General features: G+C 48.2%; 56 protein-coding genes and 2 pseudogenes (1 of these 58 cut by a window edge). 26 read left to right on the top strand and 32 right to left on the bottom strand.

All coding sequences use genetic code 11. The annotated features are described in order from the left end of the window. The 6 genes from PP769_RS09950 to PP769_RS09925 all read right to left on the bottom strand — a co-directional run. Positions 1 to 74 carry the 5' end (the start) of a cation-transporting P-type ATPase gene (locus tag PP769_RS09950; protein ID WP_312646990.1) on the bottom strand. 2653 nt of this gene lie to the left of the window's left edge, so only the first 74 of its 2727 coding nucleotides appear in the window; it begins with the start codon at positions 72 to 74; its stop codon lies beyond the left edge, outside the window. A 138-nt stretch (positions 75 to 212) separates the two neighbouring features. Further along, positions 213 to 1157, bottom strand: a complete 945-nt coding sequence (locus PP769_RS09945) for a universal stress protein (RefSeq protein ID WP_312646988.1) — start codon at positions 1155 to 1157, stop codon at positions 213 to 215. Positions 1158 to 1212: 55 nt separating this feature from the next. Further along, positions 1213 to 2760, bottom strand: coding sequence for a 4-alpha-glucanotransferase (gene malQ, locus PP769_RS09940; protein ID WP_312647048.1), 1548 nt, complete (start codon positions 2758 to 2760; stop codon positions 1213 to 1215). Between the two features lie 117 nt (positions 2761 to 2877). Beyond that, the gene (locus PP769_RS09935) at positions 2878 to 3441 is read right to left on the bottom strand and encodes a DUF2934 domain-containing protein (RefSeq protein WP_312646987.1); all 564 of its coding nucleotides are present in this window, start codon (positions 3439 to 3441) and stop codon (positions 2878 to 2880) included. Between the two features lie 389 nt (positions 3442 to 3830). Next, positions 3831 to 4043: a hypothetical protein gene (locus tag PP769_RS09930; protein ID WP_312646986.1), complete on the bottom strand. Its 213-nt coding sequence runs from the start codon at positions 4041 to 4043 to the stop codon at positions 3831 to 3833. 384 nt (positions 4044 to 4427) lie between these two features. Then, complete coding sequence (locus PP769_RS09925) at positions 4428 to 4901, bottom strand: hypothetical protein (RefSeq protein WP_312646985.1); 474 nt, start codon at positions 4899 to 4901, stop codon at positions 4428 to 4430. A 1210-nt stretch (positions 4902 to 6111) separates the two neighbouring features. Between PP769_RS09925 and PP769_RS09920 the strand changes: the two genes are divergently transcribed. The 3 genes from PP769_RS09920 (at position 6112) to PP769_RS09910 (ending at position 8185) form a co-directional block, all read left to right on the top strand. Beyond that, positions 6112 to 6255, top strand: a complete 144-nt coding sequence (locus PP769_RS09920; RefSeq protein ID WP_312646984.1) for a hypothetical protein — start codon at positions 6112 to 6114, stop codon at positions 6253 to 6255. 212 nt (positions 6256 to 6467) lie between these two features. Continuing rightward, a complete protein-coding gene (gene purE / locus PP769_RS09915; RefSeq protein ID WP_312646983.1) occupies positions 6468 to 6968 on the top strand; it encodes a 5-(carboxyamino)imidazole ribonucleotide mutase in 501 nt (166 codons plus the stop codon). Next, positions 6965 to 8185, top strand: coding sequence for a 5-(carboxyamino)imidazole ribonucleotide synthase (locus PP769_RS09910; protein WP_312646981.1), 1221 nt, complete (start codon positions 6965 to 6967; stop codon positions 8183 to 8185). The genes purE and PP769_RS09910 overlap by 4 nt, the downstream gene beginning before the upstream one ends. Before the next feature lie 388 nt (positions 8186 to 8573). On the opposite strand, the gene PP769_RS09905 is transcribed toward PP769_RS09910, so the two are convergent. Next, the gene (locus tag PP769_RS09905; RefSeq protein ID WP_312646980.1) at positions 8574 to 9515 is read right to left on the bottom strand and encodes a universal stress protein; all 942 of its coding nucleotides are present in this window, start codon (positions 9513 to 9515) and stop codon (positions 8574 to 8576) included. A gap of 371 nt (positions 9516 to 9886) precedes the next feature. Between PP769_RS09905 and PP769_RS09900 the strand changes: the two genes are divergently transcribed. Then, entirely contained in the window at positions 9887 to 10522 is a 636-nt protein-coding gene (locus tag PP769_RS09900; RefSeq protein ID WP_312646979.1) for a YchE family NAAT transporter, read from the top strand. A gap of 1489 nt (positions 10523 to 12011) precedes the next feature. Here the strand turns inward: PP769_RS09900 and PP769_RS09895 are convergent. The 11 genes from PP769_RS09895 to PP769_RS09845 all read right to left on the bottom strand — a co-directional run bounded on the left by PP769_RS09895 (position 12012) and on the right by PP769_RS09845 (position 22762). Then, positions 12012 to 12992, bottom strand: a complete 981-nt coding sequence (locus tag PP769_RS09895) for a sugar phosphate nucleotidyltransferase (protein WP_312646978.1) — start codon at positions 12990 to 12992, stop codon at positions 12012 to 12014. Between the two features lie 261 nt (positions 12993 to 13253). Beyond that, a complete protein-coding gene (locus tag PP769_RS09890) occupies positions 13254 to 13610 on the bottom strand; it encodes a SpoIIAA family protein (RefSeq protein ID WP_312646976.1) in 357 nt (118 codons plus the stop codon). Positions 13611 to 14053: 443 nt separating this feature from the next. After that, on the bottom strand, positions 14054 to 14254 hold the full coding sequence (locus tag PP769_RS09885) for a hypothetical protein (protein ID WP_312646975.1): 201 nt from the start codon (positions 14252 to 14254) through the stop codon (positions 14054 to 14056). Next, positions 14251 to 15228, bottom strand: coding sequence for a sugar phosphate nucleotidyltransferase (locus tag PP769_RS09880; RefSeq protein ID WP_312646974.1), 978 nt, complete (start codon positions 15226 to 15228; stop codon positions 14251 to 14253). The genes PP769_RS09885 and PP769_RS09880 overlap by 4 nt, the downstream gene beginning before the upstream one ends. A gap of 296 nt (positions 15229 to 15524) precedes the next feature. Continuing rightward, complete coding sequence (locus tag PP769_RS09875; RefSeq protein WP_312646973.1) at positions 15525 to 15770, bottom strand: hypothetical protein; 246 nt, start codon at positions 15768 to 15770, stop codon at positions 15525 to 15527. Between the two features lie 272 nt (positions 15771 to 16042). Beyond that, positions 16043 to 16213 (bottom strand): hypothetical protein, encoded by a 171-nt coding sequence (locus PP769_RS09870; RefSeq protein WP_312646972.1) that lies wholly within the window; start codon positions 16211 to 16213, stop codon positions 16043 to 16045. A 50-nt stretch (positions 16214 to 16263) separates the two neighbouring features. Further along, complete coding sequence (locus tag PP769_RS09865) at positions 16264 to 17304, bottom strand: response regulator (RefSeq protein WP_312646971.1); 1041 nt, start codon at positions 17302 to 17304, stop codon at positions 16264 to 16266. 177 nt (positions 17305 to 17481) lie between these two features. Then, positions 17482 to 18189: a response regulator gene (locus PP769_RS09860; protein ID WP_312646970.1), complete on the bottom strand. Its 708-nt coding sequence runs from the start codon at positions 18187 to 18189 to the stop codon at positions 17482 to 17484. 116 nt (positions 18190 to 18305) lie between these two features. After that, positions 18306 to 18953 (bottom strand): response regulator, encoded by a 648-nt coding sequence (locus PP769_RS09855; RefSeq protein WP_312646968.1) that lies wholly within the window; start codon positions 18951 to 18953, stop codon positions 18306 to 18308. A gap of 292 nt (positions 18954 to 19245) precedes the next feature. Continuing rightward, positions 19246 to 22044, bottom strand: a complete 2799-nt coding sequence (locus PP769_RS09850; RefSeq protein ID WP_312646967.1) for a sensor histidine kinase — start codon at positions 22042 to 22044, stop codon at positions 19246 to 19248. Positions 22045 to 22573: 529 nt separating this feature from the next. Beyond that, complete coding sequence (locus tag PP769_RS09845; protein WP_312646966.1) at positions 22574 to 22762, bottom strand: hypothetical protein; 189 nt, start codon at positions 22760 to 22762, stop codon at positions 22574 to 22576. A gap of 264 nt (positions 22763 to 23026) precedes the next feature. Between PP769_RS09845 and PP769_RS09840 the strand changes: the two genes are divergently transcribed. From PP769_RS09840 to PP769_RS09800, 9 genes and pseudogenes are all read left to right on the top strand, one after another. Continuing rightward, positions 23027 to 23281, top strand: a complete 255-nt coding sequence (locus PP769_RS09840; protein WP_312646964.1) for a hypothetical protein — start codon at positions 23027 to 23029, stop codon at positions 23279 to 23281. A gap of 614 nt (positions 23282 to 23895) precedes the next feature. Continuing rightward, positions 23896 to 24333 carry a c-type cytochrome gene (locus PP769_RS09835; protein WP_312646962.1) on the top strand — a complete coding sequence of 146 codons (438 nt, stop codon included), beginning with the start codon at positions 23896 to 23898 and terminating at the stop codon, positions 24331 to 24333. Positions 24334 to 24405: 72 nt separating this feature from the next. Next, positions 24406 to 24807: a c-type cytochrome gene (locus tag PP769_RS09830; RefSeq protein ID WP_312646960.1), complete on the top strand. Its 402-nt coding sequence runs from the start codon at positions 24406 to 24408 to the stop codon at positions 24805 to 24807. 64 nt (positions 24808 to 24871) lie between these two features. Continuing rightward, positions 24872 to 25075: a dodecin family protein gene (locus PP769_RS09825; RefSeq protein WP_312646959.1), complete on the top strand. Its 204-nt coding sequence runs from the start codon at positions 24872 to 24874 to the stop codon at positions 25073 to 25075. A gap of 186 nt (positions 25076 to 25261) precedes the next feature. After that, complete coding sequence (locus tag PP769_RS09820) at positions 25262 to 25696, top strand: archease (protein ID WP_312646958.1); 435 nt, start codon at positions 25262 to 25264, stop codon at positions 25694 to 25696. A gap of 85 nt (positions 25697 to 25781) precedes the next feature. Continuing rightward, positions 25782 to 27213 (top strand): annotated as a pseudogene (locus PP769_RS09815) (RtcB family protein). 86 nt (positions 27214 to 27299) lie between these two features. After that, complete coding sequence (locus PP769_RS09810; protein ID WP_312646956.1) at positions 27300 to 27683, top strand: hypothetical protein; 384 nt, start codon at positions 27300 to 27302, stop codon at positions 27681 to 27683. A gap of 52 nt (positions 27684 to 27735) precedes the next feature. Beyond that, positions 27736 to 30171, top strand: coding sequence for a phosphoenolpyruvate synthase (ppsA, locus tag PP769_RS09805; protein WP_312646955.1), 2436 nt, complete (start codon positions 27736 to 27738; stop codon positions 30169 to 30171). A gap of 245 nt (positions 30172 to 30416) precedes the next feature. Next, positions 30417 to 30635: a hypothetical protein gene (locus PP769_RS09800; protein ID WP_312646954.1), complete on the top strand. Its 219-nt coding sequence runs from the start codon at positions 30417 to 30419 to the stop codon at positions 30633 to 30635. A 217-nt stretch (positions 30636 to 30852) separates the two neighbouring features. Here the strand turns inward: PP769_RS09800 and PP769_RS09795 are convergent, their stop codons facing one another. Continuing rightward, on the bottom strand, positions 30853 to 31230 hold the full coding sequence (locus PP769_RS09795) for a c-type cytochrome (protein ID WP_312646953.1): 378 nt from the start codon (positions 31228 to 31230) through the stop codon (positions 30853 to 30855). 307 nt (positions 31231 to 31537) lie between these two features. Between PP769_RS09795 and PP769_RS09790 the strand changes: the two genes are divergently transcribed. Beyond that, a complete protein-coding gene (locus tag PP769_RS09790; protein WP_312646952.1) occupies positions 31538 to 31696 on the top strand; it encodes a hypothetical protein in 159 nt (52 codons plus the stop codon). Positions 31697 to 31986: 290 nt separating this feature from the next. Then, positions 31987 to 32460 (top strand): serine protease family protein, encoded by a 474-nt coding sequence (locus PP769_RS09785; protein ID WP_312646950.1) that lies wholly within the window; start codon positions 31987 to 31989, stop codon positions 32458 to 32460. A 425-nt stretch (positions 32461 to 32885) separates the two neighbouring features. Here the strand turns inward: PP769_RS09785 and PP769_RS09780 are convergent, their stop codons facing one another. After that, positions 32886 to 33329, bottom strand: coding sequence for a winged helix-turn-helix transcriptional regulator (locus PP769_RS09780; protein WP_312646949.1), 444 nt, complete (start codon positions 33327 to 33329; stop codon positions 32886 to 32888). Positions 33330 to 33405: 76 nt separating this feature from the next. On the opposite strand from PP769_RS09780, the gene PP769_RS19755 reads away from it, so the two are divergent. After that, positions 33406 to 33645 carry an LIM domain-containing protein gene (locus tag PP769_RS19755; RefSeq protein WP_376753408.1) on the top strand — a complete coding sequence of 80 codons (240 nt, stop codon included), beginning with the start codon at positions 33406 to 33408 and terminating at the stop codon, positions 33643 to 33645. A gap of 189 nt (positions 33646 to 33834) precedes the next feature. After that, complete coding sequence (locus PP769_RS09775; RefSeq protein WP_312646948.1) at positions 33835 to 35487, top strand: RNA polymerase sigma factor RpoD/SigA; 1653 nt, start codon at positions 33835 to 33837, stop codon at positions 35485 to 35487. Positions 35488 to 35836: 349 nt separating this feature from the next. Here the strand turns inward: PP769_RS09775 and PP769_RS09770 are convergent, their stop codons facing one another. From PP769_RS09770 to PP769_RS09760, 3 genes are all read right to left on the bottom strand, one after another. Beyond that, positions 35837 to 36256 carry a hypothetical protein gene (locus PP769_RS09770; RefSeq protein WP_312646947.1) on the bottom strand — a complete coding sequence of 140 codons (420 nt, stop codon included), beginning with the start codon at positions 36254 to 36256 and terminating at the stop codon, positions 35837 to 35839. A gap of 304 nt (positions 36257 to 36560) precedes the next feature. Next, positions 36561 to 36944, bottom strand: coding sequence for a DUF4168 domain-containing protein (locus tag PP769_RS09765; RefSeq protein ID WP_312646946.1), 384 nt, complete (start codon positions 36942 to 36944; stop codon positions 36561 to 36563). A gap of 119 nt (positions 36945 to 37063) precedes the next feature. Further along, positions 37064 to 37201 carry a hypothetical protein gene (locus tag PP769_RS09760; protein WP_312646945.1) on the bottom strand — a complete coding sequence of 46 codons (138 nt, stop codon included), beginning with the start codon at positions 37199 to 37201 and terminating at the stop codon, positions 37064 to 37066. A gap of 779 nt (positions 37202 to 37980) precedes the next feature. On the opposite strand from PP769_RS09760, the gene PP769_RS09755 reads away from it, so the two are divergent. The 6 genes and pseudogenes from PP769_RS09755 (at position 37981) to PP769_RS09730 (ending at position 42635) form a co-directional block, all read left to right on the top strand. Beyond that, positions 37981 to 39060, top strand: coding sequence for a glycosyltransferase family 4 protein (locus PP769_RS09755; protein WP_312646943.1), 1080 nt, complete (start codon positions 37981 to 37983; stop codon positions 39058 to 39060). A 53-nt stretch (positions 39061 to 39113) separates the two neighbouring features. Then, positions 39114 to 40583, top strand: a complete 1470-nt coding sequence (locus PP769_RS09750) for an MFS transporter (protein ID WP_312646941.1) — start codon at positions 39114 to 39116, stop codon at positions 40581 to 40583. A 49-nt stretch (positions 40584 to 40632) separates the two neighbouring features. Beyond that, positions 40633 to 40920, top strand: a complete 288-nt coding sequence (locus PP769_RS09745; RefSeq protein ID WP_312646940.1) for a hypothetical protein — start codon at positions 40633 to 40635, stop codon at positions 40918 to 40920. Between the two features lie 15 nt (positions 40921 to 40935). Further along, positions 40936 to 41040, top strand: a pseudogene (locus tag PP769_RS09740) (hypothetical protein); the annotation flags it as partial. A 39-nt stretch (positions 41041 to 41079) separates the two neighbouring features. Then, a complete protein-coding gene (locus PP769_RS09735) occupies positions 41080 to 41301 on the top strand; it encodes a BON domain-containing protein (protein WP_312647047.1) in 222 nt (73 codons plus the stop codon). A gap of 20 nt (positions 41302 to 41321) precedes the next feature. After that, on the top strand, positions 41322 to 42635 hold the full coding sequence (locus PP769_RS09730; protein WP_312646939.1) for an MFS transporter: 1314 nt from the start codon (positions 41322 to 41324) through the stop codon (positions 42633 to 42635). A 255-nt stretch (positions 42636 to 42890) separates the two neighbouring features. Here PP769_RS09730 and PP769_RS09725 read toward each other — a convergent pair whose 3' ends face one another. From PP769_RS09725 to PP769_RS09695, 7 genes are all read right to left on the bottom strand, one after another. Next, positions 42891 to 43505, bottom strand: a complete 615-nt coding sequence (locus PP769_RS09725; RefSeq protein WP_312646938.1) for a response regulator — start codon at positions 43503 to 43505, stop codon at positions 42891 to 42893. A gap of 56 nt (positions 43506 to 43561) precedes the next feature. Then, positions 43562 to 44194, bottom strand: coding sequence for a hypothetical protein (locus PP769_RS09720; RefSeq protein ID WP_312646937.1), 633 nt, complete (start codon positions 44192 to 44194; stop codon positions 43562 to 43564). A 103-nt stretch (positions 44195 to 44297) separates the two neighbouring features. Further along, the gene (locus PP769_RS09715) at positions 44298 to 44609 is read right to left on the bottom strand and encodes a hypothetical protein (protein ID WP_312646935.1); all 312 of its coding nucleotides are present in this window, start codon (positions 44607 to 44609) and stop codon (positions 44298 to 44300) included. Positions 44610 to 45005: 396 nt separating this feature from the next. Further along, on the bottom strand, positions 45006 to 45374 hold the full coding sequence (locus PP769_RS09710) for a response regulator (RefSeq protein WP_312646934.1): 369 nt from the start codon (positions 45372 to 45374) through the stop codon (positions 45006 to 45008). Between the two features lie 120 nt (positions 45375 to 45494). After that, entirely contained in the window at positions 45495 to 45863 is a 369-nt protein-coding gene (locus PP769_RS09705) for a hypothetical protein (RefSeq protein WP_312646933.1), read from the bottom strand. Positions 45864 to 46083: 220 nt separating this feature from the next. Then, positions 46084 to 47898, bottom strand: a complete 1815-nt coding sequence (locus tag PP769_RS09700; RefSeq protein ID WP_312646932.1) for an ATP-binding protein — start codon at positions 47896 to 47898, stop codon at positions 46084 to 46086. Then, positions 47882 to 49261, bottom strand: coding sequence for a sigma-54-dependent transcriptional regulator (locus tag PP769_RS09695; RefSeq protein WP_312646930.1), 1380 nt, complete (start codon positions 49259 to 49261; stop codon positions 47882 to 47884). The genes PP769_RS09700 and PP769_RS09695 overlap by 17 nt, the downstream gene beginning before the upstream one ends. A 964-nt stretch (positions 49262 to 50225) precedes the next feature. Between PP769_RS09695 and PP769_RS09690 the strand changes: the two genes are divergently transcribed. Together PP769_RS09690 and PP769_RS09685 are read left to right on the top strand one after the other, a co-directional pair. Continuing rightward, positions 50226 to 51272, top strand: coding sequence for a glycosyltransferase family 4 protein (locus PP769_RS09690; protein ID WP_312646928.1), 1047 nt, complete (start codon positions 50226 to 50228; stop codon positions 51270 to 51272). Positions 51273 to 51683: 411 nt separating this feature from the next. After that, a complete protein-coding gene (locus PP769_RS09685; protein ID WP_312646927.1) occupies positions 51684 to 53852 on the top strand; it encodes an amylo-alpha-1,6-glucosidase in 2169 nt (722 codons plus the stop codon). Positions 53853 to 53981: 129 nt separating this feature from the next. Here the strand turns inward: PP769_RS09685 and PP769_RS09680 are convergent, their stop codons facing one another. Further along, on the bottom strand, positions 53982 to 54392 hold the full coding sequence (locus PP769_RS09680; RefSeq protein ID WP_312646926.1) for a hypothetical protein: 411 nt from the start codon (positions 54390 to 54392) through the stop codon (positions 53982 to 53984). Between the two features lie 224 nt (positions 54393 to 54616). On the opposite strand from PP769_RS09680, the gene PP769_RS09675 reads away from it, so the two are divergent. Further along, positions 54617 to 56005, top strand: coding sequence for an NfeD family protein (locus tag PP769_RS09675; protein ID WP_312646925.1), 1389 nt, complete (start codon positions 54617 to 54619; stop codon positions 56003 to 56005). A gap of 165 nt (positions 56006 to 56170) precedes the next feature. Here PP769_RS09675 and PP769_RS09670 read toward each other — a convergent pair whose 3' ends face one another. After that, complete coding sequence (locus PP769_RS09670; protein ID WP_312646924.1) at positions 56171 to 57607, bottom strand: alginate O-acetyltransferase AlgX-related protein; 1437 nt, start codon at positions 57605 to 57607, stop codon at positions 56171 to 56173. Between the last annotated feature and the right edge of the window lie 64 nt (positions 57608 to 57671).

The raw sequence follows: 57671 nt of genomic DNA, 5'->3' as shown, positions 1-57671 counted from the left end.
ACTGCCTTGAGGACAGATTCACCATCCAAGGCATGCCAGCAGACGTCTGACCTTTTTCGATCGGAAACCGGCATCGTGCTCATTTCAATTGAAGGAAGGACAACACATGAGAAGCGGGTTCAAAATTCCCTGCCTCTCTGTGGGAACACCCTGGTCCTTCCGTCCTTTACAGGTTGATGGTCTTGAATGTTTCTGGAGAAAGAGATCACGCATCAAACCTTTTTCTCGGATCGGTCAGGGCGCGTGAGCAACACAGAACATGGAGCATAGCGAGCAATTTTTCTAACGACCCCTCCCAATGGGACCGGCTTACCCCCTATGAGTCCTTTTGATCCAACCATAATCAATTTTACCTTCGAACGCTCGGCAATTTTGACAATTTCTTCAGCAGGATCTCCTTTGGTCAACACGGTATCGACTTCCATACCGAGCCCTTTGACTCTTTGGCTCATTTCGTCCAGATGGCTGGCACCTTCTTTTTGGGCGTTCTCCAATACTTTTTTGGCTAATTGTTTAAATGCCGCTTTTCCTTTTCCCCAATACCAACCCTCCAGGTAAGCCGGTCTTCCCACCACATGCGTCACCATCACCTTTGGAGGGGTCTTACAGGTCAACAAGCCGAGCATATCCACAGTACTCAAAGCCACCGCTGAACCATCGGTGGCTAAAAGAATTTTGGCGGCGGATTTTCCCATCGTCACCTTACTGAGTTTTTCACGAACCAATAACACTGAACATGGGGCTTCCCTCATCACCCAATCACTGGTACTCCCAAGAAGAAACCGTTTGACATTGGAAAGGCCACGTGTCCCTAAAATGACCAGGTCAATTTGATAGTCCTCCACCACCTGTAAAATTTCCGCACCCGGTAGCCCTTCCATCACCAATGACTTAATGTTCACAGCCCGTTCTTCAAGAATCTCCTTCTTCATGTGCTCAAGAAGACCCTTCGCTTCGGTGAATAGTTTCCCCCTTGCTTCGGAAATGACCCGATCCCAACTGGAAGGTCCACCCGACGGTATCAGAGGAGACGCATGTTTCATCTCGATCACATGGATTAAATAGATTTCTGATGCCTTTGGCCAATCCACCGATTTCACAAATCGAATGGCCTCCTCTGCATGTTCGGAAGGATCAACCGCCACTAAAATTTTCATCGTCATCTCCCTTTCTCACAAAAGCTTTAATTTTTTTTGATTCCTAAGGCGTGGGTCATGGCAATCGATCAAATAAACCTGTCAAGTCACGGAGTCGGCTCCCAACCTTCTCCGTCAATTGCCCAGGATGAGTCCGCCACTCCCAGTTCCCCTTGAGCGTGCCGGGTCGATTCATCCGGCATTCACTCCCCAATCCCAAGACGTCCTGAAGGGGAATCATGGCGAGTTGGGCAACAGAGCTCATGGCCAGTCGAATCACATCCCAATGAATGTCCCGCCCGTCGGTCCCCAGATAGCGCAATACACTCACGCGCTCCTCCTTGATCTCTTCTTTGGATTGGGTGGTTTCCTTCCCCGGTTCAGCGGTAAACCACCCGACCGTCGTATTATGGTCATGCGTGGCCGTATAAACGATGGAATTCCAGGTATAGTGATGGGGTCGATAATGATGGGCCTTGGGATCGTTGCCAAAGGCCATTTGTAAAATTCGCATACCGGGAAAACCACACGTATCCCGTAACGCCTCCACCTCGGGAGTGATCACCCCAAGGTCCTCGGCGATTACCGGCACATCACCCAGTGCGGCTTTCACGGCTGCAAACAATTCGCCTCCTGGACCTTTCACCCATCGACCATGGATGGCATGAGGTTCAGAAGCCGGGATTTCCCAATAGGCCTCAAACCCCCGGAAATGATCCAATCGAATCATATCGACAAGAGCAAGATTGGCACGAAATCGATCGATCCACCATTGGTAACCGGACCCGGCTCTCACGTCCCACCGGTAAATCGGATTTCCCCACCGTTGTCCTGTTGCACTGAAATAGTCCGGCGGCACCCCGGCCACCACAGATGGTTGATATTGATCATCTAAATAGAATGAATCAGGATGCGCCCAGACGTCTGAACTATCATGCGCGATATAGATCGGGAGGTCCCCGATAATTCTGACCCCCCTGGCATGAGCATACTGTCTCAGGTCGGACCATTGGTGAAAAAACAGATACTGAAGAAACTGATGATAATCAATCTTCTCCCTGAGGCGACGACAGCAGTCCTGCAGGGCTTGAGGATCTCGTACGATCAATGGCTTATCCCATCGAGTCCATGCTTGCCCCGCATAACTTTCTTTCAAAGACATAAAGAGGGAGAAGTCTTCTAACCAGGAAGCATGTTTCTCACGAAACAACAAAAAGGCTTGGCGATGTTCGGCTGGAGGATTGGCCTTAAACTGCTCAAAAGACTTTTCGAAGATTAGTTGCTTATGCACAATGACCAGAGGGTAATCCACATGGTCGGGTGGAGAAGACGGAGGCCGACCCGCATCGGATGCCGATACAAATCCATCCTCCACAAGTTTTTCCGGGCTAATGAGTAAGGGGTTTCCTGCAAAGGCGGAAAAGCACATGTAGGGGGAATTGCCATACCCGGTCTGCCCCAGTGGCAACATCTGCCACCAACTCTGACCGGCGACCTTTAAAAAATCGACAAATTGATAGGCCGTGGGTCCTAAATCTCCAATACCCCATCCCTCCGGGAGGGACGTCGGATGCAATAAGATTCCACTTCCTCTAGCCAGATTCACCATGATTACCGGCTGAATGCACCGAAAAACTATTCAGTTGACGGGTTAAACCCAAATGATGTTCCTGATTCTTGGTGACACCAGCCAAATATTCTTGGACGTTTGTGCATTCACCTTGACCCAACTTTTGGTCCCTCAGGTTAATTTTTTGGGGATTTTCTTTGGCTTCTGAGATCCGCTTTCAGTTTTAGCTCTCTGTTTGCTTTCCCCTGATGACAACGGCAAGGTCTTCTTCAAAATTTGCCGTTCGGCTTCAAACCAATCTTCCAGGTCCCTCCCTTTCGTCCGCCCCCGTGCCTCATACAATTGAAATGCGCGTTTAGCAATGCTTGAGTGTAATGCCATTTTTATCGCTGACTCCACCTGATCAAGATTCAGCGCTCCGCCATCGCCTTGAAATCCTCCAATCACCTGATCCACACCAAGCTGTGACGCTTGTGACATTAAGGAACGCACCGAAGTTCCAGCCAGCGCCACAATTCCTCCATGATATTTATGGGCTCGTAACTCCTTTAGCACGTCTAATCCGTTTGGTGTCGCCACATACATATCCAATAGGACCACTAAGGGGGATTTTTCCTTTACCAGGGGAATCACATCCTGTCTATGAGGAGGAACACAGACTTCATAACCTTTCTCAGAGAGAAAAGCGGAAATCTTTCCTCGAAATTCCTCGTGAAATGTTACAATCATAATCATTAAGATATAACCTCCCTCTCAAAGGAACTACTCAGCCACTCTTCCACGGTACATAGTACAAATTCTATACCATTTTCATTTCGTAAATATATCAATGAATATTCATTGCAACTCAAGGAGCACCGTGGTTGTCTGTACAAAATCAAAGGAAGGGGCATTTTTTATAGAGGCAAATTGCCCCACATCCGAATTAGTGCCGGAACCTCTTTCAGCGGAATGATTCCCCACAATTTTCATTACCGGAAATTCTTGGGAGACTCGTATTACTCGGCCCTCCCAACTACAGAGACTTCAATAAAAGACAGGTATGCGGGACATCTTCGGCTCATTTCCTTCCATTTCAGCTCTCCAAGCAGACAAAATGAAGTTTCCTGGATGGGAAGGGACCCCTATGTATCGATCGTCTGTTTCTCAAGCATCTTTGATTCAAACTTTTCCCAATCGACAGACACTGTTCCATCTTGGGTTTCATGAAACTTCTTCCAGGAACTCAGCAAGTTCAGGCAGGCGTGGTCGATATACCGTAAGTCGTCAAAATCGAGATGAACGTCTTTCTTCAACGGGACGTCATCCAAGGCATTGGCAAATTTGGGGAGATTCACGAACGTGGCCGTTCCTGAAAATTTGAGCAACCGCTTAGCGATGGCAGGAGGTCTTCACATGCTCAAGCTGAACCCAATCATCCTCTTTGTCGTCGCGACAAACCGTTCCTCCCCCTTGAGTTCCGGGATACATTTCCCGCACGATTTGACCTGTCCTCAGAATGATCATCTAGAGATAGAGCAAGGAATATCCCCCCCGCTCCCATTTCCGCGGCCATGGTCATGGTAAACTAATAATGATGATATCAAAAGAACGTTTTTGGCACGACCAAGGGCCGCTGGCAGGTCAGTGCCAATACAACTCTCTGCGAAAGCAGGGTGGACAAGGAAAAAATACGAACTCAGGGTGTCCTAACTTGAAGTAAATCTGAAAAACACCACAACTCATGTGCCATGCTTCTGAGAGGCATTCCCTTCCTTATCCAAGTCTTCAGTGGGGACCTCACCGTTTTTTTCCAATACCAGGAGACGTTTTCCTTCCGAACGATGCATGGCGGCCATTTCTCGTAGCTCTTTTGCCGACTTCCATCGCGACGAGGCGATCAGCATCCACCCCGTCCTGGTAAAGCCCTTCGGATCCATATGAGGCTTTTCTGCAAGGCTTATGGCTCGCTGTTCCAATCTCACCGCTTCACTTTGAAGCTCATCGGCTTTTTGGTCATAGAGCTGCGCCATCTCTAATAAATCGGCGCCTGTCCAGGGTTTTTCTTCTGCTAGTTCAGAAGCTGGCTCTGCAGACGTCATCGCATAACTCACCGGTGCCAACATAGTAGTAGGAATTGGTCCTCCCTTTTGGCTAAGGCTCATTGCGCCCATCCCCCCCAACACTCCTATCAACACATATGCCAGTGCACGCATAAATATCCCTCCTGTTTAAAGTGCTGCCTACAGCTTGCCACTATAGTAACAATTCTTCCTTTATCTTAAATTTTAATATCTTCGTCTCTTTCTCACGAAAGGTGACATAGTTACCCACTCAATGCTCCTCCTACCAAGCCTATAAAAAGACACCTTCCGGTGCAGCTGTGATAAACCCTTGATATCTGCCCATAGGTTCCTCGCGGATGTCCTGTTCCGTCCCACACAATAGGAGCCCATCTCAAAATGTCCTAAGAAATCGGAGGAGGATAATGGCGTTGATCAGGCAATCTGGGCGTTCCATTAAAAAAGGGTCAGGACAGGACTTCCATCTAAAATCCTGCCAGAGGTTCACTGTTCCAAGGTCGTCCAATTACCTGGACGCAGGATCGATTCGCCGACTAAGATACCACTTCTCGAAAGTGGTTCTGAGCAATGACGGATATTTTGTGTTCAGAATGTGTCAAGAGGTCCCCACGATCCCACGTATGTTGCAACATGGAACGATGTCCCCCATCACTGCGCAATAAACGGACGCGTTCGCTCCCCCTTCTTCTCCAGCCAAGAGCAGTGACCAGCGTTCTCCCTTTGCTGTGCTTTGGTCTTTCATGAATTCCCCTTTTCAGTAAACCCAAAACCCTTCTCAAAACCTTTAGTTTTGCGAATGCAAAAAGGGCAAAGAACTTTCAGTTCTTCCAATAGTTTCGCTCACTTAATTGGTGTTTCCTTATGTGCTCTTCAAGTTCGGTACCATGAGGTAATTTTCTTTTAAATTGGACTTCCGCCATCAGGGATCATTTCCCCGTCCCCAAACCGATGACCCATTTGGCTACAAAAAATTTTGCACGGACGTGGCAAATATCTACAGTTCTTTTCGTGGAATATGGAATTTTAAAAAGCATTAAAAGGAAGGCCTAAAACTCAAACTCTGTATATTTCTTATTCCACGGCGCCTTCGTGAATTGTTGTATCTGGTGTCAGTTTTGGCTTTCGGCATGGATGATTGAGGATTTCCCCGTTGAAAGGCGGGACTTAAGAAAGTGAATCCGTCCGCAGTATTCCGGGCATCATGACGTGCAATGGCTTTAAGGGAAAAAGACGTTCAGTTACTTGGTATTGAGGTCTCTATACAGAAAAGGGGCATTCCCCGATTCAAGAAAATTGCCCTGTCCAAATTTACATTCATTTCCAAAAAGTGTGGATAGGATACGTGAGCCAGGACCTGCTGATGACGAAATGGGAGCGATGTGGGTTTGTGGGAACAAAGGATATCAAATTCTCCCGGGACCACCCACCTGAAACCGTTCGGCCGGAAGTGGTGGTGGTCGGCGGTGCAGAAATTATGGAATTATGATGGTGAAGCGGGGTACAGTAGGGCGTACTGGCTAAAACGCTGCCGACAAATAGGGGCAGAGCCGGGGCCGAGGGATAAAGGCCCAGGCTTATCGCAGGAGACTGCACCTTTCATTACCCTGGATTGCCGCCTCACGATCTGTTCACGAAACCGGGTGCTTTCAGGGTGGATGCTTGTAAAGGGGTAATATTTTGGGGGAGGCAACCTAATCCATGAATACCGAATCTGATCATTCCAATCCACTCGTAGCGATTATCATGGGGAGTAGTAGTGATTGGGAGACCATGCGGCACGCAAGTCTGATTCTCACGGAATTGGCCGTTCCCCATGAATGCCGGATTGTGTCAGCCCACCGCACACCGGATTTTCTCTTTGAGTATGTCGGATCGGCCCAAAGCCGCGGCATCCACGTGATCATTGCCGGGGCAGGAGGAGCCGCACACCTGCCGGGAATGGCCGCGGCAAAAACGATACTTCCGGTTCTCGGAGTGCCGGTGCGGTCTCGAGCCCTGCAAGGCTTTGATTCGCTCTTATCCATAGTCCAAATGCCAAAGGGCATCCCGGTTGCGACCCATGCGATCGGCGAGGATGGAGCAGTCAATGCCGCATTACAGGCAGCAGCCATTCTTGCCGTATCTGATCACGGCATCGGCCAACGACTTAAGGCCTATTATGACCAACGACACAACCCTGCACTGGAGAAACTCATATGAAGATCATCCTTCCTGGTGGAACAATCGGGATATTGGGCGGAGGCCAGCTTGGTCGAATGCTGGCCATGGAAGGCCGCCGGATGGGGTATCGGACTGGCGTGTTAGATCCTGTTGAGAATTGTCCGGCCGCCCAGGTTGCGGATTTTTTTGTGCAATCAGAACTGTCGAACACACAACGCGTGATGGACTTTGTCTCTCAGGTTGATGTGGTGACCATTGAGACCGAACTGGTGCCTTGGATGCTTCTTGCCGACATTGAAACGGGTCAAGCGACCCGTCCATCCTCTTCAGTGCTCGCTCTCATCCAGGATCGACTGGTTCAACGGGAATTTCTTCAGGATCACGGCTTTCCACAAACTCCTTTTGCCTCGATCAAAGATCACGCCACCTTGACCGCTGCGGCTCAACACGTGGCATTCCCGGCTATTTTAAAGAAGCGCCGTGCAGGATATGACGGCAAAGGCCAAATCCGGGTTGCCGGCGTGAACCATTTGAATGAGGCCTGGCGAGAATTAAAAGAAGTCCCGTCTGTTTTGGAAGCCGTCGCGCACTTCAAGATGGAACTATCGGTCGTGCTGGCCCGCAGTCCTCAGGGAGATATTCAACTCTATCCCCTGGCGGAGAATGCACATCGGCAGAACATCCTCCATACCACACGCGTTCCAGCCCGGGTGACGGACACGATCCGTTTACGGGCGGAGGAGCTAGCCGTTTCCCTCTCAGAAGCGCTTGACTACTGCGGAGTCATGGCGGTGGAATTCTTTCTTCTCGAGGACGACACCTTGTTGATCAATGAGATCGCTCCCCGGCCTCATAACAGTGGACATTTCACGTTTGGGGCCTGCGTGACGTCCCAATTCGAACAACATCTCCGCGCCATTTGCGGATTACCATTGGGGGATACCTCTCTCATGCATCCCGTCGTGATGGTGAATCTCCTCGGAGATCTATGGCGAAACGGACCGCCCAAGTGGGATCGACTTCTGGCTCATCCGCAGGTCCGGCTTCATCTTTATGGAAAAACACACGCCGCGCCAGGACGCAAAATGGGGCATTTTCTTTTGATAGTGGACAATCCGGATCAATCATACCAACAAGCTGAGTATCTCCTTCAGAGCATGATGGATGCAGATTCTCAAGAGAAAAGCTTTCCTATCAGCAAGCCAGCCAAAGAGCCTTTCCAAAAGCCATCCAGGCCATTGGAGACTCCGGCATGACTGCCGCCGTTTTTCACTCAGGGTTCATAATGCTGGCTTCGCTTGATAACCATCAGAAGGCAGAAAACCATAACGCTGAATTTTCCGTCATGAGGATTCTGCATCACCACACTTCCCACTCGATGAGGCCGATTCGAAGCCCCAATTACCGTAATAACGCGTGGCTTAAACAGGTACTTGAAATTTCGAATGCTCACAACACAAATTTTCATTCACAGATGGAATAATTGCAAACACTTCTGCAACACCGAACGCCACTGTGGATACGGTATCGAGTGAAAAAGGAGCAGCGAGTCCCTTCTACTGTCTTCTTTTGTTGGCACAAGGCGAGGGCCACGAGGACCAGGCACACAACATTCCAGAAATTCTTCTCTCAGATTTCCGGACACTACTCTTTGTATTTATGACGAATGACCGCCACCGAACATCCGGCACCGTAAACAGCCTTGTTCGATACACTGCCAAGAAACGCCCGCTTGACCCCGGTCGAGCCACGGGAACCCAGGACAACAAGATCAGCTTGAACATATCGAACAGCTTTAAGAATTTCATCTCCTGGATTGCCAAATACCAATCGCTCTTGAATGTGAAGTTCAGGAGCACTCAAGACCTTTCGAGTCTGTTCAAGGAGTTTCGCTCCTTCCCGCCCTCGGATGGCAAGGAGTTCTTCGGCCAATTTGGCAAATTCATCCTCCTTCTTACTGTCGGCAATCAACGTTTGTTCGGTTTCGAACACATGTTTTTTGACGACATGGAGAATGGTGATATGTGAGGAAGGGGGTAAAGTCAGGCTTTTAATAAAGTCGACGGCCGCTCGTGAATCGGCAGATCCATCAGTAGCCAGGAGAAGTTTCATGCCTCGAACAGGCTTTTTCAACCGAGCCATAGGCCGAGCGATCAACACCGAGCAGGGCGCTTCCTGTAACACCCATTGACTCACACTCCCGAGTAAAATCCCCTTCGTTTTGGAATAACCACGTGATCCGAGAACCACCAGATCGACGGCTTTCGCGTGAATGGTTTTTAAAATTTCCTCTCCAGGAAAGCCCTTTTTTACAAGAGAACACACATCCACATCCTGATGATTCAGCCTTTTTTCGACCTTACCCAGAAACTCACGCGCCTGTTCAAGCGCCTGCTTTTGCACCTCTTGTACCTGCTGGGAGATTTTCAAAATCCGTTCCTTCGCCAGACCCGTAATCTTTTGAGGGACGGGGTTCACATGGAGAAGAAACAGATCGGATCCACCGGGCAGTGTCAACCTGCTGAGAATCTGAATGGCCCCTTCAGAAATACGAGTTTGCTCTACCGCCAACAACACTTTCATCATTGCGCTCCTTTCAACTCATAACAACAGAAACCACCTTCCCCATTCCAGTTTACCTGATGTCTCTCTTTCCTGTATTTTCTTTTCTCAATTCCATTTCCCCCGGCTGGATGAATGAAAGATAGCCGAATCAACAACAGATAATCCCATGGCAGCAAGGCCAGTGGAACGTTCGGCCCAAATATGACAATGCGGCAGTATGAAATGAGCGGAAATTTTTCTTTGATTTTGATGATGAAAGGTCTCACGTGACTGCACAGGTTTGCGATGTCATACCCCATCATTACTCATGCCTTTTGTGGCCGGTGAGAATTGAGGAAGTGCCACATCCCTGATACGCAGGTGTATGAGAGGAACAAATAAATGGAGACCCGATGTTTGATTTTACTGAATATCTAAAAATTTTTGTGGCGCTGTTAGCCGTGACCAATCCTTTGGGAGCTATTTCCCTCTTCATCACGCTGACCCCCGGTGAAAGCACAAAGACCAGACAAAAAATTGCCAAGATCGCGTCATTCTCTGCGACCCTGATTCTGTTAGTCGCCTTGGTCGGGGGCGAATGGACACTGGCAATCTTCGGGATCAGCGTGAGTTCTTTTAGAGTGGGCGGCGGGATCCTCATCCTCCTTATGGCCATTTCCATGCTTCAGGCAGAATTGAGCCCCACGGTGCAAACCAAGGAAGAGGCTGAAGAGTCCAACAGAAAACACGATATTGCCGTCGTCCCGTTAGCAACCCCATTACTGGCGGGGCCCGGTGGGATCAGCACCGTTGTAGTTGAAGCACATAAAGGCACCAACCTGGGGCATGAAATGCTGCTCGGATTGACCATCATAATTATCGGCCTCTGCCTGTGGATGGCATTGCATATGGCCCCGTTGATCTCCAAGCGGTTAGGGAAAACCGGGATAAATGTTTTTACGCGTATCATGGGCCTGATCCTGTCCGCTATCGCCGTGGAGATAATTGCCAACGGGATAAAAGGGTTATTTCCGGCTTTGGCGGGATGAGACAAAAGAAGTCCGGTGGATCCGCATGCCTCCGCATGAGGTAACGCCGACTCGTATTTCCGCAGCTCTATCCCGCTCGACACACCAACAAAATTACGTGTGGATCGCTCTCAATCCACTGCCTCCTTATAAAGGCCTTTTGCCTTAACGGACTCTTTTGGGAATTACCGGATACTACCCCTGATTCGGTGGGTATTGTCCCATTAAAATATACATGTGGGGGTTAGAACGCTCTTACGGGGAAGTATGAGAGGTCGAATCTGAAACCATGCTGACCGGAGAAAGGAGCGAAGTCATGATGTTGGGGATACAGTCCAGAGAGCGGCATGTAGACCAGTCCCGCTCTACCATACCATTCCCTTGAAGAAACCCTGAAGAACTGATCTCTCCACTCACTGATGGCGTGGGCAAACACCCGAACGTGAATACCCCCAAAATCCCCAATATGATCAAGGCCCATCTTGAACCACGCATCATTTCTCCCATGAAAAGATAACATTCTCATTCTGTTTCACGAGGTAGACTCTCAATCAGTCCAACACAATCCCAAGCGGAGTAACCCATGGAAAAGGAACTGGTGAACAGGACTGGATCCATGTCCACGGGCTGAACGTTGGGCTCTGGTTGTTCTGCACATAGAGCTTTGGCTCATGGATTTTTGCATCCATGGCAGCCCGAGAGAGGAAGAACAGGGTGGGTCTGGCTACCTACCGTCTTTACCGACCCATACCGCATCCTATTCCCATTGAAAAAAATTGACCTTTCCCGATTGGCCGTTAGGACTTAATCTTTTTGGCATTTCAGGCCAGGTGCCTTTCGTGTTTTTTAGGCTGCTTGTTTTCTCGATCCCGCTTTTGCCGTCCTGTGTTGTTTGTTTCCGGTTGTTGAAAGTCACCCGGAGTCTGGAATTGGTCACGTCATTGATTTTGAGACCAACTAACACCTGCAAAGTCCATCGATTGGTACGACTAAGGAGATGAAGATGAAACCACAAAACCTGCTCCTGCATATCATATAGACGTCTTCTCTTTAGAAACAGGAAAGGCATCATGGTTTTGAGACAGCCGCAATCTACCGGCAGGAACAGCGAAACAAATTTCAGGAAACCGGGCCATCATTCCGAATAAAATGGCAAGATGTGAGAATGGGAATTCCTGTCATTTGGCTGATGAACAGATTTCCTGAGCGATGATGATCCATCTTTGCCCAATATTTCTTGCTCAAAAACTTCCCAATTATCGGGATCCTGCCCAGGGTGTCCGTCTCGACAATGAATTAATTCATACGCACCCCGGATGATGCCTCCTTGCACATTCCCAACGAGAGATTGAGAGTTCATGGAATCGGTGCCACCAGGGGTCATACTCTCATGAACTTCTCAAGGGACCGCTCTTATAATGACGTCTTTTTGCTGATTACGCCCTTGATCCCACCGGCTGAGGAGGAATTTTGAGGTGTTTCGGTTAGTTAATACTTAGCTTATTCACCATCACGTCACCCCCAGGTGAGGAATGGCATCGGTGGGAGCCAAGGACCTTTGCAAAATTTCGGAAGGAAATGCAGGTTTTTTCCCAAGAGTGTTGAGTGTATGGGCAATGCGTTCGGGTTGTCCCCAATCACTCCACAGCACTTCCTCGAATTCCATCACTCCCAGATGCTCAGGAATCCTTTGAAGCAATGCACGAGAAAAGTCCAGAACAGGCATATCTCGATAGATGTCGTGAAGCGTTTCATGTTCGTGCACAGTTCCAATCGTCGCGCCTAACCGTTCAAACCGCTCCATCATAACCGGTAGGTGTTGCCAACCAAGTTTCCAGAGCGTGGCCACTTTTGCCACAATCACCAGGGTGTTCCAAAGAGCGCCGCTTGCCATGACCTGTTGCCCTTCAAGAAGGTCTGGTTTTTCAAGAAAGGAACCAACCTGGCGAATACATGATCCATTGCTCCAACCCAGAACTTCGCCCAGGTTAATCCACCCATAGTCCAGCTCAGGATGTGAAGGAGACACGCCAAACAGGACCAAACGATCCTGGAGAAAGTGATTTGCGCGAATCCCCCGCCTGATCGTTTCGAGAAAACGAGCTTCCGGAAAGACAAAATGATCGGATGGGAAAATGACGACTGTAGCGTCAGCATCCCAGGCTCGAACAAAGGTCAGTGGAAGGAACACTCCTGCGGCTGTTCCGCAATTCTGGGGCTGAACAATAACGTGTCCAGAGGTATCTCCCTCCACAGCGTTATTCAAAAACTCCCGATGGTTTCGACCGATCACCGTGACTTTGTGTTCAGGTCTGACCAATCGGTCGGCCCGATCCAGCGTATGTTGAAGCATGGATCGATTTCCGACAAAGGTACAATACTGCTTGGGTTTATGCCCGCCCAACCACTGTTCGATAAACGGGCGGGTCCTTTCCCCTTCACCCCCAGCTAAAATAATCGACCACAACGGATTGGCTCCGGCTCTCAGCATGTTCTTCATCTCCCTCCCTGGGTCATGAATGCCAAAGCACAATGACGGATATCCCCACTTTAAAAAGGTCCTTATAAAACATTCCCCCCAAGGAAGGAACTAGGAATTTCCCTAGTCAATCAGGAAAAAGTCCCTAGGAGATATTAAGAATCGAGAATACCTGATCAAAATTTCAACTCAAACAGCCGTTCACCCACGAACGCCACATTTTTTCACGGCCACGCTTTCTCTACGGAATCCATGGCCATGGTTTTGAGCATCTCACCCCTTTACCCAATGCCAGGCCTCGTCGGTCTGGTCTGGTGTGAAATATTTGAACTGAGTACTGGGCCAGGGAACAGAAACCTTTGGTCCGCCCTCCGACCATCGTCGGTTTCCCACCACCGCAATTCGTTGATATGCTTGGGCGTTCCGCAGATGATCAGTCATCTCCTCCCATAAGGCTTGCCCATTTTCGCCTTCAAGGGTTGCCAAATCGCACAAGAAATTAATCGGCCCAACTTCTTGCATTAACTGTTCCAGGTAGGCATTCAAGAGATCATACTCTTCGACTGATAATTTCCCCTCAACCCGAATTCCCACACTTCCGGCTTCACTTTCATCTAAAATCCGATACATACCTTTATCTTTCACCCCCGAGACACTAATTTGTGACCGGGCCTCACGTCGTACCTTCCACGGAAGCACCCCGGTAAATGGCTCACCTGCCACTGAAGGTAGGGACCCGCTATTTTTTCTTTAGCGAGGGTTATGCCAGGAGAGGGCCTCGAACCAATTCTCTCTGTTCGCAATGGGTTCTGAGGAAAAGGACTAGGCCGGGAAAGGTCTCTTGGCCAAAAAAGCTACAGGGTTTAATGGGGAACTGTTGAAGATTGCAACAACTAAGGGAGAAAAACGGGGAATCAGCCCCATGGGTCATTCCCAAGATTTATTATGAGGAACCAAGACGGAATTGGGTCATTCCAAGATGATTTCCTTTCAGGATTGGGCGGGAGGGTACCCGAGCAGAGTCGGCACAATTGATATCGTGTATCGACAACTGAGTCCCATCGAAGTCATTTCTAACCGTATGCCTCGGAAACCCCTGCGGTTTTCATTGAGGACAGATCTCCGCCGTCCTTCGCGGGATGAGGCAGCAAGTATGGCTGTTCCAGACTTCGCTCGTGGTGGCCTACCCGACAATCTCCTGCCTTGCCGAGTTGCGCCAGGCTGTTCTTCCGGTTCTTGGGGTTGCTTATTGCTAATACGCGTTTACGACTCACCGGGTCACTTCAAGGAAGGAGAGTGCATGAGATGAGGAACAGGGCATGGTGACAAGCTCAGAGGGGAACGCAGGTTCCTTTCCAATTACATTCAGTGTGTGACGAATACGGTCTGAGCCTTCCCAATCACTCCAAAGCACGTCTTCCAGCTCAATCATTCCCAGGCGCTCAGGAACGCGCTGGAGAAATTCGGTAGACACATCTAATATGGGCATTTTCTGATATAACTGACGAAGCATGCGACCCTCATGAGTGCTCCCGATGGCTTTTCCTAATCGCTCAAACCGTTCCATGATGGCAGGAACGAATTGCCATCCAAGCCTCCAGATGGTTGAAACTTTGCCAACGATTACCGATGTGTTCCAGAGTGCTCCTTTGGCCATGGCATTGAGGGCCTGAATGTGGTCCAGTTGCTCAACAAATGAATCGACTTGCCGAATACACGATCCTCCACTCCAGCCCAATACCCCCCCCACATTCATCCAGCCATAGTCCAATTCAAGATGAGTGGGACGTACCCCCAACAACAGGAGTCGATCCTGAAGAATACGACTCCCGCTTATGGCACGCCGAACCAATTCAAGAAAACGATTTTCCGGAAACACAAAATGGTCAGAAGGAAAAATGACCACTGTGGCACTAGGATCCCATGCCCGGACATAGGTGAGAGGGAGAAACATCCCGGAGGCGGTGCCGCAATAGTTCGGTTCAAGAATCACTTGTCCTGCCCGCTGACCTCCTAAGGCCTCACCCGCGAACCCTTGATGGGTTTGGGCCACCACCGTGATTTTTTTATGAGGAGCCCCAAGGCGATCCGCACGGTCTAAGGTGTGTTGCAGCATCGACCGGTTTCCCACGAATGCACAGTACTGTTTGGGTTTGGGATAGCCTAACCATCGTTCAATAAACGGACGCGTTCGTTCCCCCTTCCCACCGGCGAGAATCACGGACCATAAGGCATGGGATTGAGACATAGGGCGGAGCTCCTTCCTTTGCACGAAAAAATTGTATGAAAGCTATGAATATAGCTACTCGGTCCTTTATAAAGTAGTAAGACGAATACTGAGTATTTTTCTAAAAACCAAGATAATTCTCCTAGGTTTCTGATGGAAGTCCGAATCAAAAATACCGAGTCTATCCGTCCCCCGTAGTCATCCCCGCCGTCACCAACAGAAACTCAGCTTCAGAAGATAGAAAACATTTTGAATAGTCAGAATTCCGGCGTGGAAATAAGGACCCGATTAAAACTCTCGAACCAAGCAAACAGGCTTTAGGCAGTTAATTGCGGCCGTTCAGAATCCTCGGACAGAATCTCCCTTGCGGCTTTCAACCAACTGGCTAAACTTGGGCCTTTATGCTCACCTCCCCGCCTGGAGATCTCATGGGCAAGATTGTCAATCTTGATCTCCAGCGAATCGGAAGAACCATCATGCCTCATATCCTGAGTTACATCGACAGAAACCGGCAGACTTTGCATTTCTCCCTGTTTGTTGGACTCGCATGAAATATCTTTCATTGAATCAACCTCCGCCTTGTATTGCCCTGAAATTAGTATACCTCGACATCATCTCAAGACAGATGAGCAGAATAGAGACGCGCCCTTTTCTGCGACGATCAAACCGGATTGAAGACTCATGGGTACAGACATAACAAATCGTTCAAACCCTCGTGTGGTCTGTCGCGGCCACACAACGCACTCTGCTCTGGCACAATCAGCGTCATGAAGCGTCACAGGCCTTTTACCTTCTTTCAATAAGACCCGGAGAATGGCATTCATCTCCATCGAATTCAGACTTTCACAGGATTATGGATGACCTCACCACATTCCCGACAAACCAGGTGCCCCGTTTTCGCGCCTTTCTCATTGACCGGTTCGTCTACCAGGCGTTGATGGGCGCAGACTTCTCTCCTCCCGTTACCAAGGGTTCCATTTATACGACCGGCCCTATGTTCATTCATGGCTCCCCCCTATAAAAATCCATCAGCCCTAACCGGATTCCTGTTTTCAATCAAGCCACATGGAAACGAGAGGAGACCTCTGCCTTATCCTCATCGTTTTGAAAAATCTTGCGACAGGCCTGTTGGACGGAAGCGAGATGAAACGGTTTCAGGAAAAATCCTTGAGCACCTTCCTGCAACATCCGCCGGAGCAAGGATGTCTCTGACGCTCCCGACATCATGAGCACCGGCATCTGATGTCCCAACCACCGTAGTTCATCCAACATGGTACGCCCATCCATGATGGGCATGTGCATATCCAGTAAAATTCCATCCACGCAACGGCCGCCCAACAGATCAAGGCCCTCCCGCCCATTTCTCGCAACAAGCACCTCATAGCCCCACTCCTGAAGGGCTTGAACCAACAACCCGGCTATGGATGGATCATCATCGACCACCAACAAACAGGGACGGACCTCCTGATGGACAACGGTCCCGGCACGCGAGCTGCCATGCGATGTGGTTTGAAGCGCCTGAAGAATTTCCAGACAGGAAGGGCAATAGGTTTGCGCCGGCTCGATATCCGAAAATGTGAGTTGATGGCTTGATAAATAGGCATCCAAGGTTTGCCAGTCATCTGTTCCGATCAGCCTCTCAGAGGGATCATAAACCCGTTCACACCAGCCACAGGAAAACACGAATTGGGAGGCAGGCGAAGATAACGGGAGGCTATACCGTAAGACATCTCCCCGGGAAATGACTCCGACAAGCTGCCGCTCACGAACCACCGGCATTCTCAAAACCTGGCTTTGAACCATCAACTTCATCACGACATCGAGCGGATCCTGCTCAAACACAAATACCGGCGTAGACATGGTGTCTTCGACCATGAGTTCATCCAGGGAATTCACGCGGGAACAGGCTTGTAACAGACGAAGTTCGGTCACGACGCCCAGGATTTCTCTGGTGGAATCGACTACCGGCCATCCGCTGTATTGACCGGAGAGAAATTGCAAAGCCAAACCCTTCTCAAAACGACCGGGTCGAAGAGGAACGGCTGCGGTATTCATCAGATTTTCCGCCGACGGAGAAGATGAAAAAAGGTGGTTCATCCGTGAGCCTCTCTTTCACATGGGTTTCAACCATGAAACCATCAAAGTAAAGGGGGAATTTGTGGCTAAAGTGAGGGTGTAAAATACCGATCGACGTTAAAAAAAAGAACTAGGGAAACCCCTAGTCCTTTCGGGAAATAATCCTAGGATGAAGTGCGGAGAGATGATCGGAATTGCCTACTTCTCAACCAGGCCTTGAGCAACCGCAAACTGGGTTAACTCTGGAATCGTATGCATCCCTAAAGTTTCCATGACCTTGGCTTTATGAAATTCTACCGTTTTGGTGGAAATATTGAGAAGGGTAGCGATGGCTTTGGTGGAACGGCCTTCGGCGATCAACTGCAAGACTTCCCGCTGACGAGGAATAAGTAGCTTAAACAACGATTTTTCCCCTCCCAGGAAATCATTAAGCGAGACCTCCCCCCGCAGGGCGAGAGGCGTGACATACCGGCGGCCCGCCAACACCGTCTTTACCGCCAACTGCAGTTCTGAACCGGCAGACCGTTTCATGAGATATCCGGAGGCTCCGGCCTCAAATGCCGCAGTAATATAAGCGGGATCCGCATGCATCGTCAGAAAAATGATTTTACTACGGGGAACAAGTTTTTGGAGATGGCGTGCCGATTCCAGCCCATTTAAACTCGGCATTGAAATATCCATGATCACCACATCCGGGTTCAAATGTGAAGCGACTTCAATCAGTAATCGTCCATCTTCCACTTTCCCCACGACCACGCCAAAATCCTCTACAAGCTTTGCCACCCCCTCTAAGACCATGGGATGATCATCTGCCAACATAATACGGGGAAGGTCCCTTGAGGATTTCCCGGCACATGAGCTTGGATAAGAAGGATGTGAGACCGGCACCGGCACTTGACCCTTCAAAAAATTGTTCCCCGTCTGAATGGGGTAAGTAATATAAACAAGGACGGGCAAACCACCACTAGGGAAATCCCTAGTTTTCGAGAGAAATTTTCCTAGTTTAGAGATTCCCCAAATTTCTATTCCGGAGACACGAGACCATGGGTAATGGCATATCTCGTTAATTCCGCCGTGCTTTGACAGTTTAATTCCCGAAAAATCTTGGCTCGATGAAATTCAATGGTTTTGGGAGATACGTGTAAAATTGTCGCCATCTCTTTGGTGCTGTAGCCTTCGGCAATAAGTTGCAGCACTTCCCGCTGCCGAGGCGTGAGAGAGCTTGCCTCATCTTGAGGAGCCGGCATTTCCTGAGTGAACGTACTCAGAAAATCCTTGGCAATGGCCGGGGTCACGTAGTACTGGCCTTTCATTACGGCATTGATAGCTTGCATCAACTCTGAAGCCGCAGAACGTTTTAAGAGAAAGCCGGAGGCCCCGATTTGAAAGGCTTCCTTTGCATATAGAGGATCCGCATGCATGGTCAGAAAAATCAGCTTGATCGATGGAAGTAATTTCTTCAGTTGACGGGCGGCATCCAATCCATTCAATTTTGGCATGGAAATGTCTAAAACGATGACATCCGGTTCCAACTTCTGAGCGGCCTGGATAAGGGCTCGTCCATCCTCCACTTTCCCGACAAGGTCGCAATCCTCAGTGACCAGTTTGGCCAGGCCTTCCAGGACCAATGCATGGTCATCGGCTAATAGGATACGGGGTCGTGTCACCATAACCTATGCCCTATGTCGTTCCACTTTTTGCTCATTCGCATAGGCATTCGTTGGTCCCAGTCCTTATCCGTCCCCCCTACTACCATTCTCGACATCGGTTGCCGGCGGGGATGGTGGAAGAGTATGTCATCCTGAGCCAGCGGCGAAGGATCTGTGCCCAGGTTGACGAGGTCTCGGCTCAGCCAGATCCTTCGCTTCACTCACGATGACAGAGATGTTCATGCCCCACAGTTTGTAGCGGGCATCCTTCCTGATTTCTGTCTCCCCATTGTTGCCCATAACTCCTAAGGTCTCACGACTGAGCGTTTACAGCAATTGACACCTTCACAGTTGTTCCATAGCCAGGCTGACTCTCCACGAACAGGGTTCCACCCACCAGACGAACCCGCTCTCTCATGCTGACAAATCCCAACCCTCGAGAAAGAACCCCGTCCACCTCGAATCCTTTTCCATTGTCGTGAATTGAGAGAATAATGTCCGGTCCTTCATTCCGTAAAACGAGATGGACTGCCGAAGCCTGAGCATGTCTTACCACATTCCGCAGGCTCTCTTGTGCCACACGGTACAGACATGTGCCCACCGCTTGTGAAATTCTTCCTGCTCTATCAGCCAATTCACACGTGACCGAGATCCCTTCCCACTTCTCAAAGTCTTCGCACAACGAGCGAAGAGCCGAGCCCAAGCCAAGGTCATCCAGGATCGACGGATGATACTGGTAGGCCAAACGCCGGATATCATCGGACAGATCCCCGACATTGGCATAGAGCTCGTGAAGCATTTGCGTGACAGGGTGCATGTCCGGAAGATCATTTTGGGCGGATTGCAATTTTAAACTCATCAGCGCAAGCCGTTGATTGACATCATCGTGCAGATCACGGGATATACGCCGGCGCTCTTCTTCCTGTGCAGTCAGGAGTTGGGCAGCCAGTGAGCGAAGCTCCTGCTGTTGAATTTCCAGGCGTTGAGAGGCTTCCTGAAGAATGGTTTCCGCTTGTTTTCTTTGGGTAATATCCGTGGCAATTCCACAGAGCGCATAGGGTTTTCCTTTGGGAGTCGTCAACAAAAATTTAAACACATGTTCGGTGTGTATTCCATCCGAACGATCCGATTTTTCATCGGATTCATGAGCCTGCCGGGTCTGAAGAATGGTTTGGTCAATTTCCCAAAACCGCGAAGCCCGTTCGGAAGGAAAAATTTGCGTATCAGTTTTGCCCAATATCTGCTTCTCGGACAGACCCGCATTCCTTTCGAATTGCCGATTGACCTTCAAATACCGACCCTCAAGATCTTTGAGCCATATGGAGACCGGACTGTGATCAAGAATGGCCTGAAGCTGCTCTTTGCTCTGTTGAAGCAGCTGCTCAGTCTGCCTGCGCCTGGTGATATCGGTGCCGGTCACAATAAAATATTCCACATCGCCGTTTTTTTTGTAGCTGGCGGTCGTGTTCCACTGGATCCAACAAAGGTGGCGCGCCTTATCCAGAATGGCCGATTCAAAGGTGCAAGGAAACCGGCCTGTTTTGTAAGACTCCAGCACCTCTGTGGCTCCTTCGTTGTCTTCTTCGGAAGGAGTCAGGAGATTCCAGAATGGCTGTCCCTTCAAGTCTTGAAACGCGTGCCTGACCGTCTGCTCACAGGCCCGATTCACGCGAAGAATTCTCCATTGGGGGTCCAGAATGATTACCAGGGCTCCTGTCGTATTTAACACATTGGCAATGAACCGCTGTTCGTTTTTTAACGCTCTCTGCGCGTTCCGTTGTCCCGTGAGGTTAATCCCTGTCACGATCACAAAGTCCACCCTACCCTGGTCGTCCCTAAGCACCGCATAAGACCACGCAATCCAGCGCCGAATATTATCCTTCGTGACCCAATAATTTTCCTGAAAAGTCGGGGCCTGGCCTTGGAGAATGGCCTGAAAATATTCCTTCACTTCCTCCACTCCCAATTTGGGCAGTTGGAGTATATCCCAAATGAGCTTATGGCGAACGTCTTCAAATGAATACCCCGTCAGCCTTTCACAGGCGCGATTAAACCGGATGATCTGCCCGTGGCGATTCATAACAACCATCAAAGCACCGGCAATATCCAAAATGGCCGTAATAAATTGCTGGTCTTTTTTCAGCATCTCCTGAGCGTGTCGACGCTCAGTGACGTCCCGTAGCACCACGGTAAAGAGCTTCTTGCCTTGTTCTTTAGCCTGCACTTGTGAAATGGTCGCTTCGATAGGAAATTCCTCTCCGCTGGTCCGAACTCCGAAAATCTCCCTTGCCCCACCCATCTGACGAAAGGGCTTCGGGTTTCGGCCAAATTGTTGAAAATGTTCCTGATGGGCGGCACGAAACCGCTTCGGAATAAACCGGTCTATCGATTGCTTAAGGGCGCTTGAGGCAGGACAACCAAACATGTCTTCCGCGGCTTTATTAAACAGGACAATTCGTTGACTTTCATCAATGGTCACGATGGCATCCATAACTCCGTCCATCACGACCGCCATCAAGGCCCTTTGCTCATCCTGCGCACTTTCGACTTGCTCCTGTATCGTGACATCCTCGACCGCGATTCGAAACACTCTTGTCTTACTTGAAGGTTCCCTGTTCTCCAGACAGCCTTCAAATCGGACCCGACGAAAATTGTTGGCATGCTGCAGAGTGAGAAGATCGGAACGGTGCATGCCCGGGGTCTGCCTCAGAAAATCCAAATACCGTTGGAACGCCCGTTGATCATCCGGGATGACATATTGTTCAAACTTCGTATTGAGGATATCCAGGCGTGACACACCCACCAAATGGCAAAAAGTCAAATTGGCCTCTAATATTCGGCTATGGCCATCATCAAGGGTCACGTATCCCACCGGTGAAAAATCATACACGGCGGCATACCGCTTGCCTGTGACCTCAAGCTCTCGTTGGGTCTGACGCAACTCTTCGTTTTGCATCTCCAATTCGATTTGATGGGCCTGAAGTTCATACACGAGGTGCTGTACCTCCTCCAGCGTCATCTTTTTTACCTGCTCGCGTGTGACCAACAGCCCTGTCTCAGGATTTTGACGTAAAGGATGACTCCCGGGAGCTGGTTTGTTTTTTGGATTCATGCCTTTTCTTCTCACTTTGCGGAATGGCGGAAAACACGGTTTGCTTTGCCTGCCTCACCTCATGCCCGAAGTTTTTTTATCGAATATCCATCTCCCTCAATCTTCGTCATGCCCATACCACCAGGTAACCAGTTATGACACGATCACTTTTTAAAGATTTTGCCGATTGGGACAATGATTGCAATCACGGTCAAATCCATTGGTGATGCTCCGGCCCCTTTAAATGGTAAAAGGAATAATGGGTGAGGTTTCCCATCCATCAATTTAAGCTTATTTCAGATTTTGGTAAACCCATTTCTATCTCAATCCAACGGGGGGAAAAGCTTTCTGAAGTCCGGGAAATTTAAATGAATCCATGTTGATCTTGAATGGGGATGGAATCTGGGGACGCGATCGTGAGGATTTGGATTGCTTCGTAAAAAGACGCCGAGGGGAGACCATTTGGGGAAAAGCAATTTTCCTCTTTGGTTTTTCAGGAAGTCTTTGGGATTGCAATTGCTTTTTTCCAGTGGCCAGGGAAGCTTTCCCCCTAGAGATAATTCTGAAACAACTCGCGAAGTGTCCAATCATAGGCATTTTGATTCAAAAGGTACAGCCATTTTTTGTCTCTGGCCTTCAATGACACACCCTGCGACGCCTGGGATCGGGCATGCATCTTCCCCGGTTTGCGATTTGGGTTCCCGCTCACCACACCACGGGTATAAAAGAGACACGACATGTCATAACCGTCATGAAGACTGAGGAATGGTTCTCTTACCAGATCAATTTTTCCTATTTCCTAGGCCCTGGTTTTAGCCATAGTGTGTTTGAGTTAATCTGTTCTCTTTGATTCCTTCACCTCTGGGAGCATTCTCAGATTTGCCATTCTATTTTTCACAGGGAGACCTCATGAACATTCCAGTGGGCAACGGGTTAGATGTCATGCACCACCACGAGCCGTAATACCCTCCCAAAAGATCGCCTCAGTATTTTGGATGAGGGTATGGGGGACGATGCAAACAGTGCATTCATCAGCTTTACCAACCCGTGCCTCCTTTGTGCCTTGGCGGGCGGGGATGAATTTGTTGCGGGCTGTGTGGGGGCCACTGAGATGCGTGCGCCATTTTTGCCCCCCACTCGCCCTGATCGGCATGATCCCTTACAGGCACGCGGTATTGCCAGGAATACCCTCCATACTCCCTCTTTGATAGCCTGTCACGGTCATATATTTTTTCGTGTGCCGAAAGGATCCCGGTGAGGAAGACTGGGACCACCGGCTCGAAAGCTCTGGGGAAAGATGCCACAGTGCGCTGGGCGTTCCACTAATATTTACTTCTATCCCCGACCTTTTCTCCGCCGTGCCATGCCAGGTTAACTGTTTTTCCAGTTCAATTTTTCTTTGCTGGTTATGTAGGGTTTCGCCTTATTCTCAATGGGATTGGCACCCTTTCCCCTCCTTATTCTCTCGCCATTCCTTTCATCCTGAATCCATATTTAGGATTTGGCATAAGGTTTGATAGTTCCTCCTTGTTATCGGATCCATGTTCTCCCTCGCTCACAATTTGAGACGGCATGGCTCAAGAGAGGGATCAACATTTTCATTGCTTTAGGAACATACCTTTGAGAAAAAATTGATACCGGGAGGCGACATTATGGAATGTTCCCGCTGCCATGGGTTCATGGTCATTGAAACCTGTCTGAATATGGAAAATATTTATAAAACTGTTTGGATTTATGAATGGCGATGCTTGAACTGCGGGGAAATCTTTGATTTACCAACCCGATCCAATCGCAAAATTTGTCAATACAAATCTTCCCCCAAACATGCTCAAGAGGTGGCCTAAATGATTTCATCACCCCAAAGAATGCACTATGAAATATTTGTTTAGCCTTCTCCTGCGGAATGGGAGCCTCGCCTTGCTGATCCTAGGAATAGGAATGAATTCGGGATGGGCTCAGGAACAGGATGTTATAGCCGGAGGGAGGCAGCTCTTTCAAAAATTCTGCGTAACCTGTCATGGAACCCAGGCCAAGGGGGACGGCCCTCTTTCTGAATCTTTGAAGCCCAAGCCAGCAAATCTGACCAGGTTATCAGCCAACCATGGTGGGACATTCCCCTTTTGGCACGCGTACCGTACGATCGATGGGCGCGATCACATTCCAAGTCATGGCACCCGCGATATGCCGGTGTTTGGAATATGGTTTCGGATACCGGATGATGAAGTCTCGATTGAAACGGAGTGGGCGGACCAAGTGCGAGGGCGAATCTGGCAACTGCTGTCGTACCTGGAATCTATACAGGAGCCATGAATATGAGGTGAAAGTTATGACACTTCGATGGCACGTATCCACACTCTACCGATAAGCGAGCAGGAGGACACCATGCATCAACCACACAAATACCTTTGGTTTCTCAGTTTCATCTTCCTCATGGCCTGGCCCATTCTGGCGTTCAGTCAGGAAGTTCCAGGCAACCCTCAGAATGGGAAAATCCTGTTTGAAAAGCACTGCGCAAATTGTCACGGAGAAAAAGGGGCCGGCGATGGGCCGGACACCCAATTCCTGTTGGTACAGCCCGCGAATTTTCACTCGTTGGAATCACGATCAAAAACCGATTGGGAATTAATGAATGTGATTACCTATGGAGCCGTCTTTTCTCCCATGCATGGATGGTCAGGGCGCCTGACGGAAGATGAGCGCTGGGATGTCTTGCGATATATCAGATTCCTTGCTCCTTTTAATCCCATCGCCAAACTTCGTCCTTCAACAGAGAGGCACGGATAACAGCTCAACACCTGTCTCCAGGTCAGTGGAATATCATTCATTTTACTATTAAGGAGGTTCAGCCATGTCGGACATGTTAAAAGTGATCGAAGTGTTAGCAGAATCAGAAAAGAGTTGGGAGGATGCGGCTTCATACGCCGTGACCAAAGCCGCCAAAAGCGTGCATGGTATTAAATCGATTTATATCAAGGATATGGAAGCCAAAGTGGAAAATAACAAGATCACCAAGTATCGCATTAACGCCAACATATCCTTCCTTCTGGATTAGACAGAAATTAATGGCGGATGGCTTCCCGTTCCTTGTCATTCTCACCTATTCGGCAAGCCTGCCCTGAGCGCAGTCCAAGGCCCTCAGGGCAAGGTTCACCGAAGGATGTCGCTGAGCTATGGTAGCGTTAACCTGGGCACAGGTCCTTTGCTTGAAACTCAGGCTGACAATCGGATAATGATACACATGGACGGCGCTGAGCCTTCAGGAAAGTGGGAGCATTTTCCCCATGAGGCGGATATGGGGATTCGTGGCTTTGGAATCACCAAGCCCCAGGCCTTCGAGCAGGCAGCATTAGCGCTGACGGCTGTCGTTACAGATCCCCAACAGGTAAATCCTCAGGTGGAGCGCCACTTCACCTGCAACGCGCCGGATGATGACCTATTACTTGTTGATTGGCTGAATGCCCTCATCTATGAAATGGCATGCGGTCACATGGTATTCGGCCGGTTTGACGTCACGATCACGGATCATCACCTCAAAGCCATTGCGCGAGGGGAACCGGTCGATCGTATCAAACATGAACCAGCCGTAGAAGTAAAAGGGGCGACCTATACCGAGTTATCTGTCCGGAAGATTGAGGGAAATGGCTGGGTTGCCCAATGTGTCGTCGATGTCTAATCCCGTGGTTTGAACGTACCATGTTTGCTGAGCCGACTCTGTCAAGATACCCATTGCTGCACCATTTTTTCTTCCGACCAACGATATGGACCTGAATCTCCTCACCCCTGTCTCTGCGTATGAGTGGCACATTCCTCAGAGGGGAAGAATGCGCGTGCCGGGAATTATTTACGCGGATGAGTCACTCATTCGCGATATGGATCTGAAGGTTTATGAACAGGTCGTCAATGTGGCCACACTCCCGGGAATTGTCCAAGCCTCGTTTGCGATGCCCGATGCCCACTGGGGTTACGGGTTTCCCATAGGCGGAGTCGCCGCCTTCGACCCTCAACAGGGCGGGGTGGTGTCTGCCGGCGGTGTTGGGTTTGATATTTCCTGCGGCGTACGGGCCCTCTATACGGGTTTACGTGCGGACGATATCACGCCCGTGAAAGAAAAACTGGCGGACCTCTTATTTGCACAAGTACCCGCGGGCGTGGGAAGTACTGGTCGATTCCATCTGAAACCCAAGGAAATGGATGACATGCTCGCCGGCGGTGCCCAATGGGCGGTCCAACAAGGCTATGGGACAGAGAAAGATTTATCGCGCATTGAAGAACAGGGCTGCATGCCCGGGGCAAAACCCGCATGCGTATCTGATCACGCCAAGAAGCGCCAGCAGGACGAAATGGGGACGTTAGGATCAGGGAATCATTATTTGGAAATTCAGGAGGTCGTGGAAACCTACCACGATCCCTTGGCGGAAAAACTCGGTATCCATACCGGGGATATCCTGGTCAGCATTCATTGCGGATCTCGAGGACTTGGACATCAAATCGGTACCGAATACCTTAAGAAAATGGTGGTGGCGGCAAGCCAGTATGGCATTACCCTGCCGGACCGCGAATTGGCCTGTGCCCCGATAAACTCCCCCCTGGGGCAGGAATATCTTGGAGCGATGCGGGCGGCGATGAATTGCGCCTTAGCCAACCGGGAAATCGTCACCCACTTAGTGCGTCAAGCTTTCTCAGAGATCTTTTCTCAGACGATCCTACCACTGCTCTACGATGTGTCACACAACACCTGCAAAATGGAGGAGCATCAGATCGGCGGCCGGAGTCGGCGCATCTTTGTCCATCGGAAAGGTGCCACCCGTGCATTTGGTCCGGGACATGCGGCCATCCCTGCTGACCTCCAGTCCTTCGGTCAACCGGTCCTTATCGGTGGAACCATGGGAACAGCCTCTTATCTTCTTGTCGGAACGAAAGAGGGCATGGGTCTGGCCTATGGGTCCGCCTGTCATGGAGCAGGACGCAGTATGAGTCGGCATCAAGCCACCCGCCAATGGAAAGGTCAGAGGGTGATTCAAGAATTAGGGGCTCAGGGAATCCTGATCAGAAGTCCATCCGCGCGAGGGGTCGCCGAAGAAGCTCCGGGTGCCTATAAAAACGTCACCGACGTGGTCGATGCGGCTGAAAAGGCGCATTTGGCCCGTAAAGTAGCGAAAATGCGCCCCGTTAATCTGTATTAAGGGATAAGGACTCGAACATATCAAACGACTAAACCCAGGAGGCCACAATCGCATCGTTCATCAATACAAGCATCAAGACAAGGGGAAATGGTTATGGATCACGCTCAACGGGAACAGAGTCTTCTCAAAGTCTTGGAAGCCTTCACGAAAGGGTTGACCTCCTTAAAGGAGGCGATTGCCCTCGTCCATTCCGCGAACGATCAACTGCTGCCAGGCGAAGCACGAAAATCCATTCAAAAAAAGATTGAAGAAGCGGAAAGGATGATCCAAGTTGGTCATGCGGCCATGGGACAATCCCTTGGTTTTCAACTCTGTCACTGCACATGGCCCCCTCAGGTGATGGCCAGCAGCCATTATTCGAACGAAACAAAGGTTGAACAATTCACCTGTCCCAATTGCGGGAAAAGACTTTCGCTTTCCGGTCGGCAGGCACCGCGTACCGCCATGACCGCCTTCGACCCTTACGATGTGTATTAAAATGCACTCCCGTTTTACTGGTTTTTAAACATAAAGAAGGAACGCTGTTGGTATGAAAACTCATGCCTCAACATCTGAATCCTACATCCTCTGGTTTGAAGAAATTGGCTTGCAGGATATCAGTCGAGTGGGAGGCAAAAATGCCTCTCTTGGCGAAATGTACCGGGAGCTCACTCCCCAGGGGGTCAAGATTCCCAACGGTTTCGCCATCACGGCTGAGGCCTATCGCTATGTGCTGCGTGAGGCCGGACTCGACACCAAAATCCAACAGATCCTGGGCGACCTGGATACCGGGGATATGTCCAACCTCCGTCAAAGAGGGCGACAAATCCGACAAGCGATTATTGGTGCCACCCTTCCTCCGGAACTGGAACAGGCCATAGAGGAAGCCTATGACCGACTGAGTGCCCAGTCGAAGGATGGAGCCGACGTGGCCGTACGAAGCAGTGCGACAGCGGAGGATTTACCGGATGCCAGTTTTGCCGGACAACAGGAAACCTATCTCAATGTGCAGGGCCATCAGGCGCTCCTTGAAACGTGCAAGCGATGCTTTGCGTCGTTGTTCACCGACCGGGCCATTTCCTATCGAGTCGATAAAGATTTCGACCATCTCCAAATCGCGCTGTCTATCGGAGTGCAACAAATGGTGCGTTCCGATCTGGCCTCAGCGGGTGTGCTCTTCACAATTGATACGGAAACGGGATTCCCTGATGTCGTTCTGATCAACGCCTCCTACGGGCTGGGGGAAAATGTCGTGCAAGGCGCCGTTAATCCTGATGAGTATTATGTCTTTAAGCCCACCCTCAAGCAGGGGTTTCAGCCGATTCTTCATAAAATTGCGGGAAGCAAGGAATTCAAACTGATTTATGATATTGGGGGGAGCAAGATGGTCAAAAACGTGCCGGTCTCCCCTGATGACCGAAACCGTTTTTCTATGAACGATGAGGAAATTCTGACGTTGGCCCGATGGGGCTGCCTCATTGAAGACCATTACAGCGCAAAGAAAGGCCGAGCCTGCCCCATGGACATCGAATGGGCCAAGGACGGACAGACGGGTGAGCTGTTTATTGTTCAAGCCCGGCCCGAAACGGTTCAGTCCAGAAAAGATCCCGATGTGATGGAAACCTATCACCTGACCAAGCGGGGGGAGGTTCTCATTCAAGGCCGGAGCATAGGAGAGAAAATCGGTCAGGGCCCGGTTCGGGTCATCACCCATGCCCAGAACCTTCAGGACTTTCGAAAAGGAGACGTGCTGGTTACGGACAAAACCGATCCGGACTGGGAACCGATCATGAAAAAAGCGTCGGCCATCGTGACCAATCGAGGAGGACGAACCTGCCATGCGGCCATCGTCAGTCGGGAGCTTGGTCTTCCGGCTATCGTCGGGGCAGAGCGGGCGACCGACGCTCTCAAGAACGGGCAATCGGTGACGGTCTCCTGTGCGGAAGGTGACACCGGTTTCGTCTATGAAGGCCGGCTCCCGTTTGATATCGAACGGGTTACTCTGAAAAATTTGGGACACCCCCGCACCAAAGTCATGATGAATATTGGAAATCCTGAGGAAGCCTTCTCCCTTTCCGGTATCCCCAATGACGGAGTCGGGCTAGCCCGCGAAGAATTTATTATCAGCACCTTCATTAAAATCCATCCCTTGGCATTATTGGAGTATGGCCAAATTAAGGATGCCGGCGTGAAAGCTGAGATTGATCGTCTCACCACTGCCTATCCTGACAAAAGGCAATACTTCATCGACAAACTTGCCCAAGGTGTAGGCATGATCGGGGCAGCCTTCTACCCCAAAGATGTCATTGTCCGCATGAGCGACTTCAAGTCGAACGAATACGCGGATTTAATTGGCGGCAGGGCTTATGAACCGACAGAAGAGAATCCCATGCTCGGATTTCGTGGCGCGTCCCGCTACTACGATCCCCGCTACAGGGACGGCTTTGCTCTGGAATGTCGGGCCATGAAAAAAGTCAGGGGGGAGATGGGGCTCACGAACGTGAAACTCATGATTCCATTTTGCCGGACCGTTGAGGAAGGCAAAAGGGTTCTCGAGGAGATGGCCAAGCACGGACTGAAACGTGGCGACAAGGGACTGGAAGTCTATGTAATGTGCGAAATTCCGAGTAACGTTATTCTGGCGGAAGAATTTGCCGAGATCTTCGATGGGTTTTCCATCGGCTCAAATGATTTGACACAGTTGGTGCTGGGCGTAGACCGGGATTCAGAAATCGTGGCCCATGTCTTTGATGAGCGCAACCCCGCCGTCAAAACGTTCATCGCCCACGTCATAAAAGCCGCAAAGGCTAAAGGGCGAAAGATCGGCATCTGCGGCCAGGCTCCCAGTGACTATCCCGAGTTTGCACAGTTCCTCGTGGAGCAAAGCATCGACAGCATCTCCCTGAACCCCGATGCTATCCTCAAAACAACGGTCAAAATTCTGGAAATGGAACAGACTTTAGATAAAAATTCTGTAAGCACGTGAGGCCTTGGCCTTTACTATGAACCCTAAATACCCGACGGGAATTCGCTTCATCGATTTCACTCGCTCATCCGTGGGCTCGGCCTAATACCTGGAGCGGTTCGTGGGTCCCGGTTTTCAGACTTCCGGCATCATCATTCGATTATCCTAAGACGCCTCCTTCGAAATGGTTGCCCAAGAACGGGGCTATAGACGCCATGTCAAAGAGGGGGCTTCACTACTAATTTTGGCATTCTTCATCATGCCTTTTGTGCGGTCGAAATCGGAAAACGTTCAAACCGGAAGAACTCTCAATCCGTGAGCATCATCGGTTTGAAGGCATCAGTGATCCCGATGATGAGTCGGTGGTGTATGCCGTTGAAACGCATGACCGTCTGCGAGGAACTATCGTCGATGCCTATGGCATTTATGCCAATTCCGAACTCGATGCGTTTTTGGAAAAGGTCAACATGCAAGAAGAACGGTGAATGCTGCGGTCGGAATACGTGCCATCTTGCTTGTCCCTTCGACATTCAAGAGCGCAATGATAGAATTTAAATGCCCCCTGGAGGTGTTCACATGGAAACTATGATCGACCAATTCGTATCCGCATTCAATCTGACATCAGGCCTTGAGGGAGCAGTACTCACTTTCATCGTATACCCATCCTTTTAAAACGTGATAATACCCTCAGTGCTTTTTTTCTTAAGATGGGTCCCTGGCGCAACCGTTTTGGCATGTCTCGCGAAGCTGATACGCCACGATATCCCATATTTGCTCGTCTGAAAGCAGATACGTAAAAGGCATATGAGATGTCCCTGGCACGGCGGATTTAATAATGGAAAAAAGTTCTTGCCCGGTAAGGGGACGGCGCAAAGCGGTCTGACCATGACGATAAACGCACCTGGCAGGCCCCACATATAAGCTTTTACCCTGTTGGATGCGTTCTAATGAGGGAGTCGAGGGGTTCGGTCTGTTAATTTCCTGAGCAGTTGTGGTGTGGAAGGGTTCAACGATGGAAAAATTCACCACCAACACAAAAACCAGCGTTCCCCAAAATCTGTTTTGACCCATCCTACGCATTGTGATCAACCATCCTCCCCTCGAAGGATCAACGGATGTATCTGATCGATCCGCCAAATTTTTAAACTAACCTACCCGTTCTTAGGCCACTGGTCCAGAGACTCTATGGTCGAATCTCCCGGTTCGGAAGGAGGAAATCCAGTTGACAGTTAAAGGACTTTCAGGTGAATTCATAGGTTACTTTATAGTGCCTACTTTACTTTAGTAACTAGTTACTTATCTTAACCATAAGCAAGACCAAGGCAAAAATGGTTATAATTTTAATGAAGGTGACAAAATGGGAGAATGTCAACGCTGCAGAGGATTCATGGTGAGAGACAGTATCTTTAACGTGGACGGACAATTTTTAGAAATTGAAATGGGGAGATGCCTCAATTGCGGTCATGTCATCGATCTCACTCTTCTGAAAACCCGTCAAGGGGAAAAGAGTAACGTGACAGCTAAACAGGAAGAAGTGTTTGTCTAAACACCTCATTCTAATCATTTCGAGTTGGTCTCATAAAAAAGAAAAAGGGAATTGCCAATGGCGGAGATTTTTGGAGAACTGGGCTTTCAGTACCTACTAATGGGCATGATTCTGGCCGGTTTCTATTGCCAAGAGTGCTTGGCCGCCAGGATGATCCCTTTATTCAGGGACAGATTCCGGTGAGTTGTGTGTCTAAACACAGCGCCCTGCATGAATTCGACGAAGAAGGAAAACTTAATTACTTGGGTAAATCCATTGATGCAGGAGTCTGTACAGCTAAGAGGGAGGTAATGATGAACATGATTCGTCCGATTATCCAACACAGGGTCCACCAGGTTGCTCGCGTAATTGCGAGCATGATCTTGGCTTTCTCGTTGGGAACGCCCTCTTTACTTCTTGCCGAACCGGCTGTTCAGGCTATGACCAAGGAAAAGGCCATAAAGCTGGGAGAAGATTTCGGCATCATCGTGGGAGAAGTGGACGAAGAAATTCGGGATTTTCTGGGTCTAGAACGTGCCAAAGGCGTGGTAGTCTTTGAGGTAATCGGGGGAAAACCTGCGGCTCTTGCAGGCATAAAACCCCGGGCTCTCATTAAGGAAATCAATTCTGTCGAGGTGACCACTCTGGAGGATTTCGGCCTGGCTCTTCAGAATGCGTTGCCCACAGAAAATTTTTCCGTGGCAACCTATGAACCGTCTGACCCCGACAACCAGGGTATCAGCGGCGGAATTAACTTTCACTTTGTCCGGGTTGAAAAAAGCTAAACCGGCTACCGTCCCTTCCCGAAATCGGGAGCGGCCTTCACACTTCAAAAACCGAAGTTGGCGGGATTTTTAAAACAAGAGAACCACGTTCCTATTCAGATTCACTCATTTCTCTCCCTTTCGACTTAAAGGGGTGTAGTCCTTTTCCCCCCGGAAAACTCCTCAGTTCAGGAAATTTTTCAGCGAAAGCTGTTCGGGTCTGGCTCGCCATACATGGATGCTCTCCATTTGCGGTCGCTTTCCATTCCACCACATTCAAAGTCCGACGACAATATAACATCCATTCCAGAAAGTGATTGGGTGAGGAGGATGACTCGGCCGATGTCTTTCAAACTGATTTAAAGAAGAGTTGTCTCATGTTTCCAGGGATAATTCCTATGTCCTGTTGAATGCCAAGACCAACCAATCTTTGGCGAAAACCATGTTCACCTAATTTTACCGTTCAGTTTTTCCTTTTTGGAGGGAGGAATCCTGGAATATTGAACTACCGTCTTTCTTCTTTTTGTGTCTTTTACCTGAATGTTGGTGTTTGCCGTCTTTTTGGTCTCAAGATTCTGCCATCGGCCGGCCAATGTATTAATTTGATCAAGAATCGTGGTGAGTTCACGGCCTTCTGTCGTGAGCCCATAGGTCACCTGTGGAGGAATGGTCGGAGCTTGGTGACGAAAGATAATTTCGGCCTTCTCCAAGGCTCGCAATCGTTCCGTCAACATTTTTGATGAAATACCCGGCATTTGGCGCTTGAGCTGGCCAAAACGGGTATCCCCATTGTTATGCAGGCGGCAGAGGATGTAAATCGTCCACGGCCCGGCAAGCACACGAAGAAGGGAATCCAACGGGCATCCGAAGGAACTGGGAGGCAATTTCATGGTTACTTTATGGTACCTACTTTACTTTTGTAACTAGTTACTTATCATAACTATCGTGGGGTTAAGGTGCAAGTGGATGCTTCCAAAAGGAGTAAATAATTTCATGACAACTGAGATGATGAAATGCCAACGGTGTAAAGGCTTATTAGTGCGAGATAGCATTTATAATCTCGACGGGCAGTTTTACCATCTAGAAGTACTGAGGTGCCTCAATTGTGGAGAAACGGTAGATACGACCATTCTCAAAGCCCGTGGAATGAAAAATGAACAGAGTAATAAAAAGGAACTCCAATTTTCCTCAGGGCACGTCAATTGAAAAAAAATGTTAGACGGGATCCCATTGTGGAACACACACTAAATCCAAACTAAAAAAAGACCAAAATAAAGGGCATTTCGGATATGGGCGTGAGGAATGAGTGGAATGACCAGTGCGACGGTTTGCATCATGTGCCAAGAACGTTTCGGCTGCAAGTGATTATTGCGCGCAAGAGAAAGCGAGGCCACCATGGCATCAAATGAATTATTACAGCAACCCTTGCAACGCTCGGGAAAGAATAGACGGGTCTTGAAAAATTACTCCCTCCCACAGGATGGCCTGATGTATTCATCTGGTGCTTCTCTGGAATCATCAACCTCCCTTCAACCTTTTCGCTCCTCTTTTGAGGAAAGGGGTCGGAAGACCGGCAATAAGATGCCAGACTCCTATCCTGACGAATTCATGGAACCTCCCCGTCAACATCATGAGGACGCCGTCACCACCGACATGACGATCCCCCTCTTTTTAAAAGACATTGGTCGAGTCCCGCTGTTAACACGAAATGCAGAGTTCCAGCTTGCTCAACAGATCAAAGAGGGGACCAATAACCTGGTCGCAACTCTTTTCAGTTTACCCGTCACCCTCGTTCGTCTCCTTGCACTTCGGGATCAGTTGCAGACAGGAGACCTCCGTGTCAGTAATCTCGTCATCATGAGCGCTGCAGCCGGTTCCGAAGACGAAACTCCTGCATCCGGAAACCGGCCCGAGGCAGGACATAATTTCGACAAGACTCTCAAGCATCTGGATGCCATCGCTCGTTTAGCCAAACCATTTTTGTCCCATTTTGCGCAACGTCTGGGCATGCCTGGGTCCGCACCAGATACTTTTTGTACTTCTTCCTCCTTAAAAAAACCCATTCAACAACTGATCAAAAGAATAGATGCCTTGAACTTGCGCCCTGACGTACAGGAAACCCTGATTCAGGAAATTCACCAGATTAAAGAAGAAATTCTCACCCACCAACAGTTTTTGGAAACCAGCCGCCGCAAACAACCCGGGGATGACTCCAGAAAAGCTCTGGCACGTATTCGGGAAATCGAGGAGTCCCTTATCTTGATGCCGCACCTGGAATATTTGCAATCCTGTAGAATGCTTGAACAGACCGTCGCCCAGGTTCATCAGGCAAAAGCCAAAATGGTTGAAGCCAATCTGCGATTAGTCGTGAGTGTGGCCAAGCACTACACGAACCGCGGGTTGCATTTTTTGGATTTAATCCAAGAGGGCAACATTGGGTTGATGAGAGCGGTCGATAAATTTGATTATGCACGTGGCTATAAGTTTAGCACCTATGCGACATGGTGGATTCGACAGGGCATCACCAGAGCCATTGCCGAAAAAGGGAATACGATTCGAAGGCCCGTACATATCTATGAGATTACCCAAAAAATCAAGAAGACCTCACAGCATCTTACTCAACGATTAAGACGGACGCCGACTCTTCAAGAACTGGCGGAAACCATCGGGCTACCTGTTGCAAAAGTACAAGGAATCTTGGAGGGCTCCTATGACCCCGTTTCTCTGGACTCCCCGTTGGATGAGCAGGGTGAGGGGACGTTCGGGGATATTCTTGAGGATCACGAAGCGCCTTCACCTTTAAAGATTTCGGAGGAATTCAGCTCGAAGGCCGCCATCTCCCGCCTCCTGAAAGCCTTGAACCCACGTGAGGAACGCATTCTTCGCATGCGGTTTGGCATCGGGTACGACGAAGAGTCCACATTGGAAGAAATCGGACAAACCTTAGGGGTTACTCGGGAACGGATCAGACAGATCGAAACCAACGCCTTAAAAAAATTGCGCGACCCGGTTGTTCGACAACAATTGGAGAGCTTACGAAACAATTGAGCGTATTGATTTCGTTTCAAAGCCCAATCAATTCCCTTTGTCGGCGGTAGAGAAAAAAACATATTGGCTATTCCGTAAAAACGGGAAAACGAGATCCCGCTTCCCTCTTACGTTTTCTTGAACATCAATCGGGCGGGCCTCATTTTCTTAGGCCTCTCCCGCCAGGTGACAAGCTCTCATGTCTGTTCCGTCGATAGGATTGGATGCTTTGAATATCCTTCGAGCCACAATCCCTCCATGTATTAAATTTTCTCTTGAACCACCCTAACCCCGGCAACACTTTCTAATAGCCGGAGAAAAATTTAAAAAATTTGCAATGCTTTTCGGGAGGGTGATTTCTAATTTTTCTTTAGATCCTTAACCCTTCCCTAACAGAATACCCTGCATTCAAAGATACCACTTTCTCTTTCGAGGGAAAATCGAATGCCCCATTTACTGAAACCTTTTCTCCAACAGTGTTCTCTGCAACAAATTGAAAGGTGCCTTTAATCCTACTTGCCTCTGGAGATATGCGGTCAGGAGCAAAGTTATCCAAAGTAATTGTTCCCTCCGTGTTCGTTTGGTAAGGAATGGATTGGCCTTGTTCTACGGCTTCTACCTGTACATCAAAATTATGTCCCACCCTGAGAGGATCGGGCGTCATCAAGTTATAGTGGCCAGGCCGGGCTCCATCTGGTATCCGAAATATAATGACTAATTCTCGCCCTTCCATGGTATCTGTGGGTAGATTGTTAAAGAGCATATAGTAACCTGGACGATTTCCGGTCACAGGATCCCGTTCCTTCGGCGGTAGGTATGTCACAATTCCATTTCCCGATATTTCGGCATGAACAGCCCCGTCTACATTTGCCATGAATCCGGAATGTTCACTCTTGGAGTCGAAATGACTTTTATCGGTGGATGAATCGGAACACCCCACAACGAGTCCTATCGTGAAAATGAAACTAAGTATGGTCAGCTTAAAATGCGTTATAATCATTCTTTATTTCCTCCAGGCCTTCCCGATCATGCCGCTCTTCTGCAGACCTCATATTTTTGCATGATCGAGGAATTGACCGATAAATTACTTATGTTCACTGAGCTCGTTGCAGTGCGATCATAAATTCCTCTTGAAGTTCAGGCTCACTTTGGATCGTGTGAAAAATGAAATTATAGTCTTCGACAGAAAGCCCATGATTGGTGACAGCCTGAGTCATTTTTTGATTTGCTTCCTCCTGTAACACGTCAGCTTGATCCGGCTCGGATTGAATAATCCGTTGTGCATATGTGCTACTCAGCTCAGACACCTCTTTGTAAGCTCCGGCAAAAGGCTCAAGATTTTTTCGAACCATTTCCTCAGGGGCAGATTGGGAAAAACCATCAGCGGCAGGTAGAACAGCCGCCGGCATCATTAAACAGGCGCCGACGAAACACACCATAATTCTCAAATTGGTTAAACCGGATTGTTGGAATTTCATAGTCTCCTCCTTCTGAATTAAATAATGAAAATCTTAATTTTACATGCCGTTTTATTCATACTTTTCATATCGTTCAATCAATCCTACTGACCTATTTTTCTACGCCCAATCGGCTCCGGTTAAGGCCCGAATAAGATCATTCCGAGACAGGGAGCCAATGACTCGTCCCCCGATTGAGCATGATAAATCGACATATGAGTTGGTACGATATCTCCAACCGTTGAATACCCTGTTGCCGACATTCCCGCTATAGTCATCACTCCCTCCTTTCTCTCTATTTAAGGTTTGCTAACTACTGTTAATTTACTTCAAAGCAAAAGGTGGGCCCAAAACACACTCCTCCAGACCCATTTAAATTATTTCTTATTTTTCATAGGATTGCGAAAGATCCGGCGTGACGGCATCCTCTTCAGGAAATATTGGAAAGGAACTAGTTGAAGTAAAAACTACAGCAACCCGAGTAATTCCTACAAATCTGAAGGCTGAAACAAAAATCATGTATAGATTATGGCCATCATTGATTATTGCATCAATGTATCCTTCCCCTGCTACTCACAAAATTCTAATTCGCAGTCCGGATTGGGACGATGAAAGACGACTTTATTATGTCCCTCTTTTCTCATTAACTTCTTAATAATATTTTCCATCTTGTCTGTTCTGAATATCCTGTTTGTATAGGAATTTATTCTCTGCCTTTATTCCGTCTCAACGCTTCCTGGCACGCATCATTATAAAAACAACTCATTTTCTCAATTGGCGAGAATCTTTTCGTTCCAATTTCACAAATTATGTTTCATCTCATTCGTGTAACCCTTACACCCTCTTTGGTAGTTTTTACATTTTTCATTTTGATCTGATTGCACTTTTCTTTGGATTTCATTTCATTCCAAAAAAAAATGGCCACACAATCAATCACTTATCTGGGCCTTTATTTAGGAATTTTCCGGGCATCAGGTTTGCTGTATGACAAATACAACATAAAAAATTTCCCCCGGAAAATTTTCTTACCCTGTCTTTTCCTAGAAAGGAGTTTCCAATGAGAATCGCCCAACTGGCTCCCTTGGCTGAAAGTGTTCCACCCAAACAATATGGTGGAACCGAACGGATTGTTTCATATTTAACCGAAGAACTTGTTCGTCAGGGGCATGAAGTCACCCTGTTTGCTTCCGGTGATTCTCAGACCAGCGCTCATCTCAAATCAATGTGTCGGGAGGGCCTCCGAAAAACTAATGGGGTTTCCAATCCTCAGGCTCCGTTCACTATGATGTTGGAAAAAACATTCTCCTCTGCAACCCAATTTGACCTCTTCCATTCTCATTTGGATTTTCTAGCCTTTCCCTTAGCTCGGCGTTGTGGAACTCCGGTCCTCACCACCCTTCATGGCCGCCTTGACCTCCCCGAATTGAAACCGATATTTGCAGAATTTTTAGATTGCCCGCTTATTTCTATTTCGAATGCTCAACGGAATCCCCTACCCTGGGCGAATTGGCAACAAACCATCCACCATGGTTTACCCGAAGACCTGTATAGCTTCCATCCTCAGTCAGGGTCTTACCTTATCTTTGTTGGTCGATTAACACCCGAGAAACGACCCGATCATGCCATTGAAATTGCCAAGCGTGTGGGCATGCCTTTAAAAATAGCCGCGAAAGTCGATCCGGTTGACCAGGAATATTTTCGTGCCGTCATTCACCCGCTTTTATCGGATCCCTTGGTGGAGTATGTGGGTGAAGTCACGGATGGCGAAAAAAATGACCTCATCGGCAATGCCTATGCGTTGGTGGCACCTTTTGATTGGCCGGAACCTTTCGGCTTGGTCTTTATCGAAGCCTTGGCTTGCGGCACACCGGTTCTAGCCTATCGGCGAGGTTCCGTCCCCGAAATCATCGATGACGGGCATACTGGATTCATCTGTGACACCCTGGAAGACATGGTCAAAGCCGTCCCCTGCATTTCCTCCCTTGACCGTCAGCCTTGCCGACTGGCCTTTGAACGACGGTTTACCGTTAAACGAATGGTTCAAGATTACATAAGGGCCTATGAAAACCTGTTGAACTTACCGGAGGAGACATACCAACCTTCATTTACCAGTCGTGAAACAGTAATGAATTTTTAGCTCGTAACTTTGGCCGGGATTTTAGAAACCATTTCATGTAAGACCGGAAAATCATGACTACCTCTAATCATGCTGACATCTCACCAAATAAATGGGATTTGTTTAACAATAGAAACTTCAGCATGCTGTGGGCCTCCCAGGCAGTCTCACAAATTGGAGACGGTTTAACCAAAGTGGCTCTCTTATGGTTTGTGTACCAATTGACGGGATCGGCCTTAAAGATGACGATCATCGGACTGTTGCAAACGATCCCCCCGCTGGTCCTGAGCCCCATCGTGGGTGTGTATTTAGATCGATTGCCTAAAAAACCCGTGATGGTGATTCTTGATGTCATCCGAGCTTTTATAATTGTTCTCATTCCGGTCTTGTATCTTTTTGATGCCCTGACCTTGGAAGTGCTGTTTATTTTGGTGTTTTTCACAGCCATCTTCTCAACAGCTTTTGGGCCGGCCTTGGCTGCATCGCTCCCCCTTCTAGTGAAACCCTCTGAACTCATGTCCGCCAACTCCCTTCTTCAATCCACGACAAATATGGGCATACTTATCGGCCCGGCCATATGCGGAGTTTTGATTGCATGGCTGGGCACCCAGAATGTTCTCTATGTAAATGCAGCAACGTTTCTGTTATCCGCCTTGTGCCTATTGCCGATCAAAGGTCATTCATTGACGACCGCTCCCAGGATGGCCAATGTACCGTCGAAAGTGAGTCAGGACCTGGCTGTCGGAGTACAATTTGTCTTTAGAGAAAAACCCGTTCTTCGCGCGCTCCTCATTACGACAGTCTTTTATACGTTGGGGGCCAGCGCTTTTATCTATGTGCTTCCACTTTTCGTCAACGATCACATTGAAGCCGATCCTCGATGGTTGGGGTGGCTGTGGTCTGCAATGGGGGCAGGAATGCTGGCTACCTCCTTTGGCCTGAGTTGCGTGAAGAACCTGGGGCTAAATAAACGGATCTTTCTCATCGCCATCTCAATGATCGCGGGAGGAAGTGCGTTGCAATTGCTAGCTCATTCACATTCGGTCGTATGGGGGTTTATTCTCGTAACACTTATTGGGGCCAGTACGGCTGCCTTCACGCCTATTGCCTGGTCTATCATCCAAGAAACAACCCCCAACCATTTAATGGGACGAGTGTTTACCTTAATCAATACTGCGAGCATGGCCATGGCCAGCGGAGGCATGGTGGCCTTTGGAGGGGTGGCTGATACCTTTGGTTCAGTGGCTGGCATTTCGATGATTGGTTTCGTATTTTTGATTACAGGCATGGTCGTGATTTTCTTGAATCGCTCCTCCTTTCAAGGAGAAAGGCTTCTCCCATGGAAGAAGATGGAACTTTCTGCCCCTGATGACACGAAAAAAGTATGGAGACCTGTCAGAATTTCTTGTTCCAAGCCACTCTCCATGCATAGATCAAGGAGGGAGAACCACCCATGGATGTTGGATACCTCGCCATATTCCTCTGATAAAATCCCGAATATTTCCCCAAAACGTGGGTCTCGCGCACCACCATGGTCAAAATAAATCCACATAATTAATCTACGGGCTATTCCATGAAAAGGAGAGGTGTAGAATGAAACATCACTCTCGTGACCTTCTAGTCATGAGTCTGACTGTGACGCTAATTGCCTGGAGCCAGGTATTCGGCTCACCAACCCTTTTGGAACTGACTTCTTCTGTTCCTGACAAGACTCTTGTGGTCCAAGTCCAAGATCATCAAGCGAAGCCCTCCCAGGAACTGGAATCTTCCGAGGAACCCCCGCAGAAATCATCAGACAAAGACAACATTCTTCAATCTCAGAATTTGACATTAAAACTGGCATTTATGGAGGATCCTCGCCTTTTTCCATACGATATTTAGTGCCAGGTCCAGGAAAAAACGGTGGAGTTGAGAGGTGAAGTTTCGGTGGAGGAAGAAAAAACCATAGCCACAACCATCGCCACCAATCTGTTCAACGGGAAAAAAATTATCAATCACATCGAAGTGCGCCCCTCTTTACGCGCCGCCATACAGGCCAAAATGGACGCTCGACTGACTGAATTAGTGAAACAACGGTTTGCTCATAGTCAAACACTGCGGGATGCCGGTTTTGAAGTCATGACGATTCGGGGGGTGGTATCTCTGAGCGGACGGACCCGATTTCAAGTGATTGTCTTGGAAGGGGCACAAACGGCCCGTGAAATTCCTGGCGTCATCGCAGTCAATACTCAAAATGTTCGTCTCGAGGCAGGGAATGATTAAAGGGACTCAATCGCCACATCATGTCCAATCTTTCTCTATCTTCTTCCGACATTCCTCACCCTCTAGCTCTCGCCACTAATCCCCCCCTTTTATTTCAAAGGAATTTTGGACTGCTTTGGTGGAGTCAGCTCATTTCCCAAATCGGGGATGGGGTAACCAAACTGGCCTTGTTATGGTTTGTCTATGCGGTGACCGGTTCCGCTCTCCAAACCACAGTCATTGGAATCTTGCAAACCCTCCCTCCAATTGTACTCGGTCCCTTCATAGGAGTATTGATTGATCGTTTTCCAAAAAAAATCATTCTCATCAGCACGGACCTCATACGAGCCCTGCTAATTGGGCTCATTCCCTGCCTGGTCTCTCATGAGGCGTTTACGGTTGAATATTTGTATGTCCTGGTGTTTTGCAATGCCGTCGCGACTTCCTTATTCGCGCCAGCCTTATTCGCCACCATTCCATTCATCGTGAGGAAATCTGCATTGACGGCTGCCAATGCTTTACTACAGAGCACCATGAGTTTGGGGGTGATTTTCGGCCCCCTGTTAAGCGGACTGGGGATCGCCCTATTAAATTCCCAGGACGTTCTCTGCCTTAATGTTTTGACATATATCGGGTCGGCCTTATGCCTCGTATGTATTTCCATTCCGGAAATACCACACAAAGCGGCTTTCCCGGCGGCAACCCTTAAAACTTCCATTCGCAGCTATGTCAAAGATTTCAAAGAAGGCGTTCAATTTACTTTCTTTCGTCAGCCTGTCATCCGTCTGCTTATTTTGACAGCTGGATTGTATAGTTTTGTCATCAGTGCCTTTCATACATTGTTGCCGGTCCTTGGAAGGAATATGTTGAAACTGGGTCCGGTGGAGGTCGGTTATCTCACTTCCGGGGTGGGTGTGGGTCTATTTTTGGCCTCTGTATTCCTTGCGAAAGTCGCCCTGGGACCACCATGGCAACGCATTCGCCTACTCGTGACCACCAGCCTCTTCACGGCATTGGCTCTTTGGGGATTTACCGGGATATCGGAATTGCCCCTCAGCCTCCTGGTCGTCGTCCTAATTGGAATGGGAAGTGGGGTCTTAACCCCGATTGAATGGGGAATCATCCAGGAGATTTCTCCTCCACAACTTATCGGGCGAGTCCTGGCCCTGTATGGAACATTGGCCATGCTCGCCGCCATTGGGGGAATGACCACATTTGGTTGGGTGACGGAACAGTTCGGAGAAGTTTGGACCCTACTGGGTATGGGAATGGTTCTGCTTCTGACTTCTTATATCGCGTTTAAAATTTCCCGACGAGTCCGAAATTCCAACCAGGAGGTGAAGTGTCTTGAATAATCAACTCCCTCTGCAGATTCTTAATCAATCCAACCTGATGGTTTTTTGCCCGAAACGGCATTCATCGCGGAGATATCTCTTGGGCTACCACCAGCAATTGGATGAGGAGAGTGATTCCCACAAGGAATGGGGGAGATAGGATTTCAATAAATTTTATCGAGGAGAATTTTTGGGTCCCTCGCCAATAATTGGCTTTTGTCCGGAAAGAGATCACTGAATGTGTTGTTCTACATTTATTGGGATCCCGAAAAATTTTTAAATGTTATTAACCACTTCTTTAACTTTCGTCGCTAAATCAGAGAGAGAACATGGTTTTTCCAAAATGGCATAAACCCCTGCCTGTTCAGCTTTCTTTCGAATGCCCACACTTACATCTCCTGACACAAAAATAATGGGCACGTACCTGTGAGTTTGGTGCAGCCAATCGATTAATGCTAAGCCATCCATCTTGGGCATGCGAAAATCTGTCACCACCATATCAACATCCCTTTTTTGGAGTTGTACTTTGGCCTCTTCCCCATTTCCTGCTTCAACACATGTCATTCCTATTCGGACCAAACGATCGCGCAAAAGTATTCGAAAGTCTGTATCATCATCAACAATCAGGATGGTCTTTCCTGCTGATCCTTTCTGATGCCTTATTTCCTTTGTCATGACGGAACGATCCCGATTGAATATGTCCACAAGTAATCCGTTGCTCATCGCCTGTCTCCTGACATCTCTTATTTCGGTTTTTCTCCCGATAAAATGCCTTCCAACTCTACACACGGTCATTAAAGAATATTTCTTTTTTTGAAAGTTGCCATCTAAATGGGCTTCGGTACCAGGATCTCTATGTACATCCCAGGTGTTACCGATCCGGTAAGGCATTCATTCCCCCTATTAGGCACCGTGTCCAATCCGGACACTCGGACCGATCTCTCGCATTATTTAGAGGTGGCTTCTGCTTCTCCTTTTAATTCCTGAATCTTAATCCCATATCCAGCCTCTCCTAACTGTGCCACAATTTTGCTCCCCTCTCGAATGTTTCCTTCAAGAACGCTCTGGGGATCAAGATGCACTATTTCTGTGCGGTCCCCCAGTTTCACATAAAGAAAGTTCCCCTTTCTTTTCTCGAGCATCCCTTTAATACTCCGAAGTACCATTGCGTGTTTAGGATTCGCCTTATTCTGCTCAATTTTTTGAACTGTTTGGAGGGAACCATCTTTGCCAATACTTGCCTTAACGCGATCCCCTAAAAATATGTCCCCTATCTTCCGAGTGTTTTCTCCAAAGTGAAGATCCCAGGCCCTCCCAAAAGGCGTCTCCACGATGTACCGCTGATCCTTCATTTGAGAAAAATCTTTTCCTACGAATTCTCCCTGCACCCTTGTGACTTCTCCTTCAATAATGGTCTGTCCGATTTCTCCTTGTCCTTGAATCACCTCCTGCCTGTCGTCGGAAATTAATCCCATACTCATGGAAGTATTCAAACCCAGGACCCCAACCACAACCATCAGGACAAACCCCTTCCTCACCGAAAATTGGTGTTTAATTTTTCCAGAATTTTTTCTATACATAACACCCTCCTGCTTTTTTGTTCTTCGCGAAATTCGACTAAAAAAGGAACGCACTTTCAGACCTCACTTTTCCGAACTTTCCCGATTCCAGGAATTTCAATTCTCACTCCGGTAGCACTTTCACTTCTTTGGCATGACCGTCCGGCTCTACCATGGCCGCAATCGTGACACCCGGTAAAACATTCCCTATAGTTTCTGTATAGTTGTCCACTTGGATTTTCCATTCAGTCCCTTCAGAATCCTGTACGACGCACCAATCCCCGTCTACATCTTTAACTTCTCCGCTCAACATGGTCAGAGACGCAATTTCCCTTTCTGTATTCGCTGCCATCCCCAATTTTTCCGAAGCCTGGGCTAACGGTACGCCAAAAATGAAAATGAAAAACCCAAAGAATAAATAACAAAATGATTTCATAGGATCCTCCTTACGTTATTGGGTAATATTGCGTTCTCTTTCCTCCTGCTGAAGATCTCATTGAGGAAAGCTCTTATTCTTTTATGCGCAAACTTCAGGCCATGCCGGTTAAAACACTTTTCAAAGATAAACTACTGACAATTCAGGCTTTTCCCATATGTTCGATTAGGAGGCATAGGAGAGAAGATCATGTAATAAATCCTCGGATCGAGAAAAAATTACAAAAATGATGAATTTTTTACAAAATTATGAAAGAGGGAAAGATAATGTTATTGGGCGAGGTCCCGCTTAGAAGAATCGAGGATATTTGGAAAGGATTACAGAACAGAGGAAACTGGCGGAAAGGCAAAAAAGGAGTAAAATCCGCGAAACCCTTCAGATATCAACCGGATTGAATCAGTCTAGTGTCTCCATAAGAGATTTAAGATGGGATGGTCGAATGGGCTTTTCCAAACATCCGACCAAATTGAAATGTTGAGCCCGGGATTGAATGCCCTTTTCTCCGCTGACGACGATGATATCGATACTTGGGTTATACGATCGAAAAATTCTAATTAGATCCCACCCGTTGATTTCTACGTTCAACACCGGGGGAAGGTTGATATCGATGACGGCTACTTCGAAAAATTTCTCTTTAATTTTCTTAATGGCTTGCAACCCATCTTTGGAGGTGTCGGCATTATATCCATACATTCCGAGCATGGCCTTGAGGCCCTCACGACTATTCATATCATCCTCGACAATTAAAACGTTTTTTTTAGCCATTCGACACCAATTGATGGGGCATCATCCTTACCCAAAATCAAAAAAAAGTTTCACTTCATTCCCAAGGTTCCTTTGCCTACCTTGCACCTCTTTCTCGTCAATTTTCAACACGTTTTCTTCCTAAGGTTTTGTGGAATTATTGACAATTTCCTTGGTCAAGGTATGGGCTTTTTCCGATAAATTTAATGCCATTGACAGATCATTTTGTGAAAAAGCCTCATGGGCTTTTTCCAGAAAACTATTAATAGAAACGTAGGTATCGTGCTGTTCCTTGGACAGTTGGCTTTCATTAATGGTACGCAACAAATTTTGCGTCTCATCTATTTTAGCCTTATAGGTCACAATCTCCTGACGATTATCTTTATTAGGAATCTCGGGGACAAGGATTGCCGGTTTTTGCTCTTGAGAAGGCGGGATTGGTTGTTGAGGTATATCGGATGGGATTTCATTTTTACCCGGGATAGCCTTAGACGGCGTGGGATCGTTCACAGAAACCGGCCTCATAGGAAACGAATTGGAGGAAAGATGAAGGAATGACGGGGAAAATGCCTCTATCCTGTGTGTGATCTGATTAGGATACCAACGGTCCGCTCCTGGTATCACACCATCAAAAGAGCATCCACTACAGATCACCGTCATTCCCCACATGAGAAATTGACTACCACCCATGAAGGCCCTCTGTTGAAAATATGACAAAATAAACGTCACCTCAGATTTTTCTTGGTAATCGGATAATAAAGGTGGTGCCTTTTCCCATTTCGGTTTGAACATCAATTACTCCTTCATGCAATTGAATAAAGCGGTAGACCAACGAAAGCCCCAGACCGCTTCCATGATGTTTGGTAGTGTAATATAATTGAAAAATTTTTTCTTGCATTTCAGGAGGAATACCAGGACCCTGGTCGCTGATGGAAATCCGTATTTCATTATCTTGATGGGTCGACGTGGCAATTCGAATATCCCCGCCTTGTTCTTCCATGGCTTGACAGCCATTCAAGATAATATTGAGAAACACCTGACTTAGGAGGTCAGGATCCGCGGAAATGGCTGGCAGATCCGACTCACAATCCAGGACAAAGCGAATGCCCTTATTTCCCCATTCCCTTTCTAATAAGCTCAACTCCCTCTTGAGCAACTGATTGACATCCACGGAGGAAAGTTCCAGCTCTTGCGGGCGCATGAATTTCAAAAAACCAAGTACCACACGATCCAAACGATGGACTTCCCCTTCCAGGACCTCCAAGCTTTTCTGGAAGTCTCCATTGAGGCCTTTGGCTTCCTCCTTTAAAATTTCAAGATGAATAACCATTGCGTTCAGAGGATTTTTGACCTCATGGGCGAGCCCTGAAGTCAGTTGTCCCAAAGTCGTTAGCTGGGCGGCATATCGAACCAACGATTGGAGAGTTTTCATGGATTCTATATCTCTGCATAAAATCATTGCTCCATGAAAACGTGGGGAGGAACTTAAATAGATCACCGAAATATAAAACGACTTGTTTTCTCTTTTTCTGGGCAAAGAGCAGGGGACGGCCTTCAGATCTTTCCTTTCCGCTAACGCTTGGTTAACCAATCGAATCAGTGGGGTAAAGGATTCTCCCAACGACTCCAATCGATGTCCTGGAAGGTGAGGCCCAGGGATATCCACCATGAATTCCATGGCTTGATTGAGAAATAGGACTTTTCCTTGATCGTCAACGACAATCACCCCATCTTCCAAATGTTCGATCACTCCTTGAAGGTGCGTCTCCTCACTCAGGGTATTGAGACGATCCGATTTCAGTTGTTGCCCCAACAATTGAAGCTGCGACGCCAATTCTCGAAATTCATCGGTCCGGCTTAAATCCGTTAACACATCAAAACGTCCTTGACGAAGTTGCTCCATTTGCTCGGCCAGGGCATGGATGGGACGCAAGGTCAACGTCGCTAGGCCCATGGTTAACAACCAGGCAATTGGCAAGGCCACCAACGCAAATACAACACTGGTTTTCAAAGAAGAAGTCATTCTTTCACGAAGCAGACTGGTATGGATTCCGACAATGACTTTGCCGATGGGGACATTCTCCCAGGTTATGGGAAGCGCACTGTCAAAAATGGATCCTTCCTGATATAGCACAGTGAAACGGTCAATGGGCCCCAGGGAAAGAAGGTCCTCGAGCTTGGGCCTGGTCGGATGCGGGCGCTCCGTTTTAGCGCCTTCGGAATGTAAAAGGGTTTTCCCTTGAGGATCAACAATAAGGGCATAGAGGAGATGAGGCGAGTACCCCACGCTGGCTTCAAGAAATTTTTTGAGTTCCTGATTGGTGGCCAGCAAGACAACAGGATGGATATCGGGTGACTGAGCATTCAGCACCACCCGCTTACTGTACTCAAAAATTTGTCGTTTAATGAGAGAAACCTGCTCCGAGGTTTCCTGGACGATGACACGGCTTAACTGAGAAAGATTGAGAAATGTACTACCAACCACCACTACCAGGGTAAGGACTGTAACGCCTAACGCTTCCTTTCCCTTAACGTTCAATCGCATCGTGTAATCCGTACCGGTGAAGCTTATTGTGAAGGGTTTTCAAACTGACACCAAGAATCTCCGCTGCCCGTGTCTTATTGTTTTGATGATGTTTCAAGGTCTGAATGATAAGTTGGCGTTCAGCATCTTCGATTGTCGATCCCATGGGCAGGTGCACCGCGCCTCCCTTCTCCTCTGAACTTTCACTGTCCGCTTGTTTGGCAAATTCGGGAAGATGCGCAGTCGTAATCACATCAGCCGTACACGTCATCACGGCCCGTTCAACGGCATTTCGCAATTCACGGACATTTCCGGGCCAGGTATGCTTCATTAAGCGCTCTAAGGCTTCATCATTAATTGACTGGACGGTTCTCGAATAATTGACATTAAATTCTTCAATGAAGGCCTTCACCAATAATGGAATATCGTCTGTTCTGTCCCGGATGGGCGGGAGATGGATGATACACACATTCAAGCGATAATAAAGATCTTCGCGCAATGATCCATCCTGAATGGCCTTTAAAGGATCCTTATTCGTCGCCGCTACGACACGGACATCCACCTGGATCGGAACTGTTCCGCCAATCCTTTTGACTGAAGAATCTTGAAGAATTCTCAGAAATTTGGCTTGAATAGAAGGACTCATTTCGGCCACTTCATCCAGAAAAAGTGTCCCGCCATGTGCCAGTTCGAAACACCCTGGTTTTCTATCCAAGGCCCCTGTAAAGGCGCCTTTTTCATGCCCGAAAATTTCGCTTTCCAGGAGGGTTTCAGGGATGGCCGAACAATTTACCGGAATGAATGGCCCTTTATTTCGATCCGACAGTTCGTGGAGACTTTGCGCGACCAATTCTTTTCCTGTGCCACTCTCCCCGAGGATTAGGACCCTCGCCGGCGTCGGGGCTGCCAGTTCAATGAGACTGTAAATTTCCTGCATGGGTTTACTCTTACCCACCAATTTGCCCAGTCCCCACAACCCTTTCAGTCGTTTACGCAATAGAACCATTTCTCGATGGGTCTCTCCTCTTTCCAGTGCTTTTTCCACCATTATGCGAAGCCTGGCCACATCCAGGGGCTTAGTCAAATAATCGTACGCACCCTGCTTGATAGCCGACACGGCCGTCTCAATGGTCCCATGACCAGTCAGGACGATGACCGGACTAAATATTAATTCTTTCTGGAGAAACTGAATGAGCTCGAGCCCATTGAATCCAGGCATGACCAAATCGGTAATGACCACATCAGGATGCAAGTGAGGGATTTTAGTCAGGGCTTCCTTCCCATCCCCAGCCTGTTCCACTTCATAGCCCCATTTGGCCAAAAGGATAGCCAACCCTTCACGAGAAGCCTCTTCATCATCAACCACAAAGATTTTTTTTGGCATGTTTCGTCTCACCCTGCGGCATTCATGATCCCAGATCATTCAGATCTCAGGTTTACCCCTTTTTTATGAGATCATTGTGGACTTTCTCAAAATTATACCCCTTGGCTTGAGAATCTTCATCACAAAAGAACAACTTTGAGTATTACCAGCCATTCGTTGTTCTCAAAACATTTTAAAGTCATTCGCTGTCTGAAAAGGAAATAGCGTACCTTTTATTTATTGGACAAACTTTCTTTTGCCTTTTTTGCCTCCCAATTCAATGTATGCGCCATTCTTTGGATACCCACGGAATTGAAGCTCAAAAATAGGTATTTTTAGGAATTTGATGATAGGTATATGTTGATTAATCAATCTTGAAAAATGTCTGATCGAGTTTCCCACATCTGCCTCGGAGGCAGGAGGGAGAAGCGCAAACCTCTCTGATCTATCTTTGGGTAACGATCGGGATCCATATCTTCAGAGTATTCCCTCAGAGCACGTCGAATGAAGGAACTGTTCGTCGAGATCCAATTGTGGAGCACAGTCTTGTAAATCTCATCTGGAAATATGATCCGGTGAAAAGTGCTTATTGTGCACAAGAGAAAGCACCATGGCATACTGCGTTTCTTGTTTTATCGAAATGGAAGCATTTGCTTGTACCATACTACTTGACTTTTTTTAGGGAAAGATTATTTACTCACCAACAATGTGACAATTTGATTGAGTTGCCCAAACGTTTCAAGCTTTTGGTCAATCATATGTGACAGGACATTCCCAAACCTGGAGGTAAAATTCCCGACTTGGGCCGGCGGGGAAATCGCAAGAATTGTTTTTTAGACTTCTTGAATTTTCCGCCGTAGAGAGAATCCTGTCCGAATATACTCTGAAGCAGATCGAGAAAAAGATATACGTTACAGGGCTCTCATGCCTTTAGAAATACGGATATGTCATTTTTCTTCAATGTGAAAACCTGAGAGTTGAGGGTATGCGAATAGCGCAGGTCGCTCCCTTATATGAAAGTGTGCCCCCGAAACTCTATGGAGGAACGGAACGGGTCGTCTCGTATTTGACTGACGAACTGGTCCGGCAAGGCCATCAAGTGGCGTTGTTTGCTAGTGGAGATTCGGTGACCACGGCGCATTTGGTTGCACCCTGTCATAGGGCTCTCCGGCTTGATCGCCATTGCATTGACCCCCTGGCCCACCATGTTACGATGCTGGAACTGGTTCATCGGGACTCCCATCAATTCGATATCATTCATTTCCATACGGATTACCTGCATTTTCCCCTTTTCCAACAGATAAAACATAAAACGTTGACCACCTTGCATGGCCGACTGGATATTCCTGACCTCGTGCCGTTATATAAACAATTCAGCGATATGCCGCTGACCTCTATTTCTTTTTCTCAGCGGGAACCCCTGCCATGGGTTAATTGGGTTGGGAATGTCTATCATGGCTTGCCAGCAGAGCACTACACCTTCCGGGAAGAGTCTGGTGAGTATTTGGCTTTCATCGGAAGGATATCGCCGGAAAAGAGGGTGGATCGCGCAATTGCCGTGGCGAAACGCGTAGGTCTTCCTATTCGTATTGCCGCGAAAGTGGACAAAGTGGATCATGTCTATTTTGAGGAAACGATCAAACCCCTTCTGAAGCATCCCCTTGTGGAATTTTTGGGAGAAATTGGGGAAAGAGAAAAAGATGCCTTTTTAGGAAAGGCCAAAGCTCTCCTGTTTCCCATTGATTGGCCGGAACCCTTCGGGTTGGTCATGATTGAGGCATTAGCGTGCGGGACTCCTGTCATTGCCTACCATCGCGGATCGGTTCCTGAAGTGTTAACCCAGGGTGTAGCGGGATTTATCGTCCAAGATATTCAGGAGGCGGTGAAAGCTGTTGAAAATATTGAGACTCTCAAAAGAACCGCATGTCGGCAAATATTCGAAGAACGGTTTACTGCAGAAGTTATGGCGAAAAACTATCTTGATCTCTACTCCTCACTCATGCGCCTGGGACCTCAATTGGAGGCAGCGTAATTAATACAACAAGACGAGCCTGAAGGAATTAATGTCTCCCCTCTCCCTTTTAATGCAGGGGAAGAAAAGCGAAGTAGGCACCTCCATTTTTACACCCGCTGATAACGAGAAAAGTTATCCCGGCAGGAAGCAACCGTCGAGGTTATGACAGTATCCTTCTAACCTGAAGCATTTTTGACCATATCATAAACTCCCCAAGCATTATCTTGGCATGCAGATACGCAATCAAGTATGTTTGAAATCATCTCATTTACTCGCGAGGACTGCCCATTTGTTCGTGAATCAACCATTTAGAGAACCAATGGAAATTCCTGAAATGTTTCACTCATAGTTACATCTCTGAATATCCATCTCTTGATACAAAGGCTTTAAAATTGTTTCATTTCCCTTCCCAGGGTCAAAGGAGATCCAATGGAGAAGAAAATCATCCGGATAGGAGATGAGCATTATATTCTGGCGACATCCGCCCTTGCCGACGCCCGAACGCATGTCTTAAAGCATGGAGAAACGTTTGGCATTTTCAATCGGTACGGTGATATTCAACGCGTTGGGTTGGGCGAGCAGGGACTGTATCATGAAGGAACTCGGTTTCTTTCCAAATTTGAATTTAATCTTGAAGAATCCCATCCTTTTCTTCTCAGCTCCACCATCAAGGAAGACAACGCCTTACTTGCTGTGGATCTGACTAATCCTGATCGTTATCAAAACGATCTGACGTTCCTCCCCCGAGGCACTCTCCATATTTCTCGAACAAAGCTTCTTTGGCAAGCTGGGTGCTATGAACAGGTTCAGTTCACCAATTACTCATTAAATCCGTTAATCCTGAATTTTTCGATCCAATTTGAGGCGGATTTTGCAGACATCTTCGAAGTACGAGGGGAACTACGTCCTCAGCGAGGAGTGATGACCGCGACGCTCCTGAAAAGCAAAGCCGTCGTGTTTGAATATCAGGGGCTGGATCACATCAAAAGGATCACGAATCTTACCGTCGATCCTTCTCCAACAACAGCCTCCACAAAGTCGATGATTTTTGAGGTTTCACTTGCTCCGCATGAAGAAAAATTTTTTCATATTAATGTTGCCTGTTCGGTGGAGGGTCAGGTGCCGGAGCCAATGAATTTTTCCACGGCTCGAGTCCATGCCGCCCATGCCTTGCAAACGGCCAAGGCACAGTACTGTAAGATTTACAGCGGGAATGAACAATTCAATGACTGGCTGAATCGGTCTCTCGATGACATCTGCATGATGACCACTGATCTTCCTCAGGGTGCCTATCCCTATGCGGGTGTGCCATGGTTTAGCACCGCTTTTGGGAGAGACGGCATTATTACAGCGCTGGAATGTTTATGGATTAATCCGGATCTTGCGCGGGGGGTGTTGACCTTTTTGGCCTCCACCCAAGCCACGGATATCCTACCGGATCAGGATGCACAACCGGGTAAAATTTTGCATGAAACCCGCAAGGGCGAAATGGCGGCCCTCAAGGAAATTCCCTTTGAGCAGTATTATGGAAGTGTCGATTCGACCCCGCTTTTTGTGCTCTTGGCCGGAGCATATTTCGATCGAACGGGAGACAAAGATTTTATCGTCTCGCTCTGGCCTCACCTGGAACGGGCGCTGGCATGGATTGATGCATATGGAGATCAAGACAAGGACGGTTTCGTGGAGTATTTTCGGCAAACACCCAACGGCCTCGCTCAGCAGGGCTGGAAGGATTCCAATGATGCGGTGTTCCATGCAGACGGCACCATCGCCGAAGGACCGATTGCTCTCTGCGAGGTTCAAGGATATGTGTATGCGGCAAAACGGGCGGCGTCTCATTTAGCGACCCTTCTTAAATACCATGATCGAGCAGAATCACTGTTACGTGAAGCTCAAACACTCCGCCACCAATTCAATTTGCAATTCTGGTCAGACGAATTAGGCTCGTACATCCTCGCCCTTGATGGGAACAAAAAACCCTGTGCAATTCGATCTTCCAACGCCGGGCATACGCTCTTTACTGAGATTGCCACACAGGATCGAGCCGAACGCATCGCCAAAGGATTATTAGAGGAGGACTTTTTTTCTGGTTGGGGAATCAGAACAATCCCGACCGGTGAGATCCGATACAATCCTATGGCCTACCATAATGGATCGATCTGGCCACATGACAATGCTCTCATTGCCTTAGGGATGAGCCGCTATGGATTGACACAAGGTGTCGAACGGCTCTTAGGAGGACTTTTCGATTTAAGTATTCAGGTTGACCTGCATCGACTCCCTGAGTTGATTTGCGGGTTTCCCCGAAAACCCGGGGAAGGTCCAATTCTCTACCCGGTCGCCTGCGCTCCTCAAGCATGGGCGGCAGGTGCCGTATTTTTACTGTTACAGGCCTGTCTCGGCATTTCCTTCCACGGTACCAATCGGGAAATCCGATTCACGCATCCCTCTCTTCCCGAGTTTTTACCGGCCATTCAGATTAAAAATCTTCCCATAGGAAATGTTTCGGCAGATCTGGAATTTACCCGGACCAAATCAGATGTCATGATCAATGTGACTCGAAAAGATGATCTACTGAGTATTGTGGCAGTCCGATAACGGATTGCCACAATTTCCTCATCCACACCTATGGTTTGAATACTAAATTAAAATGCAATGAGAACCCTTGAAGTGACCCTTTACAATCTGATCTCTCTCAAGGATGGGAGGACTAAATACAGCACTTACTTACTCTTTTCCACATTTGATTTTTAAGGATTCGATATCGTCAGACATGTCTAATTCTGCTAAGTCACTGTTTCGTTGATTTGCGACAAACACTACTTCGGTTCCGGAAAAATCCGGATCCTTATAGGCATAAACCATTGCATTGGGCCCCACAATCAGACTTTCAATTTCATTATTCCAATTCTGACCGGCCACATCCTCTAACGTGGCTGACTGAAAAGGTCCCGCTACACGGACATGGGGATCGTCAACATCAAAATCAGTATCCTCAAATAACTCTACCCAACAATTTTTATCGACCACTTGCATTTCCATATCACTCGCACCTGCGACCATATTTTCCTGGCCATAGGCCATTCCCGCGATGAAGGTCAGAGCCAATGCCCCGTTAAGCATGTAGGTACATTTCATTTAACACCTCCGTATAAGTTATAAGGTCCATTTAAAAATGAATTGCGATGGCTCATATTAGCCTTCGCCAAAACTCTTCCACATTGGATTTTAATGATTCGAGACGGTCAGAGATGTCTAATGAGTCAAAATCAGCATATTCCCGCGACTCAAGCACCCCCATAAGCATGCCATCGCTTGAGTCCGGTCAAACAAGGTAGGATAAAATAAGAGGATTCTAAAAAATGCTGGCACAAATCCGATTCCACCATGTGCTTTCCACCCTGGTCATTTATGTGTCTGTCTTCATGGTGTTTGGTGTAAGCCTCGCCGTCACCCCGAAGCCTATCGTATTTGTGGCTCCCATTGAGGGTGTCATCGATTTAGGCCTCGCGCCATTTGTGCAGCGGGTATTAGACGAAGCCACCGCCGCCGGAGCCGAAGCCGTCATATTAGAGATTAATACCTTTGGCGGCCGGGTTGATGCTGCGGTGCTGATTCGTGATGCACTCCTGAACTCCAAAGTTCTCACCGTCGCGTTTATCAATAAGCGAGCCATCTCCGCCGGTGCGCTTATTAGCCTGGCCTCCGAAAAAATTGCGATGGCAGACGGCGGCACTATCGGTGCCGCAACGCCGGTGCAGATCGGACTCCCGGGGTCACCGGCCCAACCGGTTGAAGAAAAAACCGTCTCGTATATGCGCAAAGAGTTCCGGGCAACCGCTGAGCAACGGAATCGTCCACCGCTCATCGCCGAAGCGATGGTTGATGCGGATGTGGAAGTTCCCGACCTAATTGAAAAAAATAAATTGTTGACCCTCACCACCAAAGAAGCGTTACAGGCCAACATCGCAGACTTCCAAGCCAATTCTCTGGAGGCTGTGCTAGAATCTGTGAACCTCGCTGATGCTGACATCCGCTACGCATCAGAAACTTGGGCTGAGTCCCTGGTGCGGTTCCTCACACATCCCGTGGTCAGCTCCCTATTGATGACCGTTGGGATTTTGGGAATTATGCTGGAAATGCGGATGCCCGGCTTCGGGGTACCCGGCGGCCTTGGGCTCATCAGCCTTGCCCTCTTTTTTTGGGGACATGGGATTGTCCAATTAGCAGGATTGGAAGAATTTCTACTTGTCGGACTTGGTCTGATTTTGGTTGGGCTGGAAATTTTCGTCATCCCCGGCTTTGGCATTGCCGGAATTTTAGGAATCATGGCACTCATGGGAGGACTAGGACTCAGTCTCATCGGGACCGGGGCGACATGGGACTTCATGTTGTCCGCATTGGGGCAAGTTGCCTTTTCAATTCTAGTGGCCATCCTCGCCACCCTCCTTCTTTTACGCTATTTTCCACGACTTCCATTTGGAAGGCGCCTCATACTGGAGACCAATCTTCAGGCTCAAGAGGGCTACGAATCGAGCCCGGCGGAAGATCATCGTTGGCTGGGGAAACAGGGTGTAGCCGTCTCGGATCTTCGCCCTTCCGGCATTGCCCGTTTTGATAGAGAACGAGTGGATGTGGTATCCGACGGGACCTTTATTGATGCCGGGCAACCTCTTGAAGTCGTGCGCATCGATGGCAATCGGGTGGTGGTTCGACTCGCACAACCCCAATCAGAAAAGGACACGGTCTAATCGAACGAGAAGCCTTGGCATTCATGAAATTTCCATGAACTCGGGGCTATCTATGACCCTGCACACGCGTGACTTCTCCTTTCGTACCGCCCGTGACCGTTTCAAGTCTATTTAAGCCTACTTTTTCCTCGATCTTTCTATTCCCAAGAAAAGCCTTCATGGTTCTCATTTTCCAGCTTCCTGCTGAAATATTTGTCGATATATGATCTCTGCAGCTACGGCATGGCCTTTTTTGTTCCAATGATCATCGTCTCTTAAATATAAGAGTTCCTTGTCTCCATAGGTCGAGAGAAATGGGAGCAGATTGAGCGTTCTGAATCCCTTCTGCTCAGACAGCGTAGCGATGTAATCGATAAAATGAGGATTGTCGGATATTGGGGGAAAATTTTCATAATAACGCCCGTGAAGCCTTACAGCCGTCGGAGCAATGACCACAATGACCTTGAAAGAATATTCTTTTCCCAGCTGGGCCATTTCTTCAAACACTTTATCCAAACCTGGTCTGTTGTTGTGATTTAAAACATAAGAGGATGGCTTCCCTGCCCTATCGATATATTCTGGAATAAACAAACGCGGTCCAAGGGTAGTAGAATGATAAAGAGGATACCAGGATTGTATTCCGTCAATGACATTCGGATTCGACCCATTTTTTTGCAAACTTGGAAAGCGAAAAACAATGTCTTTATTTCGTATTTTCGTGATCATCGCTTGCTCTTTAATGAGGAACGGAATTTGATACAAACTTTGAAGGACGGTTCCCTCCATCAATTGCTTCATATTATTGGGATTGTTGGGTTGAGCCCAACCTTTATCTCTTGTGCTATCTTCAAGATCGTTTCCCTCGTAGATCATCCAAAGCAGCGTGCGTATTTTCATTGCTTTTCCCGAGGTTCTTATCATGTATTTTAGTAGTTCGAGTTCTTGCTTTGGGGAGGAATCAAGTATTCCTAGATTGTAAATCGGCCGATGTATGGCATCTTCGAGAATTCCAACCCATGAGCGTCCGGAATCAATGGCCCATCCGAAGGTAAAGGAATCTCCAAGTGTAAAAATGTCAGCTTGGTCCAATGGTATGGTATTGCGAAATCCGTGCTGGTCGATGATACAAGAAAATTGTTGGAGTTCGAATACAGATTTGGCAAGAGTCGGCGATTGCATCAATTCGGGACTATACATAAGTCCATAATGTTCCCCACTGACCGAAATATTGGCTTTATGCAATCGGAAATTGCGTTCCGTGGGATAGTAAAGAGGAGGATACAACTCCGGCCAGGTCATCGCAGAATCAAATCGTCTCGATTCCTCCAGACGAGGTTTTCCGACGGACTGAGACTTGAGGTGGATAGCATATATGATGTCCAAAATGAAGAGGCTACCCAATGACACACACACTACTATCGAGAGGTTTACAAGCTGCTTTGAGGAGACTAGGCCGCGAATCATGATTGTTCGAATTACAATGAAGCACACGCCAACAGCAAATGGAAGGGAGAGGCCTATCAGGCCCAGCCCTATGCCCTTCCCGCCTATAGACTGGCCTAAGAACATGATCAGCGCTAAATATAACCACAACAACCCAAGACTGGCAGTCGCGAAAATCATGGCATTGCAATCTCTTTTGTTCATAGGTTCCCTTTCAGGGATAAGGCTTTTTCATAATGGTCAA

It is taken from the genome of Candidatus Nitrospira allomarina, from assembly GCF_032050975.1.
Classification (GTDB): Bacteria; Nitrospirota; Nitrospiria; order Nitrospirales; family UBA8639; genus Nitrospira_E; species Nitrospira_E allomarina.
This window is presented reverse-complemented; position numbering and strand designations above follow the sequence as displayed.

What these genes read in the sequence shown, in the direction of transcription:
- PP769_RS09945 (WP_312646988.1), bottom strand. Translation starts at nt 1,157, where the DNA reads ATGAAAATTTTAGTGGCGGTTGATCCTTCCGAACATGCAGAGGAGGCC.
- PP769_RS09935 (WP_312646987.1), bottom strand. Translation starts at nt 3,441, where the DNA reads ATGATTATGATTGTAACATTTCACGAGGAATTTCGAGGAAAGATTTCC.
- PP769_RS09925 (WP_312646985.1), bottom strand. Translation starts at nt 4,901, where the DNA reads ATGCGTGCACTGGCATATGTGTTGATAGGAGTGTTGGGGGGGATGGGC.
- purE (WP_312646983.1), top strand. Translation starts at nt 6,468, where the DNA reads ATGAATACCGAATCTGATCATTCCAATCCACTCGTAGCGATTATCATG.
- PP769_RS09910 (WP_312646981.1), top strand. Translation starts at nt 6,965, where the DNA reads ATGAAGATCATCCTTCCTGGTGGAACAATCGGGATATTGGGCGGAGGC.
- PP769_RS09905 (WP_312646980.1), bottom strand. Translation starts at nt 9,515, where the DNA reads ATGATGAAAGTGTTGTTGGCGGTAGAGCAAACTCGTATTTCTGAAGGG.
- PP769_RS09900 (WP_312646979.1), top strand. Translation starts at nt 9,887, where the DNA reads ATGTTTGATTTTACTGAATATCTAAAAATTTTTGTGGCGCTGTTAGCC.
- PP769_RS09895 (WP_312646978.1), bottom strand. Translation starts at nt 12,992, where the DNA reads ATGCTGAGAGCCGGAGCCAATCCGTTGTGGTCGATTATTTTAGCTGGG.
- PP769_RS09890 (WP_312646976.1), bottom strand. Translation starts at nt 13,610, where the DNA reads ATGTATCGGATTTTAGATGAAAGTGAAGCCGGAAGTGTGGGAATTCGG.
- PP769_RS09880 (WP_312646974.1), bottom strand. Translation starts at nt 15,228, where the DNA reads ATGTCTCAATCCCATGCCTTATGGTCCGTGATTCTCGCCGGTGGGAAG.
- PP769_RS09875 (WP_312646973.1), bottom strand. Translation starts at nt 15,770, where the DNA reads ATGAAAGATATTTCATGCGAGTCCAACAAACAGGGAGAAATGCAAAGT.
- PP769_RS09870 (WP_312646972.1), bottom strand. Translation starts at nt 16,213, where the DNA reads ATGAATGAACATAGGGCCGGTCGTATAAATGGAACCCTTGGTAACGGG.
- PP769_RS09865 (WP_312646971.1), bottom strand. Translation starts at nt 17,304, where the DNA reads ATGAACCACCTTTTTTCATCTTCTCCGTCGGCGGAAAATCTGATGAAT.
- PP769_RS09855 (WP_312646968.1), bottom strand. Translation starts at nt 18,953, where the DNA reads ATGGTGACACGACCCCGTATCCTATTAGCCGATGACCATGCATTGGTC.
- PP769_RS09850 (WP_312646967.1), bottom strand. Translation starts at nt 22,044, where the DNA reads ATGAATCCAAAAAACAAACCAGCTCCCGGGAGTCATCCTTTACGTCAA.
- PP769_RS09845 (WP_312646966.1), bottom strand. Translation starts at nt 22,762, where the DNA reads ATGTCGTGTCTCTTTTATACCCGTGGTGTGGTGAGCGGGAACCCAAAT.
- PP769_RS09840 (WP_312646964.1), top strand. Translation starts at nt 23,027, where the DNA reads ATGGGGGACGATGCAAACAGTGCATTCATCAGCTTTACCAACCCGTGC.
- PP769_RS09835 (WP_312646962.1), top strand. Translation starts at nt 23,896, where the DNA reads ATGAAATATTTGTTTAGCCTTCTCCTGCGGAATGGGAGCCTCGCCTTG.
- PP769_RS09830 (WP_312646960.1), top strand. Translation starts at nt 24,406, where the DNA reads ATGCATCAACCACACAAATACCTTTGGTTTCTCAGTTTCATCTTCCTC.
- PP769_RS09825 (WP_312646959.1), top strand. Translation starts at nt 24,872, where the DNA reads ATGTCGGACATGTTAAAAGTGATCGAAGTGTTAGCAGAATCAGAAAAG.
- PP769_RS09820 (WP_312646958.1), top strand. Translation starts at nt 25,262, where the DNA reads ATGGACGGCGCTGAGCCTTCAGGAAAGTGGGAGCATTTTCCCCATGAG.
- PP769_RS09810 (WP_312646956.1), top strand. Translation starts at nt 27,300, where the DNA reads ATGGATCACGCTCAACGGGAACAGAGTCTTCTCAAAGTCTTGGAAGCC.
- ppsA (WP_312646955.1), top strand. Translation starts at nt 27,736, where the DNA reads ATGAAAACTCATGCCTCAACATCTGAATCCTACATCCTCTGGTTTGAA.
- PP769_RS09795 (WP_312646953.1), bottom strand. Translation starts at nt 31,230, where the DNA reads ATGCGTAGGATGGGTCAAAACAGATTTTGGGGAACGCTGGTTTTTGTG.
- PP769_RS09790 (WP_312646952.1), top strand. Translation starts at nt 31,538, where the DNA reads ATGGTGAGAGACAGTATCTTTAACGTGGACGGACAATTTTTAGAAATT.
- PP769_RS09785 (WP_312646950.1), top strand. Translation starts at nt 31,987, where the DNA reads ATGATGAACATGATTCGTCCGATTATCCAACACAGGGTCCACCAGGTT.
- PP769_RS09780 (WP_312646949.1), bottom strand. Translation starts at nt 33,329, where the DNA reads ATGAAATTGCCTCCCAGTTCCTTCGGATGCCCGTTGGATTCCCTTCTT.
- PP769_RS19755 (WP_376753408.1), top strand. Translation starts at nt 33,406, where the DNA reads ATGCTTCCAAAAGGAGTAAATAATTTCATGACAACTGAGATGATGAAA.
- PP769_RS09775 (WP_312646948.1), top strand. Translation starts at nt 33,835, where the DNA reads ATGGCATCAAATGAATTATTACAGCAACCCTTGCAACGCTCGGGAAAG.
- PP769_RS09765 (WP_312646946.1), bottom strand. Translation starts at nt 36,944, where the DNA reads ATGAAATTCCAACAATCCGGTTTAACCAATTTGAGAATTATGGTGTGT.
- PP769_RS09760 (WP_312646945.1), bottom strand. Translation starts at nt 37,201, where the DNA reads ATGACTATAGCGGGAATGTCGGCAACAGGGTATTCAACGGTTGGAGAT.
- PP769_RS09755 (WP_312646943.1), top strand. Translation starts at nt 37,981, where the DNA reads ATGAGAATCGCCCAACTGGCTCCCTTGGCTGAAAGTGTTCCACCCAAA.
- PP769_RS09750 (WP_312646941.1), top strand. Translation starts at nt 39,114, where the DNA reads ATGACTACCTCTAATCATGCTGACATCTCACCAAATAAATGGGATTTG.
- PP769_RS09745 (WP_312646940.1), top strand. Translation starts at nt 40,633, where the DNA reads ATGAAACATCACTCTCGTGACCTTCTAGTCATGAGTCTGACTGTGACG.
- PP769_RS09735 (WP_312647047.1), top strand. Translation starts at nt 41,080, where the DNA reads ATGGACGCTCGACTGACTGAATTAGTGAAACAACGGTTTGCTCATAGT.
- PP769_RS09730 (WP_312646939.1), top strand. Translation starts at nt 41,322, where the DNA reads ATGTCCAATCTTTCTCTATCTTCTTCCGACATTCCTCACCCTCTAGCT.
- PP769_RS09725 (WP_312646938.1), bottom strand. Translation starts at nt 43,505, where the DNA reads ATGCCTTACCGGATCGGTAACACCTGGGATGTACATAGAGATCCTGGT.
- PP769_RS09720 (WP_312646937.1), bottom strand. Translation starts at nt 44,194, where the DNA reads ATGTATAGAAAAAATTCTGGAAAAATTAAACACCAATTTTCGGTGAGG.
- PP769_RS09715 (WP_312646935.1), bottom strand. Translation starts at nt 44,609, where the DNA reads ATGAAATCATTTTGTTATTTATTCTTTGGGTTTTTCATTTTCATTTTT.
- PP769_RS09710 (WP_312646934.1), bottom strand. Translation starts at nt 45,374, where the DNA reads ATGGCTAAAAAAAACGTTTTAATTGTCGAGGATGATATGAATAGTCGT.
- PP769_RS09700 (WP_312646932.1), bottom strand. Translation starts at nt 47,898, where the DNA reads ATGCGATTGAACGTTAAGGGAAAGGAAGCGTTAGGCGTTACAGTCCTT.
- PP769_RS09695 (WP_312646930.1), bottom strand. Translation starts at nt 49,261, where the DNA reads ATGCCAAAAAAAATCTTTGTGGTTGATGATGAAGAGGCTTCTCGTGAA.
- PP769_RS09690 (WP_312646928.1), top strand. Translation starts at nt 50,226, where the DNA reads ATGCGAATAGCGCAGGTCGCTCCCTTATATGAAAGTGTGCCCCCGAAA.
- PP769_RS09685 (WP_312646927.1), top strand. Translation starts at nt 51,684, where the DNA reads ATGGAGAAGAAAATCATCCGGATAGGAGATGAGCATTATATTCTGGCG.
- PP769_RS09680 (WP_312646926.1), bottom strand. Translation starts at nt 54,392, where the DNA reads ATGAAATGTACCTACATGCTTAACGGGGCATTGGCTCTGACCTTCATC.
- PP769_RS09675 (WP_312646925.1), top strand. Translation starts at nt 54,617, where the DNA reads ATGCTGGCACAAATCCGATTCCACCATGTGCTTTCCACCCTGGTCATT.
- PP769_RS09670 (WP_312646924.1), bottom strand. Translation starts at nt 57,607, where the DNA reads ATGATTTTCGCGACTGCCAGTCTTGGGTTGTTGTGGTTATATTTAGCG.